Source organism: Paenibacillus radicis (ex Xue et al. 2023) (assembly GCF_024722015.1).
Taxonomy (GTDB): domain Bacteria; phylum Bacillota; class Bacilli; order Paenibacillales; family NBRC-103111; genus Paenibacillus_S.
In genome coordinates this window covers 1-43,047 of the sequence record NZ_JANQBD010000047.1, presented here as the reverse complement: position 1 = coordinate 43,047, position 43,047 = coordinate 1, and the positions used below count along the sequence as shown (strand labels likewise).

Annotated in this window: 31 protein-coding genes, 1 pseudogene and 1 riboswitch; of the genes and pseudogenes, 20 read left to right on the top strand and 12 right to left on the bottom strand. The window is 47.7% G+C overall.

Annotation, left to right across the window (positions count from 1 at the left end; genetic code table 11):
* Positions 1-512: 512 nt before the first annotated feature.
* Both NV381_RS35980 and NV381_RS35975 read right to left on the bottom strand, forming a co-directional pair.
* Positions 513-2,567, bottom strand: coding sequence for a peptidoglycan D,D-transpeptidase FtsI family protein (locus NV381_RS35980; protein ID WP_258218088.1), 2,055 nt, complete (start codon positions 2,565-2,567; stop codon positions 513-515).
* A gap of 15 nt (positions 2,568-2,582) precedes the next feature.
* Entirely contained in the window at positions 2,583-2,720 is a 138-nt protein-coding gene (locus NV381_RS35975; RefSeq protein WP_258218087.1) for a hypothetical protein, read from the bottom strand.
* A 287-nt stretch (positions 2,721-3,007) separates the two neighbouring features.
* Here NV381_RS35975 and NV381_RS35970 point away from each other — a divergent pair, with 287 nt between their 5' ends.
* From NV381_RS35970 to NV381_RS35960, 3 genes are all read left to right on the top strand, one after another.
* Positions 3,008-3,553 carry an RNA polymerase sigma factor gene (locus NV381_RS35970; protein ID WP_258218086.1) on the top strand — a complete coding sequence of 182 codons (546 nt, stop codon included), beginning with the start codon at positions 3,008-3,010 and terminating at the stop codon, positions 3,551-3,553.
* Complete coding sequence (locus NV381_RS35965) at positions 3,550-5,103, top strand: ABC transporter substrate-binding protein (protein ID WP_258218085.1); 1,554 nt, start codon at positions 3,550-3,552, stop codon at positions 5,101-5,103. Before NV381_RS35970 ends, NV381_RS35965 begins: the two co-directional genes overlap by 4 nt.
* Positions 5,104-5,184: 81 nt before the next feature.
* Positions 5,185-6,576: an ABC transporter substrate-binding protein gene (locus NV381_RS35960; protein ID WP_258218084.1), complete on the top strand. Its 1,392-nt coding sequence runs from the start codon at positions 5,185-5,187 to the stop codon at positions 6,574-6,576.
* 834 nt (positions 6,577-7,410) lie between these two features.
* On the opposite strand, the gene NV381_RS35955 is transcribed toward NV381_RS35960, so the two are convergent.
* Positions 7,411-8,760 (bottom strand): multi antimicrobial extrusion protein MatE, encoded by a 1,350-nt coding sequence (locus tag NV381_RS35955; protein ID WP_258218083.1) that lies wholly within the window; start codon positions 8,758-8,760, stop codon positions 7,411-7,413.
* Positions 8,761-8,995: 235 nt separating this feature from the next.
* Here NV381_RS35955 and NV381_RS35950 point away from each other — a divergent pair, with 235 nt between their 5' ends.
* From NV381_RS35950 to NV381_RS35935, 4 genes are all read left to right on the top strand, one after another.
* On the top strand, positions 8,996-9,400 hold the full coding sequence (locus NV381_RS35950; RefSeq protein ID WP_258218082.1) for a DUF2500 domain-containing protein: 405 nt from the start codon (positions 8,996-8,998) through the stop codon (positions 9,398-9,400).
* 296 nt (positions 9,401-9,696) lie between these two features.
* Complete coding sequence (locus tag NV381_RS35945; protein ID WP_258218081.1) at positions 9,697-9,933, top strand: DUF3977 family protein; 237 nt, start codon at positions 9,697-9,699, stop codon at positions 9,931-9,933.
* A 301-nt stretch (positions 9,934-10,234) separates the two neighbouring features.
* Positions 10,235-11,371 carry a hypothetical protein gene (locus NV381_RS35940; protein WP_258218080.1) on the top strand — a complete coding sequence of 379 codons (1,137 nt, stop codon included), beginning with the start codon at positions 10,235-10,237 and terminating at the stop codon, positions 11,369-11,371.
* Between the two features lie 55 nt (positions 11,372-11,426).
* Positions 11,427-11,828, top strand: a complete 402-nt coding sequence (locus NV381_RS35935; protein WP_258218079.1) for a nucleoside 2-deoxyribosyltransferase — start codon at positions 11,427-11,429, stop codon at positions 11,826-11,828.
* 457 nt (positions 11,829-12,285) lie between these two features.
* On the opposite strand, the gene NV381_RS35930 is transcribed toward NV381_RS35935, so the two are convergent.
* A complete protein-coding gene (locus tag NV381_RS35930) occupies positions 12,286-13,074 on the bottom strand; it encodes a phytanoyl-CoA dioxygenase family protein (protein WP_258218078.1) in 789 nt (262 codons plus the stop codon).
* Positions 13,067-13,357, bottom strand: coding sequence for a hypothetical protein (locus NV381_RS35925; RefSeq protein ID WP_258218077.1), 291 nt, complete (start codon positions 13,355-13,357; stop codon positions 13,067-13,069). Before NV381_RS35925 ends, NV381_RS35930 begins: the two co-directional genes overlap by 8 nt.
* 269 nt (positions 13,358-13,626) lie before the next feature.
* Here NV381_RS35925 and NV381_RS35920 point away from each other — a divergent pair, with 269 nt between their 5' ends.
* A complete protein-coding gene (locus NV381_RS35920) occupies positions 13,627-14,508 on the top strand; it encodes an AraC family transcriptional regulator (RefSeq protein ID WP_258218076.1) in 882 nt (293 codons plus the stop codon).
* Positions 14,509-14,535: 27 nt separating this feature from the next.
* Here NV381_RS35920 and NV381_RS35915 read toward each other — a convergent pair whose 3' ends face one another.
* Together NV381_RS35915 and NV381_RS35910 are read right to left on the bottom strand one after the other, a co-directional pair.
* Positions 14,536-16,296 (bottom strand): diguanylate cyclase, encoded by a 1,761-nt coding sequence (locus NV381_RS35915; RefSeq protein ID WP_258218075.1) that lies wholly within the window; start codon positions 16,294-16,296, stop codon positions 14,536-14,538.
* Between the two features lie 103 nt (positions 16,297-16,399).
* Positions 16,400-16,484, bottom strand: a riboswitch (cyclic di-GMP riboswitch).
* An 84-nt stretch (positions 16,485-16,568) separates the two neighbouring features.
* Entirely contained in the window at positions 16,569-17,489 is a 921-nt protein-coding gene (locus NV381_RS35910) for a LysR family transcriptional regulator (protein WP_258218074.1), read from the bottom strand.
* 181 nt (positions 17,490-17,670) lie between these two features.
* Between NV381_RS35910 and aroA the strand changes: the two genes are divergently transcribed.
* The 4 genes from aroA to NV381_RS35890 all read left to right on the top strand — a co-directional run bounded on the left by aroA (position 17,671) and on the right by NV381_RS35890 (position 24,800).
* Positions 17,671-19,020, top strand: a complete 1,350-nt coding sequence (gene aroA / locus NV381_RS35905) for a 3-phosphoshikimate 1-carboxyvinyltransferase (RefSeq protein WP_258218073.1) — start codon at positions 17,671-17,673, stop codon at positions 19,018-19,020.
* Positions 19,021-19,381: 361 nt separating this feature from the next.
* Positions 19,382-21,037 carry an extracellular solute-binding protein gene (locus NV381_RS35900; RefSeq protein ID WP_258218072.1) on the top strand — a complete coding sequence of 552 codons (1,656 nt, stop codon included), beginning with the start codon at positions 19,382-19,384 and terminating at the stop codon, positions 21,035-21,037.
* Between the two features lie 203 nt (positions 21,038-21,240).
* Positions 21,241-24,300 (top strand): stalk domain-containing protein, encoded by a 3,060-nt coding sequence (locus tag NV381_RS35895; protein ID WP_258218071.1) that lies wholly within the window; start codon positions 21,241-21,243, stop codon positions 24,298-24,300.
* Between the two features lie 92 nt (positions 24,301-24,392).
* Positions 24,393-24,800 carry a hypothetical protein gene (locus tag NV381_RS35890; protein ID WP_419182334.1) on the top strand — a complete coding sequence of 136 codons (408 nt, stop codon included), beginning with the start codon at positions 24,393-24,395 and terminating at the stop codon, positions 24,798-24,800.
* A gap of 89 nt (positions 24,801-24,889) precedes the next feature.
* Here NV381_RS35890 and NV381_RS35885 read toward each other — a convergent pair whose 3' ends face one another.
* On the bottom strand, positions 24,890-25,753 hold the full coding sequence (locus NV381_RS35885) for an AraC family transcriptional regulator (protein ID WP_258218069.1): 864 nt from the start codon (positions 25,751-25,753) through the stop codon (positions 24,890-24,892).
* 173 nt (positions 25,754-25,926) lie between these two features.
* On the opposite strand from NV381_RS35885, the gene NV381_RS35880 reads away from it, so the two are divergent.
* Positions 25,927-28,542, top strand: coding sequence for a glycoside hydrolase family 2 protein (locus tag NV381_RS35880; RefSeq protein ID WP_258218068.1), 2,616 nt, complete (start codon positions 25,927-25,929; stop codon positions 28,540-28,542).
* Between the two features lie 117 nt (positions 28,543-28,659).
* Positions 28,660-29,814, top strand: a complete 1,155-nt coding sequence (locus NV381_RS35875; protein WP_258218067.1) for a glycoside hydrolase family 88 protein — start codon at positions 28,660-28,662, stop codon at positions 29,812-29,814.
* A gap of 425 nt (positions 29,815-30,239) precedes the next feature.
* Here the strand turns inward: NV381_RS35875 and NV381_RS35870 are convergent, their stop codons facing one another.
* Positions 30,240-31,145 carry an AraC family transcriptional regulator gene (locus NV381_RS35870; RefSeq protein ID WP_258218066.1) on the bottom strand — a complete coding sequence of 302 codons (906 nt, stop codon included), beginning with the start codon at positions 31,143-31,145 and terminating at the stop codon, positions 30,240-30,242.
* Between the two features lie 212 nt (positions 31,146-31,357).
* On the opposite strand from NV381_RS35870, the gene NV381_RS35865 reads away from it, so the two are divergent.
* Both NV381_RS35865 and NV381_RS35860 read left to right on the top strand, forming a co-directional pair.
* Entirely contained in the window at positions 31,358-32,089 is a 732-nt protein-coding gene (locus NV381_RS35865; protein ID WP_258218065.1) for a ThuA domain-containing protein, read from the top strand.
* 226 nt (positions 32,090-32,315) lie between these two features.
* On the top strand, positions 32,316-34,403 hold the full coding sequence (locus NV381_RS35860) for a PQQ-binding-like beta-propeller repeat protein (RefSeq protein ID WP_258218064.1): 2,088 nt from the start codon (positions 32,316-32,318) through the stop codon (positions 34,401-34,403).
* Positions 34,404-34,623: 220 nt separating this feature from the next.
* Here NV381_RS35860 and NV381_RS35855 read toward each other — a convergent pair whose 3' ends face one another.
* Positions 34,624-35,121 carry a hypothetical protein gene (locus tag NV381_RS35855; RefSeq protein ID WP_258218063.1) on the bottom strand — a complete coding sequence of 166 codons (498 nt, stop codon included), beginning with the start codon at positions 35,119-35,121 and terminating at the stop codon, positions 34,624-34,626.
* A 273-nt stretch (positions 35,122-35,394) separates the two neighbouring features.
* On the opposite strand from NV381_RS35855, the gene NV381_RS35850 reads away from it, so the two are divergent.
* The 4 genes from NV381_RS35850 to rlmD all read left to right on the top strand — a co-directional run bounded on the left by NV381_RS35850 (position 35,395) and on the right by rlmD (position 39,442).
* Positions 35,395-35,685, top strand: a complete 291-nt coding sequence (locus NV381_RS35850; RefSeq protein WP_133231557.1) for a YerC/YecD family TrpR-related protein — start codon at positions 35,395-35,397, stop codon at positions 35,683-35,685.
* A gap of 382 nt (positions 35,686-36,067) precedes the next feature.
* Positions 36,068-36,871 carry a sirohydrochlorin chelatase gene (locus NV381_RS35845; RefSeq protein WP_258218062.1) on the top strand — a complete coding sequence of 268 codons (804 nt, stop codon included), beginning with the start codon at positions 36,068-36,070 and terminating at the stop codon, positions 36,869-36,871.
* Positions 36,868-37,848, top strand: a complete 981-nt coding sequence (locus NV381_RS35840) for a diacylglycerol kinase (protein WP_258218061.1) — start codon at positions 36,868-36,870, stop codon at positions 37,846-37,848. The genes NV381_RS35845 and NV381_RS35840 overlap by 4 nt, the downstream gene beginning before the upstream one ends.
* Positions 37,832-39,442: a 23S rRNA (uracil(1939)-C(5))-methyltransferase RlmD gene (gene rlmD / locus NV381_RS35835; RefSeq protein WP_258218060.1), complete on the top strand. Its 1,611-nt coding sequence runs from the start codon at positions 37,832-37,834 to the stop codon at positions 39,440-39,442. Before NV381_RS35840 ends, rlmD begins: the two co-directional genes overlap by 17 nt.
* 480 nt (positions 39,443-39,922) lie before the next feature.
* Here the strand turns inward: rlmD and NV381_RS35830 are convergent, their stop codons facing one another.
* Both NV381_RS35830 and NV381_RS35825 read right to left on the bottom strand, forming a co-directional pair.
* Entirely contained in the window at positions 39,923-41,149 is a 1,227-nt protein-coding gene (locus tag NV381_RS35830) for a hypothetical protein (RefSeq protein ID WP_258218059.1), read from the bottom strand.
* Positions 41,150-42,197: 1,048 nt separating this feature from the next.
* Positions 42,198-42,905: pseudogene (locus tag NV381_RS35825) on the bottom strand (protein kinase domain-containing protein); the annotation flags it as partial.
* Positions 42,906-43,047 lie beyond the last annotated feature (142 nt).

The following is a 43,047-nucleotide window of genomic DNA, read 5'->3' as shown; positions in this document are numbered from 1 at the left end:
TTTTACAACCGTAAGAGAATTCATGGTTCTTTGGGCTATGTTTCACCGGATCAATACGAGGCCATGTATTACAAAAAGGTTGTGTGATATCTCTTATTTGAGTGTCTACTTTCTTGACAGAGATCCATTTTTCCAGTTAGATTGATTTCAAACGATATCCAGGCTGGATTAACGGGAGGATTTCCATCTATTGTCGTTGTTTCTTACGGCAGTCGCCTGAAAATCCTAGCCTCCTGTGGAATGAAAGTCGCCATAAAAGCACGCTAAAAGCACGCTAAAAGCACGCTAAAAGCACGCTAAAAGCACGCTAAAAGCACGCTAAAAGCACGCTAAAAGCACGCTAAAAGCACGCTAAAAGCACGCTAAAAGCACGCTAAAAGCACGCTAAAAGCAGCCTTCGAACAGCGGTTCTCGCGCCATCAACTAAGCAACATACAAAAGGGTCTGCCCCCTAGTAGCTAAAGCTACTTTTGAGGGGCAGACCCTTCGTACGTTGGCGCTATGAAAGCAGCCTACGGCTTCTTGGTGCCGACGCTAACGACGGGATTGCTTAGTCCGCCGACATATTGATCGTAGGCCTGATAGATTTTGGCTGCAATCGGAGAGGCGCCGTAGCGGCCGAAGCGGCCCTCGGGGACGACAACAGCTACAGCAAGCACCGGATTATCAACCGGGGCGAAGGAGACGAACACGGCGTTATCTACCCGTCCACCCGATACATCCTGCGTCGATGTACCTGTCTTGCGGGCAACAGGGAATGGGAGGGTGTCGATCCCTTCCGCTCCACTCTTCATTCCGCGAATGACGGTCTCCCAATATTCCTTTGGATAATTAACCTCATTTAGCATTTGAGGCTCATACCCGCTAACCAGCTCTCCGTTCGATTTGGTAATTTTCTCAACGAACTGAGGCATCATCCGTTTGCCCCGGCTAGCAAGTGTGGCAGAAAACTGAGCAAGCTGCAGGGTCGTATATTTCTCGTTTTGTCCCCATGAAGCGTAAACCATAGCGGACTGCATACTGCTGGTCTTGGCATTTTTTATAAATTCATTAGAGCCTTCGTATTCATTAGGTAGCTTGCTGCCTGTTTTGACACCAAGTCCGAATTCAGCCAAATGCTCTGCCCAAACATCGAGAACCTTCGATTTCTCCCCGCCATACTTGTTCCAGAGAGGAATGCCGACCATAGCGGACATGTACGTGTTGGATGAATTTTGTATCGCAGTCGTTGGATTGAGCAGCCCATATGCGTGACCATCTGAGTTGGAGATAGTAGCTCCATTGCCCCGGCCGAATGTAAATGATCCGTTGTCGCTATACGTGCTGCCGGTTGAAAGAACCCCTTCCATTAAACCGATCAGTATCGTCAGCGGTTTAATAGTCGAACCCATATAGACGATGGAGGAAGGATGCTTGGCTCTTTCCTTGTCCGTAGGAAAATCGGGATAAGAGGTCGTAATCGTCCCATTATTGACGAACGGAATAATCTGATTGTATTCTTCGTTGCTCATACCGCCGGTCCATTTGTTAGTATCGTAATCCGGCATACTGGCCATGGCAACTACTTTGCCTGTCTTGACCTCCATCGCCACGGCATAGCCTGAGCGGGCATTAGGCGCATAGCCGAACTCGCCGGCCAAGCTGCGGTTGCGAAGAAATGCCAGATGATCGACTATGGCTTGCTCTGTCGCCAGCTGCACATTTTTATCCAAAGTCAGATAAAGGTTGTGGCCTTTCTCCGGCGGGGTGATGGTAGCAGGACCGATGATTTTTTGCGCAGCGTTAAGGGGGTAGGATTTGATGCCCTTTTTACCCCGAAGCTCTTCTTGATACATCAGCTCTAGTCCATCGAAGCCGACATCCTCCACATCCAAATATTCATCGGTTTTTCCTTTATAGAAATCGAGCCCTGAGACGGGATTCCGGGCCGCGCTGAACCGTTTCATATAGCCGACCAGCTGGCTTGCAATCGTCTGTGAATCATAATAGCGGATACTGTCCTCGAATACTTCGATGCCCTTCAGCAGATCTCTATGCTCCAGCAAATAAGCGATCTCTTCTCTGGAAAGATCAGCCTTAACTCTTCGCGGGACGGAATAATAGCTCGGCTCCTTAGTCTTCATTTTATCCATATCGAAGCCGACATCCATGAGCTTCAATATATCAGCTGCGGATAGCTGCTTGGCTGTTGGCTTGCCGTAACGGGCAAAAATATCCTCAAGCGTTCTGGCCATTTGGATAATTTGATCTCGATTGGTCGTACCACCCTCAACACGGTAATAGAGAGATTGCATAGCTCGCGATTGGGCAATAGCATAACCTGTGCGGTCATAAATAGAGCCGCGGATCGGAGCGATGGGGCTGTCGCTGATAGAGCCCTTGGATGCTTCGAGACTCAGTCTGGGGCCTTCTACGAACTGCAGGATAGCCAGACGAACAATAAGTACCGTAAACATTAAAAAAGTAGCAAAAAAGAACACATTTAACCGGATTGAGAAATGTCTGCGTTTTCGGATTTCTTTTTTCTCCGATTGATCCTCTGTGAACTGAAAAAAACGGTTTCTCATTGTTTGCCACCCCAGCTATCCGGTTTTTAAAGACGACCATAGAACAAAAATCCAGAATAAAATACCCGTAAGAAGGCCGCAAAGAATGAACACCGTAATTCGGCGCCAATCCCTCCGCTTACGCGTAGAGCCATTTTTAAATTGAACGGCCATGATGAGTTCTCACTCCTTATGTAATAAATCCTTATGTAGATGATTTTAGGCTTATGTGAGCTCGTATATGTTTAGTTTACCATGGGAACGGCCTAAGTGGTGAAAGGTTTATGACACAAATGATTATCGGAGTAAATAAATTTTGCAGACTTGAGATGGTTGACACTAAAGTGACGATTGAGCAGGATCGAAGGTTGCAGATTTTTCCTGCATTTCGCAAAAAAAGTGGGTATTTAGGGAACCTTTTCCTGGCACTGTCGTCCAATTGGTTAAGAGGTGAGTGAAGGGTGGCTTTTGAATACTTGAAATCAATCTCCGAGGGGATGGACAAAAATGCTGTCTTGGAGGAGCTGATGCTCGCATACGGCGAGGATGTGTGGAACTACGCGTTTTTTCTAACCCGGCGCTCGGAATTGGCAGACGATATAACGCAGGATGTATTTATAAAAGTATATGAACGGCTGTACTCCTTTCGAGGAGAAGCTTCTGTGAAAACGTGGCTGCTAACCATTACGCGCAATCTGGTTAGAGATCACTGGCGTTCTGCCTGGTTTCGCAGAGTTATCCCTTTCGGTCAACCGGTACGCGAGGAAAGCACGCCTTCAGCGGAGACGGAGGTCATGAGCCAACTGGTCAGCGAGGAGGTATGGCTGGTAGTTCTCGCACTGCCGCGTAAGCTGCGCGAGGTGCTGCTGCTGCATGCCCATCATCAGCTGTCGTATATCGAAATTGCGCGGCTGCTCTCGCTCTCTGAGGGTACGATCAAATCGAGACTGCACCGGGCTAGAGTAAAGGTGTCCAAATTATTGGACAAGGAGGGGAGGACGCTATGAAGCGAATGGAACCTGAGCAATGGGAGAAGCAGCTTGCCGGCACCCCGATCCGACCGGGCGAGGGAGGCTTTTCCAAACAGTTAATGCGAAAAATTAAGGAGCGTGTTGAAGTGAGGGAACGTCCGAGAAATCGAACCTGGCTGCGGGTAGGTCCAGCATTGGCCTTTTGCATGCTGCTGCTTGTGTTTGGCCTTAGTGAAAAGGAGCAGTTGAGCGTATGGTTGGGTCAACTTTCAAAGCCTGTGACCCCAATAGCCTTGGAGCCTATTGATAAAGTGAAAGAAACGACGCTCAAAGTAGCTTATTTCCATGAGAATACATTTATGACGCGATACGGCAAAGCCTATACCATCCGCTACCCGAATATTGAGATTAAGGTTATTCCGGTAGGTGACAATGGGTGGAATGACCGAACCAACAAGGCAATGGTGCTTGAGATGATGGAAAAGGAAAAACCGGATGTACTGTATTTGCCAACGTTTTTGTATGGCGAGTTAGCCAAGGAAGGTCGGCTGTACCCGCTTGACGCGGTCATGAAGCAGGATAACTATGATCTTCAGAATCAAAATCCTGGCGTAACGGATATGCTGCGCAAGCTCGGAGACGGCAAGCTGTACGGATTGACCCCGGAGTACGACATGAACGCAATCTATTACAATAAGGATTTGTTCGACAAGTACGGGGTTCCTTATCCGGTGAACGGCATGAGCTGGGAGTCTCTGCTTCAACTGGCGGCGCGTTTCCCTACCGGCGGTACAGGCAGCGATCGTGTGTATGGGCTTATGCCTTACTATTATAGCGAGGCTTCGGGACTGGCCGAGCTGATTGCCAAGACCAATGGCCTTAGCATGATTAACGCCAAGGGTGATCAAGCGACATTAAATACCGATGCCTGGAAAAAGGCGTGGAGCCTCGCAATCGATGGCTATGCAAAGGGATATATGTATCAGCCTCAACCGAGACCTCAAGGAAACATGATGATGGATGAGGTGTATAAAAGAAATCCGTTTATATCCGGCACAGCCGCGATAGCTCTGGGTGGATATTCATTAAGCAAAGATTTGGAAATGGCAAAAACACAGTATAAAATGCCATCCTTCAACTGGGACATAGTGAGTGAGCCTGTAAATCCGGCGCGCCCGGATGAATCGGCTTCCATTACTCCTGGGCCCGTATATGCGGTAAATGCGCAGTCCGATCAGCAGCGTGCAGCTTGGGAGATGGTTAAGCTGATCAACAGTGAGGAAATGGCCCGGAAGCTCAGTCGGACGCTGGGAGGAGGAGGCTTGTCGACACGGTTTCAGTCGATAAAACCGAATGATGGGCACAATTATGCACCGTTTTACAGTATGAAGCCGCCGGAGACAAATGCGGAGTCATCTATCCATCCGCGGATTCTGGGCAAGTTCAAGGAGGCTTACTCGCCAGTAGCGGCTCAGCAGGCTAAAGCTGTCATAGAAGGCCGTATGAAGCTGGATGAAATGCTGAAGCAGCTGCAGGATGAGGCTCAGCAGGCTCTGTACAGTGCCTTGCTGAGCAGCAGCAACTGACTACTGGCTTGAGGTCAGGCAGGCAAGAGGAGAGCAAGGGAGAAAAGAGCAAGGGAGAAAAGAGCAAGGGAGATCTGAGCTATGGAGCATAGAGAAAATGAAAGAGGGGGAACAGGCCTGACCCTCACAAGATGGAAATACGTCAGTGCAGCCGTGTTGACGGCAGCTGTAATGCTCAGCAGCGGCTGCGATCAGAAGCCGCAGCAGGCATCCTCGCCCAAAGGAGTGCTGAAGATAGCCTTCGGCAGCGAGGACTCATTCCAGCATATGTACGCTGATTATTTTATAGCTAAATTCCCAGAGCTTGAGGTGCAGATTATACCTACTCAGGATATATATGGACAAGGGAAGGATCCGTTGAAGGAGTACATGAAGCTGGTTGATGAGCAGAGGCCTGACTTGCTGTTCACCAACAGCTTCGATTACGATAAGCTCGCTTCAACGGGAAGATTATACGATTTATCTCCATTGGTAGCGAAGGATCATTTTGACATCGAAAATTTACTTCCTGCTGCGGTCGATTATTTGAAGATCAAAGGTCAGGGCAAGCTTTACGGGTTGGCCCCGTCCTTTTCGAGCTCGGTCATGTTTTATAATAAGGATTTGTTCGACCGCTATCAAATTCCTTATCCTACGGATCGAATGACCTGGGAGGACATGTTCCGTTTGGCGGCGCGATTCCCTGCGGATGGCAGTAAAGCGGAGCGAATCTACGGTTTTCATATGGGCTATATGAAGTCTCCTCAAGATTTTGCCGACTATATCGGGCAAACCCAAGGGCTTAGCCTGGTGGATGCGGAAGGCAAGAAGCTATTGATTAACACAGAGGCATGGAAACGCATTTATACGATGGTCATTGAGGGGTACAAAAGCGGAATGCTGCAATGGACCTATTCCCCTGAGGATAAAACCCGCTATGACAAGGAAGATGTAGAAGCAGAGGACTTATTCAGTGCAGGACGCTCGGCCATGACGATTTCCAACATCGGGCAAATATCCGGCTTGAAGCAGCGGGGGGCCACCTTTGCATGGTCTATGACAAGTACACCTTCGGCAGATCCAAACCACAAGCGCAGTCCCAACTTTTACCTGTATCCCATATTCAGTATTAATGCGCAAGCGGAAAATGTAACGAATGCTTGGGAAGTTGTCAAATTTTTTAATAGTGCGGAGGCTGCCAGGATTGAAGCCAAAACATCAGTCGAGCTGCCGGTTCGCAAGGCGTTCGCCAAGGAAATGGACGGGCATAGCCTGGAGCCTTTTTACCAAATATCATATGACGAAACTACTCAAGCCAGCTACAATGAAAGCATTCCTCGCAGTTTCGGCGAAGCTTACAGAAAGGTTTCCTTGCAGCAAGTGTCGGCTATGATGAAAGGCGAGGTCAGCGTCGATAAAGGCTTGCAGCAGCTGCAGGAGCAGGGCCAGCTGGCGTTGGATGAGGCTTGGGCGATAGCGGCGGCAGGAAAGTGAACGAACCTGGGGAAGGACCCGGAGAAACCATGCTGCGGCGAGGAGCTCCGGGTTGATGTTTGTTTTGGGTGACAAAAAGGAGCGTTGAAACAACGATTCCTGATTAGTTCTGGACCCTTTGTCAAGGACACTAAAAGATTCAGGCAGCTGTCATAAGATTATTCCTGTATTGAACTAGGGCACTGAAAAAGGCTGCTTTTTTTCAAATATATTAAAAAGCCAACCTCAAACCAGAGCTGTGCCCTCCCCCGATCATTACTCCGCATCAAATTCCTGCAAACCTGCAGTTATTTTTTTAGAGATGTATGAATTTCAGAGAAAAAACTGTAGAAAGTACAGTAATTTTCATCGAATACGGTCAGATTCAGCTAAGCATGAAAAAAGGCTGCACATTTGCGGGAATTTAAGAATATTACGATAAACCGGCCAAAAGGATGTATGGATGCAGGTTTTTGGGGGAGGCAATGGTTTCGAATCGAATGGGTCGAGTTGCAAATTCAGACCATGTATCTATTCGTTTCGTTGATAAATGCATTCGGTCTGTTTCAGTATAGATTCTCTTTTGACACGATGAAATTCCCACGGCTGTTACATATAAAAAAGTACCCACAGGGCTGTCCCAAAAGGCAGCCAGTAAATGAGTCGGCCCCAAACTATGTACAAAGACGCCCCCATAATCACTATGTAAGTGGGGATGGGAGCGTCTTTTTGTCGAGGATACTGTCAATTAGTTCGGTTGTCCCAGTGGAAGCAAGTAGGGAAATTCCTATCAGAGAGAGGGTTCAAAAATCCAGAAATGACTTTTGGGTCAGCCTCTATAGGTACCAGTGTAGACTAGATGGTTTCTTTTCTTGTTGTCTTTGGCAGGCGCGTCAAACGATTATCCCATTTTGAGGCTTTGGCTAGTACAAACAGCAATACCGATACCTCTGCTGCTGCACCAAGCGACTGGGCCAGCGCCCCGATCTTGCCGTTCCAATCCGGGAAAAAAGCAACGGATATAATGAGAGTCAACAATACTGTACAAACATTGGTTGCTTGCGAATATACGAAAACCTTGGTTTGGTTTCGCAGCATTAGCATTCCGTTGCAGAAATCCAGCCAAGGGTACACAAGCGTAATAATCATAAATACACGCAATGTTGACAGAACTTCAGGCATCAAGCGGTCATTCAATCCCATGATATGCTGCATAAACCAAGGACCGACGGGGCTGTAGGCTAATATAGCCATACATATACTTGGAAATAATGAGAGCACAGCAACGAACCGTTTGACCGCGTCCTTGTCTTTTTGGTAAAAGTTGAGGACAATTTGATGAATGTAGGAGAAAAAGCTATGAACGAGCTCCGTCAAGCTGGCTGCGACCGCAAATGCGGCTACGGAGAGCTGGATTCCCGATGTTTTGCCAAGGTACACATTAATGGAAGGCTCTATAATTACAGCAATAAAAGCTGAGTAGAGCAGCGGTCTGTAAAATTTGAAAATATGCTTGGGACGCTCTACCGGATGGTTCGGGACTTTTTTCGGAATGACGTTTTTCAGAAGAATGCGCCCTTCGATGAAGCTGACAATAGACTCAATGATCATACCGGTCAAAAAAATAATAGCACCCACGACACCGCTTGTAACACCTTCGGTCTTAATGAAATAAAGCGACAGCAAATACATCCCGGCCAGACGGAAAATCATACCGAACGTCAGCCATTTGGTCCGTAAATTTGAAATAATAATACCGTGAAAGACGCAGCGGATGCCGGAAAAAATAGTTACTAGCATGGCTACCCTGTAAACTTGCTTCATGGAATCGGTCATCTCTGCACTGGCGCCGAACAAATGGGTGAACACGAATGTGCCCAAAGGGGAATAGCCGATCAGCAAATCCAGTAGAAAGATGGAACCAAGCACATATAAGGTAACGAGAACCATGGATTTGAATGATTGATGGTCCCTGACAAGAACCGAGCAGGTTTGCCTGAGCAAAAGAGCCGGTCTTTCGGTTATGTACATAATGCTCATTGGAAGTGCATAGCTCGCAATGACCAACTCGGGATTCGGGGCACGGGCTAACGTGCTGTTGATTATGACATGGGAAAGGGCCGTAAGGCTTGCCGAAAAACCAAGTGGAATAAAAAAGGAAAGCAGCTGTCTAAAAGGGATTCGGATTTGATCGTTGTCGGACATGTTCTAAAGATCCTTCCCGCTAACAATATAAGGTTACATTCATTGTAAGGTTAATCCTGAGGAAAAACCACCTTAATTGTAAAAATGAATGAAATGGTTTTTGCAAATGATTGGAATCAACTTCAGTTGCTCGATGACAGTTATCAACCACTTTTTCTCAGACGCTCGGAAACAAAGCTCTTGGTTCACACGTCTATATAGGCAACCATACTGTAGAGATTGAGGTGAACGTTATATGTTTAACACCGGACCGTCCATGGGCGGAGGCTTTGAAGTGATGTTTACTATTGTTCCAATATTGATTGTAATTGGGTTTGTGATCGTCATTGTCGGCATCATCACCAACGGCGCACGTTATTTCAAAAATGCGAAGGCGCCGCGACAATCTGTGTTTGCGAGGGTAGTCGCCAAGCGGATGGAGGTTCGCAACCATACAAGCCATCACAGCAATAGTAACGGTGGGATGCATCCTGTGAACTCCTCCAGGACGTATTACTATATTACACTGGAATTCGATAATGGAGAGCGGAAGGAATACCTCGATGTGAAAAGCTTATTCGGTCTAGTTGTTGAAGGGGACGAGGGATATGCCGCTGTTCAGGGCGATTGGATCGTCGCTTTTGAGCGGGAACGGGTGTAACTGACCGCCATGCAACACCAAATCATGAGCTCAGGACATTTCCAACGCGCGCAAATCCGGGCGCGAGCTGCGGCATTGCATGGCAGTCGGTCGACCCCAAGCGGCGGGCAATAATAAGGAGTTGCGGCATTGTATGTCAGTCGGTCGAACTCCAAGCGGCGGACAATAATAAGGAGCGTTGCTTGGGTTTGCTTTGGTCGATCGTCTTCATCCAACGCGGCACCGACGCGCTGGGTGTCGCGGGGTTTTGCTGCTCGTTTCGAAAGGAAGGGTACTGAAAATGGGAGAGATTTATTTTGAAGTACATTGAAATTGGATTGGGAAATAAATGGTTTATAAGAACAGAAACGGAATTTGCAGATGGTACTGAAATAGAGGGAAAAGGCATTGTACGCCCGGTAAAGCTGCATTCGATGTACTTCAGAATTTGGGTGCGTAAAAGCGTATTTATTCTGGATTTAAGAGAGGGGCTGAAAAGGCAAAGGAAAGGTCGTAATGCTTATAAATTAATATTTGGCATAACAAGCTACTAAACTATTCATACACAACTAATATCGGTCGATATAACCTATAACTACTAAGTCCGAAAGGCGTGTATACATAATGATCAGGTGTCCTAAATGCTCTAAGCTTATTGAGCTGCAACTCAAAGATTGTTCTTGTGGCGAGACCATCAAATACACTATCGCAGAGAGATTTGATATTCTTGCTGAATCTGTTGAAAATGCGCTCAAGAAGGAATTAGAGGCAAGGAAAAGAAGACATTAGTACAATGTTTTCTTTGTAAGCTCAACTATTTAAGTTCAAACCAATTTGGAGGAGGAGAGTCGAGTAATGAATACGAATACCGCGAAGGAAGAAATCCAAGAACAACTAGGTGAGCTCGATGCGCTGTTCGTATTCTTCTACGAATGGCTGGCAGGGCAATATGATCCTGCAACGGGTGGGTTCTATTACGCACGAAGCTCCTATGACATGGTCAATTTCATACCGGATATTGAATCGACCGCGCAAGCTGTGAATATTATTGAGAGATCGGGGCTTCTGAACGAGCTGCCTGAGCGCGTGCGACAAGGACTGATCGCTTTTTTTCAAAATAAGCAGGATGCGGATTCGGGGTACTTTTACGATGCCGATGACAATATGCGCAAGGATGAAGTGATGGTGGGGCGTGCGCTTGGTTACAGCACACGTTCTTTACAGAAGCTCGGCGGACAGCCGCTCTATACATTGCCTCATAAAAAGCAGGAGCCACCTGCGTTCATGCAATCACCCGATGCCTACGTGGAATGGCTGAAAAGCGTCGATCTGCGCAACAGTTGGAGAGGCTGCGACCTCATGTGCGCGCCGAATCACCATGTAGCGTCGCTGAATGAACAAGATCGGCACAGTTACGTGGAAGCGGCTGCCGCTTATTTCGCATCCATGCAGGACCCGGAAACAGGGCTGTGGGGCGGGGGCAATCTGTATATCCGCATCTCAGGGACCTTTAAACTTAATATGTTCTATAAGCGTTTCGGGGTGCCGGTACCTCATCTTGACCGCATCTTTCGTACGATTCAGTTGTGCTTGAGGACGGAGGAAGCGATTGATATGTGTTGGATTCGCAATCCCCTCGATTTGCTGGAAGCATTCCGCGAGGAGTTGAAGGTGCCTGCGGACGAATATGCCGAAATTATGCGCATCTCCGTCGCCAACATGAAGAAGCTTCTTCGTTCCGACGGCGGCTTCTCACGGGAGCTGAAGCATTCTCCGCCGGCTCCCAATGTGGCTCAGGTCAAGGAAGGCGAGTTCTATCCGTACATGCCGGTAGCGGTGCCGATTGGTCTCGGCCGTGTAGAGGGCGATATGAATGCGGGGACGCAGGCGTTATGGATTCGCCAGATCGGCTATGAGCTCGGCGGCTTCGATCACGAGCCTCTGGAGTATGCTCATAAATTCCGTAGTGCAATAGAGGCACGATTGGTTTAATTGAATAAAGCACAGTGGATCCAGTTCTCGAATCATGCTTTCAGCGGAGGAACAGATGAAATTTTATGTTGCATCGAGCTTTAAGAATATAGACTCGGTTAAGTATGTTAGTGAGAGACTTATAAGTAAAGGGTTTATCCATACCTATGATTGGACACAACTTGGAAAAGCATCAACCATCGAGCAGTTAAGAGAAATAGGCCACAAGGAGAAAAATGCTGTAATTGAAGCTGACTTTATTGTAGTTCTGCTGCCGGCAGGAAAAGGGAGCCATATCGAATTAGGTATTGCACTGGGGCAAGGCAAACCAATCTATCTGCATTCTCCGAATGAGGAAGTAACTAATTTGGAAACAACCAGCACGTTTTATCATTTGCCTGAAGTTGAACCCTGCTTTGGAACCATAGAGGAGTTAGTTGATCTTATAGCGTCAAGAGGTCAAATTGAAGCAAACTAAGCTGGTGGTGGGGGCATTAAACCTCAACGTGTTGCGCCAGTGAGGCAGTACAAAAGCCGATCCCTATTAGGCAGGCATCACTAGCTGGAAAACATCCCGCTAATTCTGTCTTCAGGATCATAATGAAGCATTTTGCTGGAAAAAGTACCTCTATTTTAGTCCAAAATACCCTCAAGTGGGGAAAAGTGTTAAATTAGCGCCGGGAATTCCAGTTACTTCGACCCGACGCGAAGAAATGGGCAGATTAGCGGGAGCTTTTCCAGTTAGATGTTGAGAGGACCATAAACAAAAACCAGTCTAACACATTGTTTCCGTGTTTTGACTGGTTTTTCTTGTTTTGACTGGTTTTTGTTGTTTTAAATGGTTTTTCTGGTTTGTTGTGGTTTTTCTGGTTTACTCGGGGCAGGTTTGAATCGTAGGCAGCTTATTTTTCAAAGGCATGCACTTTCATCGGCCACTATTGTCCCATCCGAGTGAGTACGCCTTCGAATGAAGTGTCCACTTTGTCGTCACCGCATAAATAACGCCAGAACTTGGCTGTTTGGATCTGATTAACGCGTGCCTCATCCCCGCACCATGGATGGTACGCTTTTTTGAATACATCGCGTACTTCCGGACTGTTGTAGTCATCGGTGTTAAACAAGCTGCGCTGCTCTTGGCCGGGGCGAAGACGCAGCTTGAACACATAGCGTGTATCATCTGTGTGATTCGGCTGCGCGCAATGCCAAATGCCATGATGAAGGAAGCCAATGGAACCGGCTTTGGATACCATCCGCTTTTGGCCGACGATATTTTTGTAGCGGGCTATGCTGCCGTTGCTCACCTTGCGCAGATGCGAGCCCGGAAGGACCAGGGTAGGGCCCATTTCATCCGGTGCATCATGGGAGAAATAGAACGCTTGAATATCAAAGCCAAACGGCCGGGTGTCAATAACGGAATCAGCGTGGTAAAATTGACCCTTCAAGTGCTTGGCCCGCACAATATGCATAAATGAGTGGTCGTAGATCGGGTATTGACCGACAAAGCTTTGGATTGCGCCTTTAACCTGCGGCAGCTCAAAAATTTCGCGGATAATGCTTGATTCATTCCAATAGGTGGAGCCGTTGCCTTGAAATTCACGCTGCTCTTTATAAGCCGCTTCATTCAGCTCTTGCGGTACGATCTCATCAAGCTTCAGAAACCCGTTTACGGCAAATTCAGCCATCTGCTTGGACGTTAATAGATGCTTCTTATCAACGCTACTCATGGATAGTCACCTTCTTTTCCAAAACATATTCATAAGGCAAATGTCCTTGTTCATGCTCGTATCCGCTTAAAAAAATCGGCATAGACGGAAGCTGAATGACATTCCAGCCATCACGCATCGCATCCAGCACAGAAGCGTACAGCGGCTCGTTGGAATCACCGGTGTTCATTTGAAGCTGCCCCTTCGGAATGGTGCTGTCGTACAGCGCCCAAGCAACGGTGCGGGATTCGAGGTCTGGATCTGCCAGGTGCAGAACTAAAATTTTTTGACGGGTTACGCTCATGGTTCTGTTTTCCTCCTAAGGGTTTCGCTTTAGCGAAACCAGTATCGTAAGCATTGTCTTTATTGACTTTAGCGAAATTGGCTTGGTTTTTGTGAGAAAACCAATGCCTTATGTACATATTGTAGTATGCAAATGCGACTGTGAGGATGTATGATAATAGCAAACATTTGCACAATGCTAAGGTGTTATCGGCTGATAAGTACTTATGTCGGTTGGAACACTAGAATAAATAGGGTTCTGTGATTTTAAAGCCCAAAGGGATGGATAACATGGATCAGGATAGGCTGCAGCTTCAGCTGATTCGCAGCTATTTAGAAAATACACAAATAACGCTGCAAACAGCACATTATACGAAAACTGCGCAAAATTGGCGTGCTACGAACATGATGACGGATGTGAACCGGTTTTATTTTATCCGTGAGGGTGAAGGGTGGATTCATATTCGAGGTAAAGACTACAGCCCGCGCAAGGGTCAGCTTTATTTGCTGCCAGCGGGAATGAAGCTTTCGTACTCGCCTGTAAACGAGGATAATACATTGGGGAAATTTTGGTGTCATTTCTCGGCTACGATGGGGGATATCAACCTGTTTCAGATGCTGGAGCTGCCGCATTGGATTGAAGTAAGCGACGAGCAGAAGCTGGAGCGTCAATTTCAAGAATTGATCGAGCTGCATAACAGCAATGCGGTGTCCGCTCCTCTACGCATTAAATCGATTCTCTTTGAGATGATTTCCGAATATATCGAGCATTCCTCCAAAGAAGAGCTCCATTTGACTGCAACGACAACTAATTCCAAAATCAATAGCGTGCTCTCTTACATCGAGAGCCATTTGGCTGAAGCGATGTCTATCGATGAGCTGGCGAAGCTGGTGCATTTTCACCCGAATTATTTCATGAACTACTTTAAATCGATGATGGGCTTGTCCCCGATCATGTACGTAAACAAGAAGCGGCTGGAGAAAGCCCGCCGCCTGCTTGCCACCACTGAATTGTCGATCTCCAATATTGCTGAAGGCATTGGGATGGAGCTGTATTATTTCTCGCGGTTATTCCGAAAGCAGACCGGGATGTCCCCGTCCGAATACCGCAAGGCGTCTGGGAAAACAACGATGGCAGAAGATGACGATGAGCCTTCAGGGTCGATAGTTTAGAGTCTTAGAACTATGCGCCTTTAAGCTTTAGCACTCATCAGCTACAGCTACACAATTGCGCCCGCTTGCTTTGGCCTTATACAGCGCATTGTCCGCGTATTTCAGCAGCTTCTCCAGCGTTTCGGCTTGCTCATTCCGATAGGCGATACCAAGGCTCGCGGTCACCTGCAAATCTCCGTGGCTTGTAGGGAAGCTCAAGTCGCTTATCCCTCTGCGAATTTGTTCTGCCAACGCTTGAACCGATTCGTTAGAGGTGTTGTTGATCAAGAGAACGAACTCTTCACCGCCGTAACGGCAGAAGGTTTGTGATTCGTCATGCAGCAGGTAGGTGCTGACGCGTCCGGCAACAGACGCCAGCACCAGGTCGCCGACAGGATGCCCGTACTGGTCATTGACCCCTTTGAAGTGGTCAACATCGAACATGATAACGCCAAGATGACTGAACGTATCGACAGACTGCTGAAAAATGCGGACGGCTTGCTCGAAGAAATGCCGCCGATTATGAATCCCGGTCAATACGTCCGTTGCAGCTAGCCGCTGCATTTGACGATATAGCTGAGCGTTCTGAATATAGCTGCCTACTTGGCTGGTGTAGGTGAAGGCCAGCCCCACCTCGCTTTGAATATAGGGGCTGTGGTTCTGTGCAATGATCATTCCTCGAACCTTGCTTTCAATCAAGATAGGCAAGTGAAGGAAGCTGACCCGGTTCATTTCCTTCACAATCGGCTGCTCTTCCTGCTGAAGCAGGTTGAACATTTCGTTAGCTTGGCTTTCCGCGTATTCAATGTCTTTGTAACCGCTGGAAGATTCATCATACCGCGTTATCATGGCTGTCAGCGTATCGTAATGCTGAATCCATAATGCAGCACTGGTGTAAGGAACCAGCTCCCTTAAGGAAGCGAGAATTCGCTCGTTAACCTCCCCCTCATCCAATGTCGAGCTGACTGAAGAAAGCGCATGCCGCAGCTTCTCCCCGTCTTGCCTTTGTTTAAACTCCGCGTTGTATCGGCCTTCCAGCTCGACGGTTTGTGCTGTTTGCATCAGCAGCCCGGAGATTTGCTTCAACATCCGATTAAAGACACGGCCTAACTGGCCTATCTCATCCCGTGCAGTTGTATTCGCATAGCTGCGTAAATTCCCGGCGGCGGCTTCATTCATATGCTGAACCATACTTTTGAGAGGGTTTGTGACCCAACTGGACAAGGCTAGCATGATAAGGAAGAAGGACAGGACAAAAAACAGCAAGGAGAGAAGCGTTGGGTATTTATAAAGGGAAGACAGCTTGTGATTGATTTTGTTGCTTTCCACGACAACCACAACGGAGCCCTCGTAGGAGGTTTCATTATTGTCAAGGAACGGGATGACTGCGCCTAAGTAGGGATTGTCTTGGTAAGTATAGGAAACGATGCCTTCCCTGCTCGATTTAACAGCGTCCAACAGCTCAGGGACATCCAAGACAGCGCTGCTGGTTTCTTGATTTTTACTCTTGAAAAGCACCCGGCCATCGGTGTTCACTACATAGATTATGGATATCTCTTTGTATTTCCAAAGTATTTCTTTGGACTGCTCATCGAATCCAACCAGATCCCTATCTGTGATTCCGAGCGAATGAATGCGGTCCAATTGACTTTTCAGACTTTGCCCTATGACTAGAATTTGCTCCTCAAGCACTTCGAAATATTTTTTTTGAAACAGATAGGTGCCAATGACATTGTTTAATCCAATGGAGACAGTCAAAATAATCACAAGCATAATCGTTATTTTTGTCTGAAGTTTGGTGTATGTCATCATCATAGTTTCTCCCATTCAAACTGCATATGTCCCACTTTTATACATTTTCGATGCCGTAAAAAACAAAAAAATCTACCAAAGGTAGATTTTAAGAACCTTCGTTGGGAACTCGGCTGCCGTAGTATATAACCTTAGGCCCGTGGCTTTGCGTCCCTCCCTTTCGAGCAGGTTTGCCTTTGACATCGGAAGATGTATATTTTGTAATGGATAGTATTTGACAGGGGAGTTGAATATCCTTTTTACATTAAGATAAATTTAGGACTTTAGACTTAAATCTGTAGTTCAATTGACTCCGGGCCTTCAGCAGGCTTCAAATGTGCTGTTAGCTCCTTAACAAAAAACAAAGAAGTGAAGGGCAAGGTGCCGTCAGGCAAGGTGACAACCCCTATAGAACGGGATGGTATCGGTTCGATCACTTTAATCTCAAAGAGCGTGCCTGCCTCGAGATCTTCTTTCACAAAATCCCTTGGAAGCATGGAGACGCCCATCCCTTTACGGACGAATTCAATAAGCAGATCCACCGATCCGAGCTCAATGTCGGGCATTACATCGATGCCGTAGGTGTGAAGGAAGGCGTGGAAAAAGGTGCGTGAACGGCTGTGAGCCGAAAGCATGACGAACGGGTTTCTGACCAATTCTTTGAGAGTTAAGGGGGAATCAGCTAAACGGGCATACTCTGGACCTGCAACAAAGCAGTCCTGTATCGTTTTGGTTGCTTGCACCTGAATCCGGTCATCTACAGGTAGGTGGACGATGCCGCAATCGATAGCTCCGTCGCCTAACCGTTTTAGAATATCCTCGGTTTTTCCATGAGACAGACAGATGCGTACTTCCGGTGCCTTCTTGTGAAACTCGGCGAGAAAAGGGAGGAGATAATACTTGCACAACGAGTCGCTGGCTCCTAGACGGATCGTCCCGCTTAAAACAGACTTCATCTCGCTGATCTTACGCTCTCCGGCTAGAATCAATCCATAGGCCTGCTCTACAAAATGGTACAGCACCTTGCCTTCCTCCGTCATTTCCACTCCCTTGGGCTTGCGCACTAGCAGACGAACTCCCAGCTGCTCCTCCAATTGCTTAATAGCATAGCTGGCGCTCGGCTGCGTTATATAGAGCTCCTGCGCGGCTCTAGTAATACTCCCGCATTTCACCGTGTAATAAAACACTTTGTACTGATCCATTGCACTCATGACATAGATCCTCTCTATGGATTATATAAAATAGTTCAATTATTTATATGTCTAACTATTCCCTATAATAAAGCTAACAGCTCGAAGCATGCAAGTCAGGACAGCGGGCTCAACTATTGGGAAGCTCTGTGAACAAGCAGTAGGCAGCTTGACAGAGGCTTTTGGAAGAGGTGTTCAAAAAATGGGAAGGGTAGAACCGGAACGAAATTCTCGCTCGCCATGGGCGGCGCTTTACGACAGGGAGGAGGTAGAAATTCACCCGCCAACGAAGCCACCTGACGGAGCAATTGCAGTACCTGGAAGTAAGAGCTACACGAACCGTGCCATTCTTATTTCTGCTTTGGCAGAGGGCTCTTCGATTCTTGGGGATATTTTGCGCAGCGATGACTCCTATTGGTGTCTGAATGCTCTGCAACAGCTTGGCGTTAGCTTGCAAGTAGAGGGGAATACGGTATCGATAGAAGGAACCGGTGGGGAATGGCCTAATCCGGCAGGCAGCTTGTATATCGGAGCGGCGGGCACTATCGCGCGGTTTCTGCCAGGTGCGCTGGCAGCCGGCAGCAGGGGCAGTTGGCTGCTGGAAGGAAATAGGCGCTTGAGTGAGCGGCCTGTCCGGCCTCTGATCAAGGCATTAAATACAATGGGTGCGGATATTCGGTATACAGCAGACATTGGGCAATTGCCGATTCGCATTGAGGCGAGGGGGCTTGCCGGAGGAAAAGTGACGGTATCGGGGGCGGTTTCGAGCCAGTTTCTAAGCGGTCTGCTTATTGCGAGCCCTTATGCCAAGCAAAGGACCGAAATAAGGGTAGCCGATAAAATGGTGCAGCATGCTTATGTAGGAATGACTATAGAGCTCATGAAGCGTTACGGTGTTGTAGTGGAGCATAACGAGGCTTATGATCATTTTATCATCGAGCCCGAGAGGTATCAGGGCCAGAATGTTCAACTGGAGGCGGATGCTTCCACCAGCTGCTATTTTCTGGCCTATGCGGCTCTGACCGGCGGCCATATACGGATTACAAATCTGACCGCAGCCACACTCCAGCCTGACTTCGGCATGCTCAAGGTGTTTGAGCGGATGGGATGCAAGGTGAACAGCGATGCTGAAGGGATTGAGCTCTGGGGGCCAGAAATGCTGCAAGGTGGCTTCACCATCAGCATGAGGGAAATGTCGGACCAGACGCTAACCCTTGCGGCACTTGCCCCATTCGCCGACGCGCCAATTACGATAACGGATGTGGAGCATATCCGCACTCATGAGTGTGACCGGATCAGCGCTATGTGCGACTCCTTGACGCGTCTTGGCATTCAAGTGGAGGAACGCCGCGACGGCCTGACCGTTCATCCGGGGATGCCTGCTGCTGGCGAGGCGCTGGATACTTACGATGATCACCGGATGGCGATGTCACTCGCATTGATCGGCTCTCGGGTAGGGGGCTTACGTCTGCGAGATCCAGGCTGTGTGTCCAAAACCTGCCCGTCTTATTTCGAGGATATGCGGAAGCTGGGGCTGCAGGTCATAATTTGAGAGGCTTATTTTAAATTATAGCGCCATCTTGGGCGGGCAGGCCAGGCAGGGAGTAGGAGATTTAGTCCTATTCCCTTTTTCTATAATATCAGCCTTTATAAGTTTTCAGCGGAGCTGAAGAAGTCTGATATTGCAAGAAAAGCTACAACTAAGACACGAATGTCTCTTCCTCGAAAGGGCATCGATCAGAAGCTTTTCTTATAATTTGTGGTAAATCAAACATCTCATAGTAATTGTATTTCCTGCTGCTCTCCTATAAGCTTAATAAGAAGGGATAGGATACGGACGGCTGGACCCGGCAGGGACGCTGCTGAGGATTCGGATTCCTCTGTAAATTGCCAAGAGAGGAGATTATGCCTCCATGCTGCATAAGCATAAGTTTATTAAAACCAAACTACTTATTAGCTTGGCAATAGCTACGCTGCCGGGCTGCCAGAGCGAGCCGGTTCCACAAGCGGTTTCGGTCGAATCGAAAGCTCAGAAAGCCGTTAAATTTAATCCGCCGGTTGTTATTACAACAGCAAAAGCATTGCGGGATTACGATAAGCTGAAATATAACGATACAACGGAGAATAACCCGATAACGCGATGGGCTAAGGACAGGTTAGGTATTATTCAAAAGAACAAATGGATTGTAACCGACCAGAACGCGGCGCTTGCTACCAAGATCAAACTCGCCCTGTCAGGTGGAGACGAGCTGCCTGATGTGTTGTTTCTTACTAATCACGATATTCCCGAGCTGTTGGGCGATCTGGTCGATTCGGGTCAAATTATGAATGTCGAAGAAGCCTTTGAGGCCTATGCTCCCAAGCGGGTCAAAGAGGCTTATGAAAAAAACAAGGATGTGTGGAAAACCGTCTCTTTACAAGGTAAAGCTTGGGGGCTGCCGCAAATATCCGATGGCAAGGTAGGAGATCCGATTCTGTGGATACGTCAAGATTGGTTGGATAAGCTGCATTTGCTGCCGCCCACTACCCTGGATGAACTGGAAACGGTTATGGATGCATTCATCAACGGAGACCCTGACGGAAATGGCAAAAAGGATACGATTGGATTGGCTCTTGCAGGGAAAAATTCGTTGAACAATTGGATGGGAAATGTCAGCTTCTTATTTGGGGCCTATGGGGATCAGCCCGATCAGTGGAACCGGATGAAGGACGGCAAGCTTGCTTACGGTTCTATTCAGCCGGGAGTAAAGCCGGCGCTTGCCCGACTAGCCGATTGGTATGAAAAAGGTTATTTGGATCCGGACTTCGGTACCCACGATGAGCAGCAAGCCGCCGCCGTATTCACATCAGGAGCCGCGGGAATTATTTCAGGTCCCGGCTGGATGGGGGGATGGCCTCTAAGTGAAAGCCCGCTCGGTCCGGGTGTGTTTAAGCCAATTCCTTACCCTGCGGGACCGGATGGTAAAATCGGCAGACTCGGCTCGCGGCTGTCATACGGGAGTTATTTTTTCCGTAAGGACTTTTCCCACATGGACGCTGTATTTGCTTATTGGGATCAGGTGTACGGCTCATTGATCGAGGATCCCGAGTCGGATTTTGTTAATGGTTACGCTGAAGGATACGACTATATTATTAAAGATGGCCAAGCCATCTATGATTTTCCCGGGTCAGGCAGTACGATATCCAATTTTTTGCTGTTTGGACCGGGCAGCGCACCTCCCATGGTTATTAGCGGGGATAGTATAGAACAACGCGTATTCCAGGGGCGCATTCATTCTCCGTATGAAAAGAAATTGGCTGCTACTACATCCCGCTTATTTCTGGAAGGACGAATCGTCGGCGATATTCAGGCGGCTTATTCACAGAAGAACGAGTTTGTAGGTCCAAACACACCATCCATGGCTTCAAGATGGCCGCTGCTGAAGAAATTGGAGAAGGAAACCTTCTTAAAGATCGTGTACGGCAAGGCGTCTATCGATTCATTTGACGTATTTTTGGGGCAGTGGTCTGAACAAGGCGGAAACCAAATAACAGATGAGGTTAATCAATGGGACCTGACCACCCGTTAATTCACATGAAAGATGAAAGCTCGTAACAGCAGGCGCTGAGCGGGCTTTTTTTTGTTTGGCGGCAGAAATATAAATTTTATTGTCTTTCTTGAAACGGCTTGCAAAAGTATTTATTAATATGGAAGATTGTGGTTAAATTGAATAGGACTTGAGCCATTGCAGCCAAGGGTTTAGCTATTTTATGATGAAGGGGACTTCGTACAATGATGCGTACACATTTATTCAAGCTGCTGATACTGGCTCTGATGGTCACTCTGCTAATCCAGCCGGGTTCGGCTTGGGCGGACACGAACACACTGATTCCCGACACTGAGATGGAGAGAGCACTTCGGGATCAATTGAAGAAGCAGCAAGGGGAGCTTACGATAGACGATTTGGCTCCTATTAATTCGTTGAATGCGTCCAAGGGCTATAGCATCAAAAATTTGGCGGGTCTTCAATTCGCTAAGAAGCTCAATCGGCTGGTGCTTTCCAATAACCAGATCTCCGATGTATATCCGCTCAGCAGTCTGAATCAGTTAATTATGCTGGATTTATCCAAAAATGAAATTAAGGATGTTCGGGCTTTAAAAAGCTTGAACCGGTTAAGAACTTTATTTATAAGCAGAAACCCTGTATCCGATGCTGCTCCTTTATGGAGCTTAACTTCGCTGCAGGATCTTTTTCTGAACCAAACCGAAGTCAAAAGTATTGCGGGTATTTCCGCGCTTCAGCAATTGGTTTTTCTGGATTTATCGTATAACGCTATAGCGGATATGCAGGAAATTAGTAAAATCACCGGTCTTAGAAATTTGTATCTATCAAATACAGGCTTAAGCGACCTATCTGTGCTATCGAATCTTAAGGAGCTTCGCAAGCTTGGACTAAACGGCAATAAGATTCAGGATATTAAGCCGCTATCCGCTCTGACACATTTGCAGGAGGTGAATTTAAAAGGAAACCCGCTGCAGCAAGAGGCGAAGGAAGTTATACGAGGGCTGCTTGAACGTGGTGTGAAGGTCGAGTTTGATAAAGAATTATTTCCCGACATATCAGTTGTGATCCCTGTATTTATTGATGATGAGAAGCTGAGCTTTGAAGAGCCGCCCGTCAATGTGAATGGCTCGGTATTGGTTCCTTTTCGAAAGATTTTTGAAAAGCTCGGGCTTACAGTTAATTGGAATGAAGCTACACAAGAGGTATCGGGCCGAAGTAAACAGGCGGATATTAAGTTAACCATCGGGCAAAAAGCGGCGCTCGTCAATGGCGAGAGTACGGTGCTGTCGGAAGAACCCCGGATAATTAACGGTGTCACCTTTGTTCCATTGCGCTTTATTGGGGAGGCATCCGGTAAAGAAGTACATTGGAATGAGGCCAACGCTTCAGTGCAAATCGCAACCAAAACAGCGAACGGCCAAGGGAAGCTGTACGATGATAAGGCCCATTTTTTGGCTTATAGCGGTGGTTTAGCGGAAGGCAAGCAGCAGGGACAAGGGACTAGCTACTATCCAAACGGGGATGTTTTTTACGAGGGCCAATGGGATCAAGGACAAATTGACGGCTATGGGAAGCAATACGAGGCAAACGGCAAGCTCCAGATGGAAGGCGAGTTCAAGAACGGCTTGCTGGACGGTCAAGGAAAGCTTGTATACGTCTCAGGCGAACGTTTGGAAGGCTTCTTTGTCAAAGGAAAGCTGAACGGCCCGGGGAAATTGTATAATGCCAAAGGAAGGCTCGTATATGTCGGCGATTTCGTGGACGACAGCCTTCATGGAAAAGGGACCATCTATTATGACGACGGGAGCTCGTACTCCGGTGACTTTGTTAGAAACATTAAGAGAGGTTACGGAACGCTTCACTATACGGATGGAGTCCGATTCGAGGGCAAGATCAATGATCAGGAGATCATTGAAGGCAAGTATTACATTGGGGAATCCTATTTATGGTACGAGGGGAAATTTAGCAAAAACAGCTTTCATGAAGGGATCATGTACTACTCCAACGGGGCCAAATATGTGGGGAACTTCCAGGATGAGAGCTTTCATGAAGGAAAGTTTACGGATTCCTCCGGGAAAGAGCTAGTCAACATGAATAATGGAACGGGAGTACATTTTTATACAAATGGGGATTGGTATGAAGGGGAGCTTGTCAATGGCGATCTTCATGGTAAGGGCTCCTATTACTCGCCGCGCGAAGGGAAAACAACAGGAACCTTTGAACATAACGAATTGAACGGACACACGCAAATGTATACGCTCAAAGGTGAGCTTGAGTTTGACGGGGAGTACCGGAATGACAAGCGTAACGGTCCAGGCAAAGAATATGGCAAGGACGGCAAATTAAGATATGAAGGAAGCTATAAGGATGGCAAGCGAAGCGGAAGTGGCAAAGAGTATGATTGGAAAGGCAAGCTGACATACGAAGGCGAATATGCCGACGGCACCTGGGAGGGCAAAGGAACTCAATATCGTGAGGGGGTTCCCTTCTATACAGGAGGTTTTCAGAATCGCAAGCATCACGGCAAGGGCAAGCTCGTTTATTACAACGGTGACAGTTACGAAGGCGAGTTTAAAGAGAATGAATTCGGGATCATCGGCGCTTTCCAAAGTGCATCAGGCGGGAAGCTTGAGAACGGTCAGGGACAGGGCGAGGGGATGTACCGCAAAGCGGACGGTTCGATTTATAAGGGTGAGTTTGATAAAGGCACTATGCAAGGAAAGGGAGAATTGTATCGGGCGAGCGGCAGTCTCTCTTATCGGGGTCAATTTGAACAAGGAAAACCTCACGGTCAAGGGATGTCTTATGATTCGGAAGGTGTCAAATATTACGAGGGCACTTATAAAGACGGATATATTCAGCAAGGCAAGGAATTGAATAAGGAAGGCCAAGTTATTTATGAGGGTTCTTTTGATTACGGGGAATGGTCTGGGCAGGGGCGCCAATATACAAACAAAGGGCGTTTGCTTTATGAAGGAGAGTTTGAAGAGAGCAGCTTCCATGGCAAAGGCACTTTATATTATAGCGACGGCATCGTGTATGCGGGGATATTCGATTATGGTGATTTTGGGGAAAAGGGAGCTTTCACCGATGCTAGCGGCAGTGTAGTGCAGGTAAACCGGATCTTGAAGGGGACAGGGAAGTTCTATCAAGCCGATGGTGGTATTTATGAAGGAGAGCTGAAGGAAGGTAAGCCTGAAGGACAAGGCAAGCTGTTCGATGGCGATGGCAAGCTGGAATACACAGGCCTGTTCAAAAATGGTTATCGCGCCAATTGGGACGACTAAGAAGCGTGGATAATCGGGGCAAGGCAGGATTGGTTCTAGTCATATAATCATGCTAATTGGGCAATCTATCCAATGGGGTGATTGTATTGAAGATGCGTGTTATAGCAGCAGAGGCATTGCTAGCCTTAACGATGATAGGACATCAAGCTACAGTTTATGGGGAGCCTCAACGTGAAAAAGCTATTGAAGAGGCATTGCTGCAAGAATTGCACACTGAAATTGAATCTTCACTGAATAGTATTTATAGCGAAAAGTACTCACAATTTCAATGTGCTCGTATTGTGTCTATCAACGAAAGACTTACCGTCTCCAAGCAGGGCACTAAGTCCAAGCCGGTAGATGCGATTCATGGGGCCAAGTATTTTGAAATCAATGTCGGATTGCTTAGGAAGAACGATGAGTATGTAGAGTTAAGGTTAAAAAATGATACGGCCTCAGCGCAATATTACCTTGTAAATTACAGTAAGCGTGATCGTCCTATGGGGTTCAGTTGTTTGTAGAGGAATCTCTAGTTCAATCTTTAAATGACTAAAAGCCGAACCCTTTCCTAGTGGAAGTGGAGTACGGCTTTTTATTTGGCTTTTAAAGCTTATGATTGAGAGGATCTTTTAAACCGATAGGGGCTAAGACCGACATTCTTTTTGAACAGTTGGCAAAAATAAGAAAAATTGCTCAGACCGATTGAGAGACCGATCTCTTGAACCGTCATATCACTAGTTTTCAGAAGCCAGCAAGCTTGGCGGATGCGCCGTGCCGTTAAGTATTCAGTAATGTTCGTCCCAATCGATTGCCGGAAAACCGCCGATACATGATTGGGGGATAGATGAACGGCTTTGGCTAACTGATCCAGCTGGAATTCCTCCATGTAATGCTCCTCGATCCATTCCATGACAAGCTCAGCGGCGGTAGACTTAGATTGAATAGGAGAAGCGGTTGGAAGTATGGAGCCTCCGCGGCTTTTTAACAGCTGCAATAGCGCAACCAAGAATAGCATCTGTTCTTCAAGCAGTGCTTCAGGGACTGCGGCGGAAAGCTGCTTCCGGTAATCACTCAGCAGCCGTTCAACGGACTCTTGCGGCAATCCGGTAAAAATTTGCGGACTTGCAGAGCCTTTCCACAGCTGGCGGAAAAATGACTGCAGCGTGACGAACGGCGCTAGAAAGCTATCCAGAACAGCAGGCTCAAAAACAAATAATGAACGAATATAAGGCGATCCCGGACTAAGATTCAATTGGATACGATGGAGCTGAAAGGGCCGGAAAAAGACAAGACAGCCTGGCGACAGCTCGACTATTTGTTGATTGACAACGACACTTCCTTGCCCTTTGTGGACATAGAGAAGTTCCATTCCCTGATGGGCGTGAAAGATATCCGTAAATTCATCCGTCCGGTCTTTGCTAAAAGAAAGCTGAACCGGATGCTGATTCAGATTCATATAGTTCATAATTTTCATGATCGCTCACCTCGGCAGAATCAACCGTAATACAACAACATTTTATCATAAACGCACCAAACAATGCTCCGTCAATTTTTGCTAAGCTAACGGTATAGGTGTTTTAAGTAAATGAAGCTGTGCTGTTCGGTGCATACACAATAGCAGAAACTGATAAGGGAGCGTGACTGATTGTGATTAAGCAAAGGTTGATTCAAGGCTGGGAGCATCACCGTGGAAGCTTGGGCGGGCCTTGGGAGGTATGGCGTCAGGATAAGCTGCAAAATCACTATAATGTGCCATGGCATGGAGTGGAGCTGCCGCATACGTACAATGGATTGGATGTACTGGACCCGGACGGAAAATATTATCAAGGCCAGGGCTGGTACCGGACGAAGCTAGAGGTGAATAATCCTTACCCGCAAGGCCGTACGCTGCTTCATTTTGAAGGAGCGGGGCAAAGTTCGGATGTGTATGTGTACACAAATAAGGTAGGCTCGCATCTGGGCGGCTACGATGAGTTTACGGTAGATATTACCGATGCGGTTGAAGAAGCAAGAGGTATTGAGCGGTACAGCGGACTTGTTCCCATTGCTATTGCATGCGACAACAGCCGGGAGCTGGAGACGATTCCATCGGATGCGAGTGATTTTAACCTGTATGGCGGGATTTACCGGTATTTGAACCTGGTGTACGTTCCAGCGGTTTCTGTAGAGCGTGTGCATGTACAGACTGAGTTGGCTGATGGACATGGCAGCTGCCGAGTTGCGGTCCAAGGCGTGCTGTACAATCCTTTGAATCTTCAGGACGAGCTGGAGCTGACGGTACATCTGCAGGATAGCGAGGGCAAGGAAATTGCGAAGTTTACGCAGATTTCGAAGCCTTGGAGCGGGATGAAGCAGCTGGCTGAATATGAGCTGACCAATCCGACGTTGTGGTCAACGGAGCAGCCTTACTTGTACAGCTGTACGGTAGAGGTGGTAGGGAATAGCGGTGCTGCTGGAGCATCGGCAGCTGAAGCTAAAGGCAGCACAGCCGGAACAACGGAAGTTGAAGGCAGCTCGAAGTTGGTTGAGCGGTTTGGTGTACGCAGCTTTGAGTTCGTGAAGCGCGGTCCGTTTAAGCTCAACGGCGAACGCCTGCTGCTGCGCGGAACACACCGCCATGAGGATCATGCGGGTGTAGGGCCTGCCATGACTGAGGACATGATGCGTACGGAGATGCATCTGATCAAAGACATGGGCGTGAACTTTATTCGCCTCGGCCACTACCAGCAATCGCGAATTATACTTGAGCTGTGCGATGAGCTCGGCATCCTCGTATGGGAAGAAATTCCTTGGTGCCGCGGCGGCTTGGGCGGCGAGCAGTACAAGCAGCAGTGCCGCGACATGCTGACTGCGATGATAGAGCAGCATTATAATCATCCTTCGGTAATCCTGTGGGGATTAGGCAACGAAAACGATTGGGAATGCGACTTTGATTATTTTGATCAAGAGGCCATCCGTATTTTCATGAAGGAACTGCATGATTTATCCCATGAGTTAGATCCGAGCCGGTTGACGGCGATCCGCCGCTGCGAGTTTTGCAAGGACATAATCGATGTGTACTCACCTTCTATTTGGGCAGGCTGGTACCGCGGCATTTATACGGATTACGAGGAAAGCAGCCGTCAGGCATTCGAAAATGTCGATTCCTTCTTCCATATGGAGTGGGGAGCGGACAATTTGGCGACACGTCACGTAGAGAAGACGTTCACCGGCTTTGAGTTCATTAAGCAAGGCGACGGAGATACGGATGAGCGGGATGGAGACTACCTGCTTACAGGTGGCGAGCCTCGTGTATCCCGTGACGGGGACTGGTCGGAAACTTACTTCTGCGAGATGATCGATTGGTATTTGAAATCTCAGGAAACGATGGAATGGCTGACTGGGGCTGCTCAGTGGGCATTTAAGGATTTTGCTACACCGGTGCGTCCGGACTCGCCGATTCCATATTTGAATATGAAGGGCATCATTGAGCGCGATTTTACGAAAAAAGATGCTTACTACGTCTATCAATCGTATTGGACCGATAAGCCGATGGCACGCATTTATGGACATACGATGCCGGTTCGTTGGGGACAAGCGGGAGAATTGAAAAGCATCAAGGTTTATTCCAATTGCACGGAAGCAGAGCTGTTCTTGAATGGCTCCAGTCTCGGCGTGAAGCAGCGCGACTCGCAAAACTTCCCGGCAGCGGGCTTGCGTTGGGATACTGTGCTGCAGCCTGGAACGAACCATGTTAAGGTAGTAGCAACGAAGGCTGGCGTAACCGTAAGCGATGAGCTGACGTTTGAGTATCAAACGGAGAGCTGGGGCGAGCCTGCCGAGCTGCGGTTGAACTCGCAGTCACAGACGGATGGAACCATTCTGGTGGAGGCTTTGGCCTACGATGCAAGCGGCGTGTTATGTCTGGACGCAGCCAATTTTGTTCGATTCGGATTGACAGGCGACGGTAAGCTGATTGACTTCCAAGGTACGGTGCGAGGCTCAAGCCTGATCCAGCTGACCAATGGGCGGGCGCGCATTTTGATCGACCCAGCTGGAGGAGTGGTGGCGGGCGTGTCTGTGACCGGTTTCGTATCCGCGAGCGGCCCGGCTTCGGGAGCAGGCGCTGCGAGTGCGGGCGCAACAAATGCCGAAGCAGCTCCAAGTACGGCAAGCCTGAGCTCAGGAGCGAACGTTAGCGGGGATGTAGCTTCTGGCCGTAAGCCTGTGTCCATAGTTAGTGTGGCCAGCTCGGGTCTATCTACAGCGTTCATCACGATTTAAAGCATACAGCGTTAAGCTTGTATTAGTCGTAACAATTGTACAGATGCAGCAGGGTTCACTTATAGATTTACGGCAAGTCGGTTTTAGCATTTATCCATTTGAAGGAGGATCATGAACATGACTGTATTGGATACGAACAAATTGAAGCAAGCCGCTACATTGCAGGAGGTACTGCCCGAGGTATGGGAAGCATTGCAGCATAAAGTGAGCCGGATGATCGAGCAGATTGGTGACAAGTCGCCCCATGTGGCTCCTGCGGATACAGGAATTTATGACGATCTGCGCCACGACTGGTGGACATCAGGCTTTTGGCCGGGAATTTTGTGGATTATGCATGAAATGACAGGCAAGGATCATTACAAGGAGGCGGCTTGGAATTGGGACGAGAAGTTCGACCAGAAGTCGATCCAGCCTAGCAACTTTCATCACGATGTAGGCTTTCAATATTTGCCGACAGCGGTAATCAAGTACAAGCTGACCGGCGATGAGGATGGCAAACGCAGAGGGCTGCTGGCAGCCAACTTCCTGGCGGGACGATTCAACATCGCAGGTAACTTCTTGCGCGCATGGAATCAGGATAAAACCGGCTGGGCCATCGTAGACTCCTCGATGAACCTGTCGATTCTATTCTGGGCGGCGGAGGAAATCGCCGACCCAAGGTTCAGCATGATCGGCAAAGCTCATGCGGATACAGTCGTGAACCATTTCATCCGTGAGGATGGTTCCGTTAATCACATCGTCAGCTTCAATCCGCTGACGGGTGAGGTTATCGAGTCGTTAGGCGGCCAAGGCGCCGGTCCCGACTCGGCCTGGAGCCGCGGCGCCGCATGGGCGCTGCACGGCATGGCCAATACGTATCGCTATACCGGCGATACGAAATATTTGCGCGCAGCACAGCGCGTCGCGCATTATTTCCTCTCCATGCTGCCGGACGACCACGTGGCGCATTGGGACTTCCGCGCAGCGGAATCGCTCGCTGATGAGCCGCGCGACACCTCGGCGGCGGCTTGCGCCGCCTCGGGGCTGCTCGAGCTGGCCGCTGCGCTGCCTGCGGTACAGGGTCGCCCGTACCGCGAAGCCGCTGAGCGCATCCTGCTCTCGCTGACGCAGAACTACGCCACGTGGGATCGTCCCGATCATGAGGCGATTCTAGTGGAAGGTACCGGCCACAAGCCGGCCGGCCAGAACATCAACGTCTCGCTGATCTACGGAGACTACTTCTATGTCGAAGCGCTTGCCAAGCTGCTAGGCTGGAAATCGCGCATTTTCTAATCCGGGCTGGGCTGAACCGGATATAATAAGAGCACCCTTCAAATCACTGAACAAGTGGTTTGGGGTGCTCTTTTTTTGTGGGCTGAAGACATAATGTACGAATTAATCGATCTAGAATGAAGCGAATATTGGGTATATTAGGTTAGGTATGCACAGCTTCACTCCTATTCACATCCCAATCATCCGGTGAGAGGAACTACGATTCGCTATTTGGACGTGCACACGTGATCATTCAATTGAAACGGAACTACGATGCCTTATTTGCCTGAAATGATGGATTATAAGCCTAGCTGAGACGCGATAGCGCATCGTAGTTCCGTGAAATCATGAATTGGAGGGAATATGCGAAAAATAAAGGAATGACGTTCCGTTAGTAAGCGGGTAGCGGGTAGTGGGCAGTGGGCAGTAAGTGGATCAGCTTATTCCTAGGCCTTCATCCGCTGCTTGAACTCCTTAGGAGAGCACTGGTTATGACGCTTGAACAGCTTGTAAAACTGAGCCATGTTCGGGATACCGACCGCCTCGCCTATTTCCATAATGCTTACGTCCTGCGTGAGCAGCATGCGCTCGGCTTTTTTAATGCGCTTGTAGTTGACATAATCAACGAAGGATAAGCCCATCACCTTTTTAAAATACTTAATAAAGTAGTGGTAGCTCAGATTCAGGACGGCGCAAGCTTGCTCGATGGCGATCTTTTCGGTCAGATGCTGCTCCACATAATCGAGTGCCGGCTGCAGACGTATAAGCTCATCATTCTCTGTACCATGCAGAACGCCCTGCGTATCGCTGCGCAGCAGCAGCAGCATTAACCGGCGAATTGAGGCGCTGATGGCGAGCTCGTAGCCTTTTTGCATGGTTTGCGTTTCCTGGTAAATGTCCATAATAAGCGCATGGGCTTGCTGCTGAAGGAGAGGGTTGTCCCGGAAAATATAATTCAACTGGCTTAGAGGCCGCCGCACCTCACTGAAATAATGCAGGTAGGGCATGGTGCTCTCATCAAAATGCTGCGCCAAATCAAACTGACATACAATATAGCTAAGCGCCTCGGGCAGTTCCTTTCGGGTACGATGCAGCTGGGATGAGCCGAGCACATGAACGTCACCAGATCGCAGCTCCCGTGTGTCATGCTTAGTCTGGATACCAAGGCCGCCCTCAAGCACGGCCAGAAATTCAACTTCCTTATGATAATGCCAGCGAAAAACCTTAGGGATGGAGGGGCTGACGATAGATTCGGGACTCGTTATTTGCCAAACCTTTAGACGCAGAAGAGGGTTTTGATAAATAACATGCTCTTTGTGTACATCAGGTTCATTATATAGAAGGTTGTTCATACCGGTACCTTGGACCTCCAATGTAAAAATATCTACTAAACCATTATCGCATAGTTTGCATTTGGATTTACTAAATAGTATAGCATGTTTTTGGGGAAGCGATGGCAGTTTTGCATACAGATGCGGCAGTATTGAGAATTTCTTTTTTTCGGCGTTATCTTATAATTTAAGGTAGCTACTATGTTACTAATTGTTGGAGGTTGGATAAATTTATGAGTCAAAAGCTGAGAGTTACCGTATGGAATGAGTTCCGTCATGAGAAAGAAAATGAGAAGGTCCGCGCCGCTTATCCGGATGGCATTCATCAGGCGATTGGCGAAGGCATAAGTGGAGATGTGGAAGTTTCCTATGCTACTTTGGATGAGCCGGAGCACGGTCTGACGGAAGAAAGACTGCAAAATACCGACGTTCTTATCTGGTGGGGGCATAAAGCGCATGGCGAGGTTCAGGATGAAATCGTCAAACGTGTCCAAAGCCGTGTTCTAAAAGGTATGGGTCTGATTGTTCTGCATTCCGGTCATTTCTCGAAAGTGTTCAAAACGTTGATGGGAACCTCCTGCGATCTGAAATGGAGAGAAGCTGACGAGAAGGAACGCATCTGGGTTGTGTCCCCGGGCCACCCTATCGTAGAGGGTGTTGGAGAATATATTGATCTGGAAGCCGAAGAAATGTACGGCGAGCACTTCGATATCCCGCAGCCGGACGAGCTGATCATGGTCAGCTGGTTTGAAGGCGGCGAAGTATTCCGCAGCGGCTGCACATTCAGTCGGGGTCAAGGCAAAATTTTCTACTTCCGCCCAGGACACGAAACGTACCGGACCTACTACAACGAGCAAATTCGCCGTGTCATTAGCAACGCTGTTCATTGGGCCGCTCCGAGCACACGAGAGTACCCGAAATATGGCAACCATAAGCCGCTTGAGGTTATTAAAGCCAAAGGTTAATTGCATACAAGGCAGCACACAGTTAAATAAAAGCAAGCCCGTCCGAGCATTCGTGTTCTGGTCGGGCTTTTTTTCTTTGTTACGTGGACAATGCTGCCCTGCATTCTGATACAGTTCGACATGAAAATAAGCAACCAGTCGGATTGATGTTCTCATAGAGAAGTAAGATAATGGGCTTGAAACCATTCTTTCAACGCAGCCGCGGTGAGTTTAGGAGTTGATTGTCGTGATACGATACGTAGCATTTTTCCTTGCAGCATGGTTAGCTATAGGTGTGTTTCCAGCGGGTACCGCATGGTCGGAGTCAGGCCTGCAAAGTATAAAAGATAGTATAGTAGTACCGGATATTACCAGAATCAAGGACATCAAGGACTTTAAGGACATTAAGGACGTTCAGGATCTCAATAAAATAGAAGACATCATCAAGCAGCTCAGCCCCATTCAATTAAATCCAAAGAAAGGAACATACAGATGGGATAAGCTGTTGGACAATAGGGATGGCAGCCACTACAGCTACACTCCTCCAGCAATCGGCGCGGACGGCACACTTTATATCGGCACAGAGGGCAGCAGCTTATCCGCTATTTCTCCGGACGGAATAACGAAGTGGAATTTTGCGGCAGGCGGTATTGTCGTAGCTCAAGCGGTCGGCACCGATGGAACGATCTATGCGGCAGCGGGACAAAAGCTATATGGAGTTAATCCAGACGGATCGAAAAAATGGGAGCTCGATATGAAATGCCAGCTTGGCGGATCACTTACGGTCGACACGGACGGCTCTATGTATACAGGCTGCCTTACAGGCAAATTTTTCGCCATTAAACCGGATCTATCTATTAAATGGTCTATTGACTGGGACGTTAAAGAGTCCCCTTGGTCCCCATCCTCCGCTAAAACAGTAGAAGACGGTACCGTATACGTGGGATCCGGCCATAATTTGCTGGCAATGAAGCCTAATGGAATGAAAAAGTGGGAGACTGCCACAGGGGGCAAAATACATCGTGCTCCGGTCGTTGGTGCGGACGGTACGATTTATACGGGATCGGAAGATAAAAACCTGTATGCCCTCAATCCGGACGGTACTGTGAAATGGACGTTTGCTACCGGAGGGGAAATTAAGTCTTCTCCCGCTATTGGAAAAGACGGTACCCTCTATGTGGCATCCAATGATAAAAACTTGTACGCGATTCATCCGAACGGGACTAAGAAGTGGGTGTTCACTACCAAAGTCGAACATCCCGGTATAAACACGGTAATTTTCGCACCTGTGATCGGCGTGGACGGTTCGGTTTATATTGTAACATTGGAGGGTGTTGTATATGCAGTAAATGCGAATGGCTCGGGCAGATGGAGCTATAATACCGACTATTTGATCGGAACCGACCCTGCAATTGGACCAGACGGCACGGTTTATGTAAAAACTTACAGTGAAGTATTGTACGCGCTTGGCACGGTCCCGGTAAGCAGCGTTACATTGAATAAGAGAGAGCTTGCTTTGGAAATAGGGCAAAAGCAAGCTCTTACGGCGGCTGTGATACCGAATGGCGCTGCCAACAAACGGGTAAGCTGGGAGAGCAGCGATCCTTTAAAGGCTGAAGTGGACAACGAGGGCAATGTGACAGGTAAATCGGTCGGCGCAGCCGTCATTACCGTCAAGACGCAAGACGGCGAGTTTGTGGCTAAATGTAACGTGACAGTTACAGGTTCTATAGCCGTACCGACCCCTGAGCCGAATCCGGTGACAGCACCGCAGCAGGGGGCTGGGCAAGATCCCTTCTCGGATATTAATGGAAACTGGGCAAATGCGGCCATCCGGGAAGCGGTAAAAAGGGATATCGCACACGGTTATCCGGATGGGACCTTCCTGCCCGAGGGCAACATCACCCGCGCTGAGTTTACCGTCATGCTGATGAACAGCATGAACCCGGGTAAAGAAGAAGCCGAGCTGTGGTTTCACGATACGGACAGCATCGGGCAGTGGGCTGTACAATCGGTTTCATCAGCCGTGAAGGCGGGCATCATCAGCGGATACCCGGATAATACGTTCCGTCCGGGTGCCAACATTACCCATGCTGAAATGGCGGCGATGGTTGTGAAAGCTTCCGGCCTGCCTGTCGAAGCGAGTCCAGTCTCTGGCTACGAAGATTACAGCAGCATCCCGGAGTGGGCGAAAGGTGCTGCATCAACAGCCGAGAAGGTGGGCATTATCATTGTAGGAGGTTTGAACGCCCGGAAGTTCGCTCCGGATGTATTTGCAACCCGTGCCGAAGCGGCGAGTGCGATTGTCAGCCTGCAAAATGTGATGAAGAAATAAGGTTGAAACTACCTGTGAGTCAGGGTTGCACTTGTCCGGTAAGAGATTAGAAATTTTTGAATAAAGACCCATCTAACAAGTGCATACATATAAATAACAGAAGAGCCGCTACGGTGATCCGTGAGCAGCTCTTTTTTCGTGGAATGGCGAAGTGTCGATCAGCAGTGGCTTCAGCTCCCTTACTTTCGCTGCCAGAGTGCAGAATGCAAATCGTTAATAGTTAACGTCCGGAGGAGCGTTTGCGTTTTCTTTTGCCTGCTGCGGAGGGGCCGCCTTTGCGCTTGCGGCGTTTGCGCCGTGGGGCGTCAGATTCGGCTGCTTTCTTTTTACCGAAGGAGGCCATTAGTACTTTCAACATGGGTGCCATTTGCTGCACATTTTGCACTATTTTCTGTACTTTGCTCATGGTTTGCATGATGCCCTCGATGCCGCCCAAACGGTCGACTATTTGTTTAATCTGCGCGATGTTGAAGGAGCCTCCTGTGGATGATCCACCTCCACCTCCGCCTCCGCCCAAAAGTCCTCCCAGAAGGCCGCCTCCACCGTTTGTTGCCGGCACCGGCGGTGTGTACGTCTGCGGTTGGCTAAAGCTGCTTACCTGGAGTCCCGGGTACGAGCTGGACGGATACTGTCCCCCTCCCTGGAAGGAAGAGGGCGCTTCCTGGAAGCTGCGAATTTGTGTGCCTTGATTCCCTATCGTTGGTCTTTGAATACTCACGGGTTTCACGATCCTTTTATTGGATTTAAGCAAAGTACGGACTCGGCCGGCTGCTTTGCAGGACGAAATAGACGTTTTACCTAGTGTAGTTTATGTGATAGGCGAATGGATGGATTGGACTCCTGTCACGGTTTCGCAACGATTTACAATGTTTTAGCACATTGCCGCATAAAAATAGTAAAGTTTTGCTAATCTAAAGGGAGGATTTTATAAGCCTCTGTCGAATAGTACTCTGTAAGAATTGAAGTAGACCAGCAAGGGGTTGAACGAGACATGCAATTGAAAAAATTAAATGACAAAGCGATCGATCAGCTTTTTGAAGCGGTTTTAACGCTTAAAGATATCGAAGAGTGTTATGTGTTTTTTGACGACTTGTGTACGGTTAACGAGATCCAGTCCTTATCCCAACGTCTGGAGGTAGCCAGAATGCTGCGCAAAGGCAACACCTACAACCAGATCGAAGCGGAGACAGGCGCGAGCACAGCTACGATTTCCCGTGTGAAACGCTGCCTGAACTATGGCAATGACGGTTATAAGTTGACTTTGGAGCGACTCGGACGCTAATTTAGTTGGTCGGATCATTGAGAATCGCGGGAAATGCCTGCTGTTGAGGGGCATAAGACTTTCCCAAGCTCTCCATGGCTCGATTAGAGTGAAGATGGTTTTGATGAAGGCGCCTCCTCCTATTGATCTTCCTTTGTGGGATGATGGGATAAGGGGCCTTTTTTCAGTTGAATGCGGGCATAGATTTGCAAAATCTGGCTTTGTTTAACCTGACAAATGACCACGTTTCCAGAGGACGATCCAAGCTGCTCATTCTTGTAGGGCAAAAGTGTGACAACCAACGTAGGGTTCGTTTTTATGCTATAATTAGGAAAATGGCTAGAAAACGAGTCTGAGGCGTTCAAACGCCTTCTTTTTTTCGCGAAAAGGAAGGGGATAGTTGGTGGTAAAATACGGCATATTAGTCATAAGCCATGGTTCGCGCAGTGCGGAATGGGTTCGTTTGGTGGATGAAGCCGTAGAGGCAATGGAAGCGCCGGAAGGGATTGCAGTTTACTCCTCATTTCTGGAAATTGTCGAGGGGCGGCTTATCCAAGACGGGATTACGCATCTGGAATCACTCGGGATAACCGATATTATTGTTGTGCCGTTCTTTGTTTCTTCGGGCAGCACGCATATAGATGAAATTAGCTATGCACTTGGCGTCAAGGCAGAGCCGGCGCTACCTACGGATATGAGACCTTTTGTTATAAAGGCAAGGATCCATTTCACTTCTCCGATTGATGATGATCCTGTCATTGCCGAAATTTTATATGAAAAAATGAAGCAGCTCTCCGTCGACCCGAAGAGTGAAATTGTGCTTCTTGTGGGGCATGGCAGTGTGGAGGAAGGCTTTCATGAGCAGTGGAGGACAGGCTTGGAGAAGCTGGCAGGTAGGCTGAAGGAGCTGGGCGGCTTTGATGAGTCGGATACAGCGATGCTGCTGCCTGATCAAATCGGCTCCAAAATGAACGGATGGCATAAGCATAAGCCGCAGCATACGGTGCTGGTCGTACCGCTGTTTTTAAGCGATGGCTATTTTACGAACGATGTGATACCTTCTCGGTTGACAGAGGGTACATATAAATACAATGGGAGAGCGCTGCTGCCTCATCCTCTGCTATCGAGATGGATGGAACGGCAGACGGCTCCTTATTGGAGCGGAAATGATACTGGAATTCGGAGTGAACGGGTGATTGAGGAATGAGTAAACGCGCAAGATTGATTTATAATCCAACCTCTGGCAGAGAGGAAATGAGAAAGCGGCTGCCGGAAATTTTGCAACGGCTGGAGCGGGGCGGACTGGAAACCTCGACTCACGCAACTATCGGTGAAGGGGATGCTACATTAGCCGCGGCGGATGCTATCGAAAGAGGTTTCGATATTATCATCGCTGCCGGTGGCGACGGCACGCTCCATGAAGTCATCAATGGGGTGGCCGAGAAGAGCTACCGTCCGCCACTCGGTATCATACCGCTTGGGACGACCAATGATTTTGCGAGAGCGCTTAATATTCCGCGCAGCTGGGAAGGCGCAGTTGATGTTATTTTGCAGCAGCATGCTCCATTCATCGATGTCGGCAAAATGAACCAGCGCTACTTCATCAACATCGCCGGTGGAGGCTCCATGACGGAGCTGACCTATGAGGTGCCAAGTAAGCTTAAGACTATGATTGGCCAAATGGCCTATTATATGAAAGGAATCGAGAAGCTGCCGCGGCTGCGGCCAATCGAGCTGTACATCCGTACGGATGCAGGAGATCTGCATGAGGAAGTGATGCTGTTCCTGATCTCTAACAGCAATTCTGTAGGCGGTTTCGAGCGTTTGGCGCCGGACGCTTCACTCAACGATGGGCTGTTCGATGTGCTGATCCTCAAAAAATGCAATCTCGCAGAGTTCATCCGTGTCGTTTCCTTAGCGCTGCGAGGCGAGCATCTGGGCGACCCGAATATCATTTATTTGCAGACGCGAACCATTCAGGTGACCTCGCCTGACTATGTACAGATCAACCTGGACGGCGAGTTCGGTGGCACGCTTCCTTGCGTATTCACGAACCTGCCTTCACATATACAAATTTTCATTGATGAAAGCGGTCAATCCGTATACAAAACCAATCCTTTGCAGCAAATCAAGCTGCCTTGGAAAATGAAACCCGGAGTGGAAGATCATGAGCAAGATGAATAGAAGAAGAGGCGGCAGTGGAAGCAGCCGTAACGATAGGGGACAAGAGCGCAAGCAAGGGCAGGACGCGGGTGCTGGTGCTGGGAGAAGAGAGTCGGCAGCTTCCGTTGCGATTGAAGGGCTGCCAGTCGAAAAAAATAGCGAATACGAAGCCGAGATTGTCGGCATCGGTCATGAGGGAGAAGGGGTAGGCCGCGTCGGTGGCTTTACCCTTTTTGTTCAAGGCGCCCTCCCCGGCGAGCGCGTGCTCGTCAAGGTAATGAAGCTCAAGAAGCAATACGGCTATGCGAAGCTGCTGAAGATTCTTGAGCCTAGCCCGGATCGGGTGGCTGCACCCTGTCCGATCTATAAGCAGTGCGGCGGCTGTCAGCTGCAGCACTTGAGCTACGAAGGCCAGCTGCGCTTTAAGCGGCAGCTAGTGGTGGACAATCTGGAGCGGATTGGGAAGCTGAAGGTAAGCGGGGGCTCTTCGAGATTGGCAGGATCGGACACTGGAGCGGAAGCCGAAGGTAAGTTAATCAGTAGATCTGCTGCTAGTGAAGGTATCGTCGTGCTTCCGACGCTTGGCATGAGTGAGCCATGGCGCTACCGCAACAAAGCTCAGGTACCGATTGGCTTCGAGGCTGCCTCGGCAGACAGGGAGGGCGGCTTGGTCGGTGGCTTCTACGCCCAAGGCAGCCACCGTATCATCGACATGGATGAGTGCCTCATCCAGCAAGAAAACAATGACCGCGTCGTAGCAGAGGTCAAACGCATCGCCCGTGAGCTCGGCATCCGAGCTTATAACGAAGAAACGCACAAAGGGCTGCTGCGTCATGTCGTAGCTCGTTATGGCTTCAACACCGGCGATATTATGGTCGTTCTGATTACAAACGGATTGGATATACCGCATAAGGATGAGCTGGTAGGCCTGCTTCGCGCGGCTATACCGGATGTGAAGAGCATCTGCCAGAACGTGAACACGGGCAGAACGAACGTCATCTTCGGCGATCAGACGAAGGTGCTGTGGGGCGACGATGTTATCTACGATACCATCGGGGACGTCCGATTCGCGATCTCGGCGCGATCGTTCTATCAAGTGAACCCCGTACAGACGGAGGTCTTGTACGGGAAGGCTCTTGAGTTCGCCGGCTTGAGCGGCGAAGAGACCGTGATCGATGCCTATTGCGGCATCGGCACGATTTCGCTGTTCTTGGCGCAGCGCGCGCGCCAAGTGTACGGCGTCGAGATCGTCAGCGAAGCGATTGACGATGCTCGACGCAATGCTGTGCTGAACGGCGTACGCAACGTTCAGTTCGAGGTTGGCGCGGCGGAGGAAGTCATCCCCGCGTGGAAGCGTCAGGGCATCGCGCCTGACGTCATCGTCGTTGACCCGCCGCGCAAGGGCTGCGACGCGGCGCTGCTCGAGACCATCCTCGAGATGCGCCCGGATCGCGTAGTCTATGTGTCGTGTAATCCGTCGACACTGGCTCGCGATCTCCGCGTCCTCGAGGACGGGGGGTATTCCACCGTCACGGTCCAGCCGGTGGACATGTTTCCGCATACCGTTCACGTAGAATCGGTGGCTTTGCTTGTGAAGGATGGTACAGTGGGCTGAGATTGCAATGGTGGAGCGGGTTTGGTGTGAAACAGAAGCACGAAAATAATAGAGTTGTCTGATTGTTGACGAAATTAATAGATTAATTGGGAGATGCCTGATTCTTGAATCGGGCGTTTTCAATTATTGGGACAGGAGTTCGACTTCCCTCGCCTCCATATGGTAAATCCACAAAATCGAAAAGGAACCTTGCCACTGGAGTTACGGCGGCAGGCTCCTATTCGCGTTGCACGGCGTCGTTGCAAATCAGGGGTGGCTCCTCCGTTTGAGGGTGGGCTCATTATCTTCGGATACCAACTCGCATATGAATCGAACGGTTGCTCGCTCTATTTTAGTAAAAATATTTTGTGACAAATCCAAGGGAGTTAGCTTGATAAAACAAAGTTTGACAAACTGGCGACTGTTGCCAGGGAGGGCGTTGCCGTAACATTAAAAGGGCTTATGATAGGCCCACAGCAAAGTTACGCAATCAAGATAAAGTTACTCTATTTTCAACATTCTCTTCATCTCCTCCTGAGATGATTGTAGTAGTTTTCTTTTAAATACCTCGATATATGCTACTGGGTTATCCAAAAGAAGAGACACTTCGTCAAAACTTATAGTAAGCTTCAGTCTTGTACCGTCTTCAGAAAATATAATATTAAAGATCCACACTAAATCCTCTAATTTCACAAAACAGTTATTACCATTTATAATATTTGAAAGTTGAATTATTGACAGTATTGCGAGTTGAACAACTGTTAACCGCTCATTATACTCACTTTCAATATCAATCTCGAAATATGATTCATTTTCCTGACTATACAACTTATCTTCAATCATAATTGATTCTTTTAATTCAATTGCTTTAATTCTGGTTTTAAATTGCTCATAATAAGTATTAAGATCAGTTACAACGCTCTCCGGAACAAACATCATTACCTTTTTATACTTTGGTAATCGGATTTGTAATATCTCAAGTGTTAGATTTGTAACTAGTTTTACAAAAAGTCTCAAACCATAAATTTCTGATATAACCTCATCTAGTTCACTCAATGTTATTACTTTATTTTTATTGTTACTATATGTACATTCAATTGTTTCATTTATACATTCGTAAGAAGAATGTGCAGCAATGTTTCTCCATTGGTTTATTGAAATATTTTTAAGTTTGTTTCGGTCAATACTCTTGAAGTACTCAAATGGTAGTTTAAGCAGAGTCTCAATTATTTCATTTAATTTTACATCGTTTACTATACTTTTTTCATTTTCTACATTAAATGAAACATATAATAGATATGATTCGCGTTTCAGCATGTGTTCTATAATTTGGTGAATCATGCTAAATCTATAAGCGGCTTTTTTCCTAAACGATAACTTTTTATCTTTTAACAGTTGTGTCGTACAAATATATTCCCAAAAAAAGTGTAGTGCTTCATCACGCTTTTTAAAGGAATCTGTTACTATATCATCCATAAGTTCTAATTTCGAATTATGTGTATTGATAATAAACTCAACTGCATCTACTAGTGATTCACCTAGTATACTGCTTTTATTTGGATTCAACATAATCAGAAGTCTTATCAATTTATAATTATGAAATGAATGGCTCATGTCAACTTTATAATTAGCTTGGAAATATTCTAAAGTTAACTTTGTTACAGCTTGTGAAATATCAGTGATGCGTCTTGGGAAAAGTTCTTCTTCATTTTCAAAATCTGCCTTCATATATTTAACTCCTCACTATATTGTATACGGTTCCGACTATTTCTGAATATTTACGAATTTGCCTACCATGATATAATTTAGAGTCTGCGTTCAGTTCCCCGTGATAATCAATTGGTAAACTAGCGAATTTCAACTGATCTGCTTTATCATGAATTTTTTTTTGATAAATCCACCCCAGAAATGGTTTCCATGGTATCTCCTTGGATTTTGAGTCAGTAGGCTCGGTGGATCAGGCGATTCAGAACTACATCCGTCAAAGTCGAATCTGTAAAATACTGATGCCATAGATCAACCGATAGAATCTTGCTCTCTAAATTAATGCAAAATTGGGGATTAAGTGGTGTTATACTGTGTCCCCAACCACCCAAATCACCCCAATAGAACGAAATGCGAATAGTGTAAAAATCCAATACAATCAAGGCTTTAGCCGACAATAACAGATTCTGTCAGAGCCGCGGCGCAATCCGATACCGTGCACGTAGAATCGGTGGCTCTACTAGTGAGGAATGGTACAGATCACTAAGAATATAGTAGTGGAGCGGGTTTGGGGAGTAGTACAGATGGGATGGAAAGATGAAACAGAGGCGCAAAAATAATAGAGTTGACCGAAGTAGAATGTATGCTTCTCGACGGAGTAGAATGTATGTTTCTGCATGGAGTAAAACCATATATAAACTGATACACTCAACACGAGTTGACCTTCCAGAACGTTATTTAAGATAAATGCGACAGTCAGGATCTTTTCCCTGTATATACGATATGGACGATTTTTGCCTTTGGGAGCATAGGTTACATTGCATTCGATTTTATTCTGATGCTGGCTTCAAAGCTCAAAAGACAAAATGAGTATGCCGATGATGACAAGTATCCAATGTTGTGCATGTTAACGAGCTTTTTACGTTTGAGTTGGGGATTGGAACGAAATATTAGCAAGGACTTCAAAAAAACGTTATGACTAATGGGATTAAGTAATAAGGTGATCCAGATAACCTCTGTAGTCGATAGGCTCGGGAGTTTTTGTTTGTAAAAGCAAAAACTCCCGAGCCTATTATCGACTCGTCTTCACTTCACTCATAAATTTGCTCTCTTTCATTTTCAAGTATTCTTCACGTAATTTATCTGCATTATCGTAACGCTCGCTTGGCTCCTGGCGAGTGGCTTTTTTGATGAGATGATAAAATTGAGTATTGCTATTGAGTACGTCAGGATCACGTCCAGTCAAGATAAAGGTTAATAACCTGCCAAGTGAGAAGATGTCGCTTTTAGCTGTGGCATCTCTTAATCGGATGCGTTGTTCTGGGGCTACATAGAGAATGTGTCCATAATCGCCTATTGCAGACTTCGTATGTTGTTTCAGTTCCTTCTCACTTTTACCGAGACCAAAATCCGCTACTTTGACAAGCTGGAAGAAATTATAGTTCCAACTCAGTATGTTTTTCGGACATAGATCCCGATGAATTATTCCCCTCCGATGAGCGGCACATATTGCGTCGAGAATTTGCTCAAATATCAGCAGTCGAACGTGTAAAGGTAAATGTCCATTGTATTTGCGTATAAAATACAGCAGATTCCCGTCGGCAAGTTCAGTATCATACCAATAATTTTTGTGTTCAAGGTTGTAACCCAGCAGGTTTACGACATGTCGATGCCCTTGAAGTTCCTTCAAATACTCGATCTCTCGTTTAAATCGGTTGATATGATCCTCATTTCCCCAATGTTCTTTTAAGAGTTTCTTCCGAGCGAACTTGAGGTTCGTCTGTTCGTCCCGATATGAACTCCCTCAGTACGATTCTGTTTTCTCACGAATGCTCGCTTATTCGCAGGATTTCACCCTTGTCAGATTTTCGGAAAGATTGTAAGAGCAACCGAGTTGAGGACCGGGACAATATGAAGGCGCG

Excerpts from the sequence above, each read along its gene's own strand:
- NV381_RS35830 (WP_258218059.1), bottom strand. The coding sequence starts at position 41,149 with ATGAAGGCAGATTTTGAAAATGAAGAAGAACTTTTCCCAAGACGCATC.
- NV381_RS35980 (WP_258218088.1), bottom strand. The coding sequence starts at position 2,567 with ATGAGAAACCGTTTTTTTCAGTTCACAGAGGATCAATCGGAGAAAAAA.
- NV381_RS35875 (WP_258218067.1), top strand. The coding sequence starts at position 28,660 with ATGACTGTATTGGATACGAACAAATTGAAGCAAGCCGCTACATTGCAG.
- NV381_RS35850 (WP_133231557.1), top strand. The coding sequence starts at position 35,395 with ATGCAATTGAAAAAATTAAATGACAAAGCGATCGATCAGCTTTTTGAA.
- NV381_RS35895 (WP_258218071.1), top strand. The coding sequence starts at position 21,241 with ATGATGCGTACACATTTATTCAAGCTGCTGATACTGGCTCTGATGGTC.
- NV381_RS35920 (WP_258218076.1), top strand. The coding sequence starts at position 13,627 with ATGGATCAGGATAGGCTGCAGCTTCAGCTGATTCGCAGCTATTTAGAA.
- NV381_RS35910 (WP_258218074.1), bottom strand. The coding sequence starts at position 17,489 with ATGAGTGCAATGGATCAGTACAAAGTGTTTTATTACACGGTGAAATGC.
- rlmD (WP_258218060.1), top strand. The coding sequence starts at position 37,832 with ATGAGCAAGATGAATAGAAGAAGAGGCGGCAGTGGAAGCAGCCGTAAC.
- NV381_RS35890 (WP_419182334.1), top strand. The coding sequence starts at position 24,393 with ATGCGTGTTATAGCAGCAGAGGCATTGCTAGCCTTAACGATGATAGGA.
- NV381_RS35885 (WP_258218069.1), bottom strand. The coding sequence starts at position 25,753 with ATGAAAATTATGAACTATATGAATCTGAATCAGCATCCGGTTCAGCTT.
- NV381_RS35915 (WP_258218075.1), bottom strand. The coding sequence starts at position 16,296 with ATGACATACACCAAACTTCAGACAAAAATAACGATTATGCTTGTGATT.
- NV381_RS35940 (WP_258218080.1), top strand. The coding sequence starts at position 10,235 with ATGAATACGAATACCGCGAAGGAAGAAATCCAAGAACAACTAGGTGAG.
- NV381_RS35925 (WP_258218077.1), bottom strand. The coding sequence starts at position 13,357 with ATGAGCGTAACCCGTCAAAAAATTTTAGTTCTGCACCTGGCAGATCCA.
- NV381_RS35865 (WP_258218065.1), top strand. The coding sequence starts at position 31,358 with ATGAGTCAAAAGCTGAGAGTTACCGTATGGAATGAGTTCCGTCATGAG.
- NV381_RS35960 (WP_258218084.1), top strand. The coding sequence starts at position 5,185 with ATGGAGCATAGAGAAAATGAAAGAGGGGGAACAGGCCTGACCCTCACA.
- NV381_RS35870 (WP_258218066.1), bottom strand. The coding sequence starts at position 31,145 with ATGAACAACCTTCTATATAATGAACCTGATGTACACAAAGAGCATGTT.
- NV381_RS35840 (WP_258218061.1), top strand. The coding sequence starts at position 36,868 with ATGAGTAAACGCGCAAGATTGATTTATAATCCAACCTCTGGCAGAGAG.
- NV381_RS35975 (WP_258218087.1), bottom strand. The coding sequence starts at position 2,720 with ATGGCCGTTCAATTTAAAAATGGCTCTACGCGTAAGCGGAGGGATTGG.
- aroA (WP_258218073.1), top strand. The coding sequence starts at position 17,671 with ATGGGAAGGGTAGAACCGGAACGAAATTCTCGCTCGCCATGGGCGGCG.
- NV381_RS35930 (WP_258218078.1), bottom strand. The coding sequence starts at position 13,074 with ATGAGTAGCGTTGATAAGAAGCATCTATTAACGTCCAAGCAGATGGCT.
- NV381_RS35965 (WP_258218085.1), top strand. The coding sequence starts at position 3,550 with ATGAAGCGAATGGAACCTGAGCAATGGGAGAAGCAGCTTGCCGGCACC.
- NV381_RS35935 (WP_258218079.1), top strand. The coding sequence starts at position 11,427 with ATGAAATTTTATGTTGCATCGAGCTTTAAGAATATAGACTCGGTTAAG.
- NV381_RS35950 (WP_258218082.1), top strand. The coding sequence starts at position 8,996 with ATGTTTAACACCGGACCGTCCATGGGCGGAGGCTTTGAAGTGATGTTT.
- NV381_RS35955 (WP_258218083.1), bottom strand. The coding sequence starts at position 8,760 with ATGTCCGACAACGATCAAATCCGAATCCCTTTTAGACAGCTGCTTTCC.
- NV381_RS35900 (WP_258218072.1), top strand. The coding sequence starts at position 19,382 with ATGCTGCATAAGCATAAGTTTATTAAAACCAAACTACTTATTAGCTTG.